This window comes from Pseudoxanthomonas sp. z9 (assembly GCF_006542425.1).
GTDB lineage: Bacteria > Pseudomonadota > Gammaproteobacteria > Xanthomonadales > Xanthomonadaceae > Pseudoxanthomonas_A.
This window is the reverse complement of the sequence record NZ_VFID01000007.1, coordinates 171,813-228,580: the sequence shown is the minus strand read 5'-3', so window position 1 is coordinate 228,580 and position 56,768 is coordinate 171,813. Positions and strand designations below refer to the sequence as shown.

The window sequence follows — 56,768 nt, the reverse complement described above, 5'->3', positions numbered from 1 at the left end:
GGGCGGGGCCGGAGGCCGGTCAAGGGCGCCCGGCGGGCGCCCCCGTTCAGGAGACCGCGCGAATGCCCGAACCGGGGTAGTACTCCTGGATGAACTGCAGACACTGTTCCGGTTCCAGCGCCCGCGAGACCCAATGGCCCTGTACCTCGTCGCAGCCATGATCGCGCAGGAATTCGAACTGATCGTAGGTTTCCACGCCCTCGGCGATGACCTTCAGCGCCAGCGAGCGGCCCATGGTGATGATGGTGCTGGTGATGGCGGCGTCGTCGCCATCGTCGGGCAGGTCGCCGATGAATTCACGATCGATCTTCAGGGTGGTCAGCGGCAGCCGCTTCAGGTAGGCCAGCGAGGAATAGCCGGTGCCGAAGTCGTCGATGGCCAGGGAAATGCCGAGCCGCCGGCAGGCGCGCAGGGTGTCGGCATTCTGTTCCGGGTTGGCCATCACCACGCTCTCGGTGAGTTCCAGCTCCAGTCGATCGGCGGGAATGCCGGTTTCGGCCAGGATCCGCGCCAGCACCGCCGGCAGGTCGCCCCGCTGCAACTGCATCGCCGAGATGTTGACCGCCACGGTCAGTTCTTCCAGCCCGCGATCGTGCCAGCTGCGCATGATCCGGCAGGATTCGCGCAGCGCCCATGCGCCGATCTCCAGGATCAGGCCGGATTCCTCCGCCAGCGGGATGAACTGCGCCGGCGACACCATGCCGAACTCCGGGCTGTCCCAGCGCATCAGCGCTTCCACCGCTGTGATCCGCTGCGGGATGATCGCCAGCCGCGGCTGGAACACCAGCGACAGTTCGTTGCGCTCCAGCGCGCGCCGCAGCGCGCTGGCGAGGATGGCGCGATGGCGGGTCTTCTCGTCCATCGATTCCGAATACACCTGGTAGGTGTGCCGGCCCATGGCCTTGGCCTGGTACATCGCGGTGTCGGCGTGCTTGAGCAGTTCGGTCGGCACCTGCGCGTGCTGCGGGTACAGGCTGATGCCGATCGACGGCGACACCGACATCTCCAGGCGTTCGCCGAAGTTCAGCGGGGTGCGGAAGGCTTCGATGATCTGCTGTGCGATCCGCTCGGCGTCCTGCAGCGAGTCGATGTCCTCCAGCACCACGGTGAACTCGTCGCCGCTCAGGCGCGCGACCGTGTGCTGGGCGCCGACGGTCTGCTGCACCCGGGAGGCGGCCGCGCGCAGGATCCGATCGCCGGTGGCATGGCCGAGCGAGTCGTTGATGTCCTTGAACCGGTCCAGGTCGATGAACAGCACCGCCACGTGGCCCTGCTCCCGGCGCGCGCGGACGATCGCGCGCGACAGCCGCTCGGACAGCAGGGAGCGGTTCGGCAGGCTGGTCAGGGTGTCGTAATTGGCCAGGTAGCGCAGTTCCTGCTCGGCGCGCTTCTGTTCGGTGATGTCGGTCAGCACCTGCACGTACAACTGGCGTTCGCCGGACGCGTCGGGCACCACGTTGGTCTCGATCCGGCAGAGGATTTCCTCGCCGTCCTTGCGCACCTTCCACACTTCGCCCGACCAATGGCCGGTATGCAGCAACTCGGCGTTCATGCGCTCGAAGAACGCCTCGTCGTGCTGGTCGCTGTCGAGCATCCGCGCCGGCCGGTCGAGCACTTCGTCCTCGTTGTAGCCGGTGATGCGGGTGAAGGCGGGATTGATGGTGATGAAGTGGTGCGCCCAGTCCAGCACCGCCACCGCTTCGTTCATGCTGCGCATCACTTCGCCGGCGATGCGGTGTTCATACTCGGCATTGCGGCTGAGGGTGATGTCGCGGGCGGTGCCGGCGATGCGGATCGGGCGTCCTTCCGGATCACGCTCGACCACGCGTCCGCGCGCGCGTACCCAGATCCAGTTGCCGTTCTGGCCCATGTCCATGCGGTGTTCGGACATGAACAGCGGCGCCTTGCCCTGCAGGTGCAGGCGCAGCCGCTCCATCACCAGCGGCATGTCCTCGGGGTGGATCGGCGGCACCTCGCCGTGGCGGGTGAACACGGTGATGTCGGAGGAATGCAGGGCAGTCTCGTCCGCGCGCATCCGGTACAGCTTGCGCTGCACCAGGTCGTAGTCCCAGAAGTGCTCGCCCGAGGCCCATAGCGCCAGTTTCAGGCGTTCGTCGCGGGTGCGGGTGGACTCGGTGCGCAGGGGTTCCTGCGGCGCGCGCCGGGTATCCAGCCATGGTCGCCAGTAACGGCGGGTGGCGACCAGCGCGACCCCGGCCAGCACCAGCAGCGCCAGCGCCAGCAGCGGCAGGCGCGCCGACAGCGGCCAACTGGGATGCGTCACGGCGGCGAGTGCGCAGAGCATGAAGTCGCTGGGAGCCGTCCGGAGCCTGGAGATGGGCCAGTGTAGGGGCGGGTGAACAGGCACAACAAGCGGCCCGGGGCCAATTCATTGCTACACTTCGGGGTCTGTCCGACTCCGTTCGCGGATTGCGTTAGTCCATGTCCCACCAGCCGTCCGATCTCCCTTCCTACGCCGAAATCGGCGAAGCCTCGCGCCGGGAACACCTGGCCGCCGACCCCGCCGAACTCCACGGCGCGCTGTGTGGCTGGCTCGCCGGTGGCGGCGCGGACGTGGCCGACTGGCCGGCGCGTGCGCTGGCGGACCCGCAGTTGCCGACCCCGCAGCCGGAAAGCGCGCTGGATCGCCTGCGCACGGCCAGCGTGGCGCAACTGGAAGACCGCAGCTTTGCCTTCGAACTGCTGCTACCCGAGGGCGAGACCAGCACCGTGGATCGCGCCGACGCGCTGTTCGCGTGGTGCCGGGGCTTCCTGGGCAGTTTCGGCCTGGCCGCGGGTGCCCAGCCGCCGCTGTCGGAAGAGGGCGCCGAGGCGCTGCAGGACCTGGCGCGGCTGGCCCAGGCCAGCCCCGAGGGCGGCGACGATCAGGAAGACGAGGATGCGCTGTCCGAGATCGAGGAATACGTGCGCATCGCGGTGCTGCTGCTGCATGGCGATTGCGTGATGGGGCCGCGTCATCGCAAGCGGCTGAACTGATGAAGGCCGAGACCGGCCTGGCCGCCGCCGAGTTCGCCCGCCGCCGCAGGCAGCTGATGCGGATGGCCGGCAACGACGCCATCCTGGTGCTGCCGGCCGCGCCCGAGCGCGTGCGCAGCCACGACACCCATTACCCCTACCGGCAGGATTCGGATTTCTGGTACCTGTGCGGTTTTCCGGAACCGGAAGCGGTGCTGGTGCTGGTGCCCGGCCGCCGCCATGGCGAAACGCTGCTGTTCTGCCGCGAACGCGATCCCGAACGCGAGAGCTGGGACGGTCCGCGCGCGGGGCAGGAAGGCGCGGTCGACCATTACGGCATGGACGACGCCTATCCGATCGAGGATCTGGACGAAATCCTGCCCGGCCTGCTGGAAGGGCGCTCGCGGGTCTACTACCACTTCGGGCGCGACGCCGATTTCGATCTCAAGCTGATCGGCTGGGTCCGCCACGTGCGCGCGCAGGTGCGCCAGGGCGCGCAGCCGCCGCATGAATTCCTCGAACTCGGGCACCTGCTGCACGACCTGCGCCTGTTCAAGTCGAAGGAAGAGCTCAAGCTGATGCAGCGGGCCGCCGACATCAGCGTCGAGGCGCACCGCGCGGCGATGCGCGCGGTCCGACCCGGCATTCACGAGTACGAACTGCAGGCCGATGTGGAGCGGGTGTTCCGCGCCAATGACGCCTGGCCAGCCTACGGCAGCATCGTCGGTGCCGGTGCCAATGCCTGCGTGCTGCACTATCGCGCCAACAACGGCATCGCCCGGGACGGTGATCTGGTGCTGATCGATGCCGGCGCGGAATTCCGTGGTTATGCCAGTGACATCACCCGCACCTTCCCGGTCAACGGCCGCTTCAGCCCCGCGCAACGCGCGCTGCACGACCTGGTCGGGCAGGCCCAGCAGGCCGCACTGGCGCAGGCGCAGCCGGGATTGCCCTACGAAGCCGGCCACCTCGCCGCGGTCGAAATGCTGACCGAGGGCCTGTTGCGGCTGGGCCTGCTGAAGGGATCGCTGGAGCGCAACATCGCCGAAGGCCACTACCGCCGCTTCTACCGGCATAAAACCGGCCACTGGCTGGGTCTGGACGTGCACGATGTCGGCGACTACCGCATCGAAGGCGAATCGCGGCTGCTGGAACCGGGCATGGTCTTCACCATCGAGCCGGGTCTGTACGTATCGCCGGACGACACCAGCGTCGCCGAGAAATGGCGCGGCATCGGCATCCGCACGGAAGACGACGTGGTCATCACCGCCGATGGCCATCGCGTGCTGACCGATGGCCTGGCCCGCAGCGCCGGGGAAATCGAAGCGGCGATGGCCGGCTGAAACCCGTCCAGACCCCACCTGTGGCGTGGGAGCGACGTAAGTCGCGAATCCTTGCCCGGAGGCAGGAAAAGCACCGCGACTTACGTCGCTCCCACAGGGGGATAGGTCATCAATCCGCCGCGAAGGCGGGGCGGGTCAGGTTGAGCGGGTCGCCATCGGTGCAGAGGACTTCATCCTCGATGCGGATGCCGCCGTAGGGACGGGACGCATCCACCCGCGCCCAGTCGATGCTGTCGGCGTGATCGTTTTTCCTCACCTCGTCGAGCAGCATGTCGATGAAAGGGAAGACGACGTGGTCATCACCGCCGATGGCCATCGCGTGCTGACCGATGGCCTGGCCCGCAGCGCCGAGGAAATCGAAGCGGCGATGGCCGGCTGAAACCCGTCCAGACCCCGCCTGTGGCGTGGGAGCGGCGTAAGTCGCGAATCCTTACCCGGAGGCAGGAAAAGCACCGCGACTTACGTCGCTCCCACAGGGGGAGAGGTCATCAATCCACCGCGAAGGCGGGGCGGGTCAGGTTGAGCGGGTCGCCATCGGTGCACAGGACTTCATCCTCGATGCGGATGCCGCCGTAGGGACGGAACGCGTCCACCCGCGCCCAGTCGATGCTGTCGGCGTGGCCGTTCTTCTTCACTTCGTCCAGCAGCATGTCGATGAAGTAGATGCCCGGCTCGATGGTCACCACCATGCCCGGTTCCAGCGTCCGGGTCATGCGCAGGTAGGGATGGCCTTCCGGACGCGGGATGCGGCCGCCGCGATCGCTTTCGGCGAAACCGGCCACATCGTGTACCTGCAGGCCGATCGGATGGCCCAGGCCGTGCGGGAAGAACGCGAAGCTGACGCCGCTGGCCAGCGCTGCCTCCGGCGACACCTTCAACACGCCGAAATCCTTGAGGATGCCCATCAGGCGCAGGTGCGCGTCCAGGTGCAGCTGCTTGTAGTCCACGCCTGCGCGTACCGCCCTGCCCAGCGTGATCTGCGCCTGGTCGACCGCGTTGACCAGGGCCTGGAATTCGCCGGCCGGATCGGCCGCGTAGGTGCGGGTGATGTCGCTGGCGTAGCCGTGGAAGCTGGCGCCGGCGTCGATGAGGAAACTGCGCGGCGCGGCAGGCGCCTGGCGGTCCAGTTCCATGTAGTGCAGCACGGCGCCGTGTTCGTTGAGCGCCACGATGTTGCCGTAAGGCAGCTCGGCGGGATCCTGGCCGACCGCTGCGCAGTAGGCCATGTGGATGGCGAATTCGCTCCTGCCTTCGCGGAACGCCGCTTCCGCCGCGCGATGCCCGCGCACCGCCAGCCGCTGCGCCTCGCGCATCAGCGCGATTTCGTAAGCGGACTTGTACGAGCGTTGGTATTCCAGATAGTTGACCACCGCTTCCGGGTTGTTGGGCTGGTAATCGCCCAGCGCGCTCTGCGGTTCGCCGAGGATGGCGCAGCGCGCCGCTGGGCCGGGCAGCAGCGCCAGCGCGTCGGCGGGCTTGCGGATGACGTGGATGTCGAAATGATCCACCCACCAGCCGGTCGGCGCGGCCGGCACCACGTGCCAGTAGTCGAAGGGCTGGTGGTAGATCACCTTCGGGCGCTGGCCGGGCGTGTACACCAGCCAGCTGTCGGGCACCCGCGTCAGCGGCAGCCAGGCCTTGAACTGCGGATTGACCGCGTACGGATAGTCGCGGTCGTCGAATACCTGGTAGTGCAGGCCGCCACTGGGCACCACCAGGTGATCGAAACCGCCACGCGCCAGCGCTTCCTCGGCGCGCCGCTTCATCAACGCCAGGTGCTCGGCGTACAGCGGGACGAGTTCGGTGGCCTGGGGGGCGGAGGCGTTCATGAGGGCGACTCTTGCGGGCGAAACCCGCATTTTGCCGCATCCGCGCCCGCCTTTCCCGTGACCTTCGCTCAGCTCGCGCCGGGTGCGTTCACCCACGCGCGCAGGGTTTCCAGCGAAGCGGGTTCGATGGTCAGGAACCGCAGGCCGGCGAAACCCTGTCCGGGCGTGTTGGCCTCGGCCATCCAAAGCACGTGCGCGCCGACATCGATCGGCACTTCGCGGCCGCCGCCCGGGCGAAGGTGGAAACGCAACTGGTAGATCGCGTCCTCCACCACCGGCGCGCTGGCGAGCAGCAGCATGCCCGACTCGGAAACATTGCCCAGGCGGCCGATCAGCTGGTCGGCGAAGGTATCCATCACCGCGACCGGCTCGGGCACGTTGCGGCGGCGGGCACGGCGGAATTCCTGGATCATGCGCCGTTTCCTCCGATGTCCGCGGCCTTGCCCATTCCGGTGAGGCTGCGCAGCGCGCGCAGCGTGGCGTTCCAGGCGCGGTCGATCAACCGGCCCTTGTCTTCGGTCACGACCTGCGCCTGGCCCTGGGCCATCAGCCGGGCCAGGCTGTCCAGCGTGTGCTCGCCGGTGCGCTGGCCGCGCTGGTTGACGAACAGCGCGTGGCCAGTGACCGGGCTGAACCATGACAGCCGCTGGCGCTGCACGTCGCCCTGCTGGTTGAGGGTGAATTCGAACCAGGTGCCGTACGGCAGCGAGCGGAGCAGGTCGTAGCACTCCTGTTCCCGGGGCGAGCGTGGCTGGATCGGCTCGCGCCGGATCATGTTCTGCTCGCCCAGGCGCGCGCGCGCCTTCAGCTTGGCGGTCAGTTCGGTGCGCGAGGTCCCATCGTCCTCGCCGTCGGCGCTGGACAGGCGGCGGGCGATGGCCTGCGCCTCGTCCTCGTGGTAGCCCACCTGCAACAGCGCCTTCTCGATCCGCGCCGGCAACTGCGGATCCTTGGGCGCGTCCGCAGGCGCGGTGGTGGCGGCGACGATCTGCAGGGTGGTCTGCAGTTGTTCGGTCCACTCGTCCGAATTCTCGCCCTGGCGCAACTGGGTCAGGGTCAGCACGTCGGCCCAGGCCTGGTTGACCAGCGCCTGCACGAAACGCGGCGGCTGCTGATCGTTGAAGGCGGTCTCGATGGTTTCGCTCGCGCGCTGCTTGGCGATTTCCAGCCGTTCCTTGCCGCGCGCGGCCTCGATGTGCCGGCGTTCGGCCAGTTCGGCCTTGCGCGCCGCGGCTTCCAGATGCCGCTGCACCTCGGTGTTGGCCTGGGCGAATACCGCTTCATCGCCCTGGTAGTGCTTGACCACGAAGTCCACCGACTGGTGCAACTGGTGCAGCAGGCGCGGATCCAGATCATCGTCGGTCTGCCAGGTGGCGCCGGATTCGGCCACCGCGTTGAGCAGTTCGCGGGCCGGATGTTCCGGACGCAGGAAGAATTCGCGATCGCGCAGGGCAACCTGCGCCAGCGGCACCTGCAGGCGGGTCAGCAGGTCGCTGGCCGGCGACTCCGGGCGCACCTCGCGCTCGACTTCGTTGTAAAGCAGGCCCAGCAGCTCGAAGGTGTCCGAGTCCGGCGCCGCCAGGGCGGCCTGGGCGCCATGTTGCTGGCGCATCCGCGCGACCAGCGCTTGCTGGATGTCCTTCAGGCTCCGCTTGGGTTGGCCCTCGATGCGCGGGGCGGCCGTGCCCTGCAGGGCCTGCAGCGCGGACAGCACTTCCGGGGTCGGCACCAGCTTGCGGATGCCGTCGGCGGCAGCGCCCGCCGGCATCGCCGGGCTGCCGGGGATGTTTCCCGCCGGCGCGCCGGCGGCGCCGGTCTCCGCTCCGGCGAAGCGGGCGGCGGCCGGCTCGCTGAAGCGCGCGGTCGCCTGGCGGCGGACCGCCAGCAATTGCTGCAGGAGCTCGAAACTGGGGCCGTCGCCAGCCGCTCCCCGGCCGCCCGGGGCATCCGGAAGCGGTGGCGGGGTGGCGCCGGGCACGGGCGTGGGGATGGTCCAGGCCGACGGCGTGGACGGGCCGTGCCAGCCGGTGAGCGGCTTGTTCGCGTCGGCGCGCCCGGCGGCGCGGGCCGCATCGGCGCCGGCGCGCGCGGGCGAGGCCGCATCCACCGCCCGGGTACGCCGGGGCAGGTAGACGAGGCCGGGCAGCACGCCTTCCTGCGACAGGTACTGGTTCAGCGTTTCCGCCCACTCCTGATAGTTGGCCATCACCTTGTGATCGAAGGTGCGGTAAAGGAGCAGGCGCTCCTCCAGATCCAGTTCCAGGGTGCGCGCGGCCAGCTTGAGCATCCGGCACAGGCCCTGCGGTCCGACCGGCAGGCGTTCGTTGTCGAAGGCGGGCGCGCCGCCGAGGGCGCCGAAACGCTGGCCCAGCAGCAGCAGCGACTGGGAGGCGCGGGCCTCGTGCCGGCGGGCGATGTCGCTGAGGACGATCTCCTCGTCCATCGCGGCGTCTTCCACAAGGGTCAGGGTGCGGAACTCGAGCCCGGTCGGTGCGGGCGCGCGGGCGCGCGACGGCGGCGTGCGGACGGCGGCCAGTTCCGCTTCCAGCGCGAACATGAAGTGCGGGACGAACTCGCCGCGATTGCGCTGGAACGCCCGCAGGTTGCTGAAGAATTCGGCCTGGCGGTTGTCGCTGCGGGCCTGTTCGGCCTGCTTGAACAGGGCCTGTTCGTACTCCGGCAGCATCGCGTTGAGCGACTGGATGACGTCGCTCGAGATGTGATCGAAGAAGCCGCGGAGAAGCTTGCGCACGCGCGGCGGCAGCGATGCGCCGGCGAGGCTGCCTGCGGCACTGGGCGGTGGTGGTGGTATCGCGGTCACGGCGTGGTGGATCTCCCCTGAGGCGACAATTATCACAACATTTTCGGAATCGTGGCCGCCCGGGCGTGGGGGAGGGGTGATGGCGGGCCGTCAATCGGCCAGGAAGGCCGATACGACGTCGTTGGTGAAGCGCCTGCCCAGTTCGGTCGGGATGAGCCGGTCCCCTTCGCGCCGCAGCCACCCGGCCGCCATGACCCGCGCCAGCGGCGCTTCCATGGCGGCCAGCGGAAGCCCGGTGCCGTGTTCGAAATCGGCCACGCGAAATCCCTCGTGCAGGCGCAGCAGGTTCAGCATGTACTCGAACGGACGCTGTTCCGGTGCGATGCGGTCGTCGCCGCCCAGCGCCTGCGCGGTCCCGGCCACCGCCAGGTAGGCGGTGGGATGCTTGACCTTCCAGCGGCGCAGGATTGCCTGCTCCGCGCCCAGGCTGATCTTGCCGTGCGCGCCGGCGCCGATGCCCAGGTAATCGCCGAAGCGCCAGTAGTTCAGGTTATGCGCGCATTGCCGGCCCGCCCGGGCATAGGCGCTGATCTCGTAGTGGCCGAACCCGGCCTCGGCCAGCAGCGCCTGGCAATGCGCCTGCATCTCCCAGGCGCCGTCGTCGTCGGGAATGCCCTGCGGCGGGCGGGCGAAGAAGATCGTGTTCGGTTCCAGGGTGAGCTGGTAATGGGAAATATGCGCCGGCTGCAGGGCGAAGGCGCGTTCCAGATCGCGCTCGGCCATCGCCAGGGTCTGGTCGGGCAGGGCGTACATCAGGTCCAGGTTGAAGTTGTCGAAACCCGCGTCCTGCGCCAGCTTCACCGCCGCCTCGGCCTCGCCGCTGTCGTGGATGCGGCCGAGCCGCTGCAGGCAACCATCGTCGAAGCTCTGGATGCCGAAGCTGATGCGGTTGACCCCGGCCGCCAGGTAGCGGTCGAAGCGGCCGTGCTCGGCGGTGCCCGGATTGGTTTCCAAGGTGACTTCCAGCCCCGGCGCGAACCGCAGCCGCGCCGCGGCGGCCTGCAGGAAGCGGTCGATGGCCTCCGGCGGGAACAGGCTCGGCGTGCCGCCGCCGAAGAACACCGAATGCACGGTGCGGCCCCAGACCAGCGGCAGGTCGAAATCCAGATCCCGGATCAGCGCGTCGACGTAATCGTCGAACGGCAGCGGCCCCTTGCCCTGGTGCGAGTTGAAGTCGCAATAAGGGCATTTGCGGACGCACCAGGGCAGGTGCACGTACAGCGACAGCGGCGGCGGAATCAGCATGGCCGGCACATTGTCGCATCCCGCCGCCGGCGGGATGCCGGTTTGCGGTCAGGCGCGCGCCAGGCGCTCGCGCAGCGCGGCCAGGGCGCGGCCGCGGTGGCTGATGCGGTTCTTCAGCGCCACTTCCAGTTCCGCCGCCGAGCGGCCCAGTTGCGGATCCAGGAACACCGGGTCATAGCCGTGGCCGCCGGTGCCGCGGCGCTCGCGCAGGATGCGCCCGCGCCATTCGCCTTCCACGATCAGCGGCTGCGGGTCGTCGGCGTGGTGCAGCAGCACCAGCACGCAGTAGAAATGCGCGGTCCGCTGCGCGTCGGGAACGTCCCTGAGCGCGTCCAACAGCTTGTCGATGTTGCGGCTGGCATTGCCGTGCTCGCCGGCATAGCGGGCCGAATACAGGCCGGGCGCGCCGTTGAGGGCGTCCACGCAGATGCCGGAATCGTCGGCCAGCGCGGGCAGCCCGGTCAGGCGGGACGCGTGGCGTGCCTTGATCAGCGCGTTCTCGACGAAGGTAGTGGCGGTTTCGTCGGCGTCGGTGACGCCGAGATCGGATTGCGCGATCAGCTCGATGTCGGTATCGGCCAGCAGGTGGCGCAGTTCCTCGAGCTTGCCGGCGTTGGAGGAGGCGAGTACCAGTTTCACGGGTGGGGATCCGTCAGGGGGATTCGGAGGTATCAGGATTCGAGCTGCAGCAGGTCCCAGCGGTTGCCGTACAGATCGCGGAACACCGCGACCGTGCCGTAGCTTTCCTCGCGCGGGGCTTCCAGGAATTCCACGCCTTGCGCCAGCATCCGCGCGTGATCGCGATGGAAGTCGTCGGTCTGCAGGAAGAAGCCGACCCGCCCGCCGGTCTGGTCACCGATGCGCGCGCGCTGGGCGTCGTTGCCGGCCATGGCCAGCAGCAGGCAGGTTTCCCGCGAGCCGGGCGGTGCCACCCGTACCCAGCGCTTGCCGCCCCCCTGGTCGGTGTCCTCGCGCAACTCGAAGCCCAGTGCATTGGTGTAGTGGGCGATGGCCCGGTCATAGTCGTCGACCACGACGGTGATCAGGCTGAGCGTCTGGCGCATCGGACGGGATCCGGTTGGCGTGGGGAGGCTGTTCCGGCGGGATCAGCCGGCCAGAGCGGCCTGCTGGGCCGCGAACAGTTCGGCGGTGCCCTTCCCGCCCAGCGCGAGCAGCGCGTCGAGTTCGTCGCGGCGGAACGCATGCCCTTCGGCGGTGCCCTGCAGCTCGATGAAGCCGCCGCCATCGTTCATGACGATGTTCATGTCGGTGTCGCAGTCGCTGTCCTCGGCGTAGTCCAGGTCCAGCACCGGCGCGCCGCGGTAGATGCCCACCGAGACCGCGGCGACCGCGCCGAGCAGCACGTCGCGCTTGATTTCATTGCGCTGGCGCAGCCAGCCGATCGCATCGGCCAGCGCCACGTAGGCGCCGGTGATGGCGGCGGTGCGGGTGCCGCCGTCGGCCTGGATCACGTCGCAGTCCAGGGTGATGGTACGTTCGCCCAGCGCGGCGCGATCCACGCAGGCGCGCAGGGCGCGGCCGATCAGGCGCTGGATTTCCAGCGTGCGTCCGCCCTGCTTGCCGCGCGAGGCTTCACGATCGCCACGGGTATGGGTGGCGCGCGGCAGCATGCCGTATTCGGCGGTGATCCAACCCTCGCCCTTGCCGCGCAGGAACGAGGGCACCTTGTTCTCGACGCTGGCGGTGCACAGCACCCGGGTCTCGCCGAAGCGAATCAGTACCGAGCCTTCGGCGTGGCGCGTGTAGCCACGCTCGATGCGGACCTCGCGCATCTGATCGGGAAGGCGGCCGCTGGGACGAAGGACGGACATGCAGGGAACTCGGCTGGAGGAAGGAACGGACGACCGCGTGGGCCGGATGGCCCGCCGATTCGGCCGACCGGGGCGCGCTAGGGTACCATTCGCGCTTTCGATCCGACCGGGTTCCCCATGATCCGCAGCATGACCGCCTTCGCCGCCGTCGAACGCGCCACTTCCGGTGGCACGCTGACCGGCGAACTGCGCGCGGTCAACCATCGTTTCCTTGAATTGGGCACGCGCCTGCCCGAGGAACTGCGCGCGCTGGAACCGGCGCTGCGCGAACGCGTGTCCACGCGGGTGTCGCGCGGCAAGCTGGATTTCGCCCTGCGCCTGCGCGCGCCGGAAGGCGAGGGCGCGCTGCAGGTCAATCCCGCGCTGGTCGCGCAGTTGTCCGAGCTGGCGCTGGACCTGCATGCGCGGTTCCCGGCCCTGCGCACGGAGTTCACCGATCTGCTGCAGTTCCCCGGCGTGGTGCAGAGCAAGGTGGTGGATCAGGCGGTCTTGCAAGCCGAAGCGCTGGCGCTGGTGGACGCGGTGGTCGAGCAGTTCGTCGCCGCCCGCGAGCGCGAGGGGCAGAAGCTGGTCGCCGCCATCCTGGAGCGCGTCGACGCGATCGCCGCCCGTGCCGCAGAAGTGCGCGAACTGCTGCCGATCATCCGCGCCGGCCAGCGACAGAAGCTGGAGGCGCGGCTGGCCGAGCTGTCCCAGCCCGCCGATCCCGGCCGGCTGGAGCAGGAACTGGTGTTGTGGTTGCAGAAGCTGGACGTGGACGAGGAACTGGACCGGCTGGACAGCCACGTCAAGGAGATCCGCCGCGTCCTCAAGCAGGCCGAGCCGGTCGGTCGCCGGCTGGACTTCCTGCTGCAGGAATTCAACCGCGAGGCCAACACCCTGGGTTCGAAGTCGGTGGACACGCGCACCACCAACCTGGCGGTGGAACTGAAGGTCCTGATCGACCAGATCCGCGAACAAGTGCAGAACATCGAATGAGCCGCCGCGGCACCCTCTACATCGTTGCCGCGCCCTCGGGCGCCGGCAAGAGCAGCATCGTCAACGCCGTGCTGGCGCGGGATCCGGAAATCGCCCTGTCGATTTCCTTCACCTCGCGCGCGCCGCGCCCGGGCGAGCGCCATGCCCAGCATTACCACTTCATCAGCGCCGACGAGTTCCAGTCGATGATCCGCGCCGGCGACTTCTTCGAGTACGCGCGGGTCCACGGCGACTGGAAGGGCACCGCCCGGCAGTCGGTGGAACCGCAGCTGTGCGCCGGCAAGGACGTGCTGCTGGAAATCGACTGGCAGGGCGCGCGCCAGGTGCGCGAAAAAGTGCCCGACGCGGTCAGCGTGTTCATCCTGCCGCCCTCGCGCGACGCGCTGGAGCAGCGCATGCATGCGCGCGGCCAGGACAGCGAGGAGGTGATCCAGCGCCGGCTGGCCGCCGCCCGCGAGGAGATGTCGCACTACGACGAGTTCGACTACGTGATCGTCAACGACGTGTTCGACACCGCCTGCGACCAGATGCATGCCATCTTCACCGCCAGCCGCCTTCGCCGTGAGGCCCAGCAGCAGCGGCATGAGGCGCTGATCGGGGCCCTGCTGGCCGAATAGGGCCCTGCGGGACGCTAACTGACTGATTTGTAAAGAAACGGTTGCCTCGGGCCGGCCGAGGCCGTACAATCGCCGCCCCTTTCCCTATTCATCGCGCGACCCCTGGGTCGCCGGGAGCCCGCATGGCCCGCATCACCGTCGAAGATTGCCTGGAAGTCGTCAACAACCGTTTCGAACTGGTCACGATGGCCGCCAAGCGCGCCCGCCAGCTCGCCAATGGCGTCGAGTCCACCATCGACAACAGCGAAACCGCCGACAAGCCCACCGTGCTGGCGCTGCGTGAAATCGCCGCCCGCAAGATCGACAACGATCTGATCGACCGCGTCGAGAAGGCCGAGCGCGAGCGCGCCGAGCGCGAGGCACTGGAATGGGCCGCCGCCGAAGTGGTCGCCGACGAGGACATGTCCAAGGGCGACGACTGACGCCGGGCGCCGCCCCGTCACCCGAGGTCGGCACCGCCAAGTCACACTCATCGGAAAGCCCGCGCGAGCGGGCTTTCCGCGTTTTCCGGGTTTGCCGTACCGCCACGTCTGCACTAGGCTGGCGGCATGAACCCAGGCCGTACCGCCAAGGCGCTCCGCACCCCCGCTTCATCGCGCAACGATGGCGTGCCGGACTATCTCGCCCAATTCGAAAAGACCGCCCGCTACCTGCCGAAGGAACAACTGCCGCTGCTGCGCCGCGCATGGGAAGTCGGCGCCGCCGCGCATGAAGGCCAGACCCGCAAGTCGGGCGAGCCCTACATCACCCATCCGGTCGCGGTGGCCGGCGTGCTGGCCGAACTGGGCATGGACGCGGAGACCCTGATCGCCGCGATCCTGCATGACACCATCGAGGACACCCCGCTCACCCGCGAGGCGATCGCCGGCGAGTTCGGCGAATCGGTGGCGGAACTGGTGGATGGCGTCACCAAGCTGGACAAACTGAAATTCCGCGACCGCCAGGAGGCCGCCGCCGAGAGTTTCCGCAAGATGCTGCTGGCGATGTCGCGCGATCTGCGCGTCATCATGATCAAGCTGGCCGATCGCCTGCACAACATGCGCACGCTGGGCGCGCAGAGCGCCGAGGCCCGCCAGCGCATCGCCCGCGAGACCCTGGAAATCTACGCGCCGATCGCCCAGCGGCTGGGCATGAACCTGGTCAAGTCGGAGCTGCAGGATCTCGGCTTCCGCGCGCTGCACCCGTGGCGGCACGCGGTGATCGAGAAGCACATCCGCAGCCAGCCGGTCATGCGCCGGGAATCGATGGCGCAGATCGAGGCGCACCTGTCCCAGCGACTTACCAAGGAGGGCATCGAGCATCGCCTGGTGAGCCGCATCAAGACGCCGTGGAGCATCTACAACAAGATGCGCGCGGAAGGCAAAAGCTTCGACCAGGTGATGGATGTGTTCGGCTTCCGCGTGGTGGTCGATTCGGTGCCCGCCTGCTACCACGCCCTTGGCGCGGTGCACGCCCAGTACAAGCCGCTGGACGGGCGCTTCCGCGATTTCATCGCCATTCCCAAGGCCAACGGCTACCAGTCGCTGCACACGGTGCTGTTCGGCCCCTACGGTTCGCCGATCGAGGTGCAGATCCGCACCCAGGAAATGGATCTCATCGCCGAACGCGGCATCGCCGCGCACTGGACCTACAAGTTCGGCACCGATTCGCCGAACAGCGCGCAGAACCGCGCGCATGCCTGGATCAGCGAACTGATCGACAACCAGCGCGCCGCCGGCTCGTCGCTGGAGTTCCTGGAGAACGTCAAGGTCGATCTGTTCCCGGACGAGGTCTACCTGTTCACGCCCAAGGGCAAGATCCTGTCCCTGCCGCGCAACTCCACCGCGCTGGACTTCGCCTATGCCGTGCATACGGATGTCGGCAACCAGGCGGTGGCTTCGCGCGTGGACAAGAAACTGGTGCCGTTGCGCACCAAGCTGGCCAGCGGCCAAAGCGTGGAGATCATCACCGCCAAGTCCGCCGCGCCCAAGCCGCAGTGGCTGGAGTTCGTGGTCACCAGCAAGGCCCGTACCGCGATCCGCCACCAGCTCAAGCAGTTGGAGCACGAGGATGCCGTGCAACTGGGGCATCGCATGCTGGATCGCGCGCTGGAGGAATTGGACAGTTCGCTGGAGCGGTTGCCGCAGCAGCGTCTGGACACCTTCCTGGCCGAGCACCGCTATCCGCGCCTGGAAGCGTTCCTGGCCGACATCGCGCTCGGCAACTGGATGCCGGGGCAGGCCGCGCAGGCCCTGACCGCGCACGCCGAACTGCGTGCCGGCGCGCATTCGCGCCACTCGCAGGAAAAGATCCTGATCAAGGGCACCGAGCGTGGCGTGGTCAGCTTCGCCAATTGCTGCCAGCCGATTCCCGGCGACGAGATCATGGGTTACCACACCGCCGGCAAGGGCATCGTGGTGCACCGGATGGACTGCCCCAATGTCGTCGAATTCCGCAAGTCGCCCGAGCGCTGGGTGCCGATCGCCTGGGACGCCAACGTCACCGGCGACTACGACGCCTCGCTGTTGATCGATGTGGAGAACCGCCCCGGCGTGTTGGCCCAGGTCGCCGCGGCGGTGGCCAAGAGCCAGTCCAACATCGAACGGGTCGAATACCTGGAGCGCGACATCAACGTGGCGGTGCTGCGTTTCTCCATCCAGGTCCGCGATCGCAACCACCTGGCCGAAGTCATGCGCCGCCTGCGCCGCCTCAACGTCGTCCACGGCGTCCGCCGGCAATAGCCCGGATTCCCTTCTGTGGGAGCGACGTGAGTCGCGATTGCGGTCGCCCGGAACCTCCTCGTCGCGACTCACGTCGCTCCCACAAGGGGATGGCGTGTACCGTGCCGGATTGCTGGCTCGGTTAAAATCCCCGCCTTTCCCGTCAGGAGCGCCCCATGAGCAAGCAGATCGTCCACACGGAACAGGCGCCCGCCGCCATCGGCCCGTACTCGCAGGCCGTGCGCGCCGGCAACACCGTGTATTTTTCCGGGCAGATTCCACTGGATCCGGCCACCGGCAACCTGGTCGAGGGCGACATCGAGGCGCAGGCGCGCCGTGCGTTCGACAATCTCAAGGCCGTGGCCGAGGCGGCCGGCGGCTCGCTGGGTGACGTCGTTCGCCTGGGCCTGTATCTGACCGACCTGGGCGAGTTCGCCAAGGTCAACGCGGTGATGCAGGACTACTTCCAGGCGCCGTTCCCCGCCCGTTCCACCATCGAAGTGGCCGGCCTGCCCAAGGGCGCGGCGTTCGAGGTCGATGCGGTGATGGTGCTGGGCTGATCGATCGCCGTTGATCCCCGGCGACCGGCGCGCGATCACACCATCCGATCGCGCGCCTCGCTGGGCGTGTGCCCGGTCCAGCGCTTGAACGCGCGACGGAACTCGCGCACGTCGTTGAAGCCCAACTGGGCGCCGATGTAGGCGATAGTCAGCTCGCGATCCTGCAGCAGTTCCAGCGCCCGGTCGGTGCGCACCCGATCGTGGATGTCGCTGAAGCGCTGGCCTTCGTCGGACAGCTGCCGGCGCAGGGTGCGCTCGCTGAGGTGCAGCGCGGTCGCGATCTCGGTCATCTGCGGATTCTCGCGCAGGCGCGGCCGCAGTTGCCGTTCCACCGCCGCGGTCGCCTCGCCCGAGGTCGCCACCGCCGCCAGTTGCGCGTGGCACAGCGCCAGCACCTGCTGCGAGCCGACCGGGTTGTAGCTGGTGAACGGCAGCGAGAACCAGCTGCGATCCACCAGCATCCGGTTCTGGTTCTGGCGGAACCGCACCTCGCATTCGAACATCCGGCTGTACTTGCTGGCGTAGGCCGGAGCGGGGTAGGTCAGGTCCAGCCGCACCGGATGGAATTCCGGGCCGGCCAGTTCCCGCGCCAGCATCAGCACGCTGGAAAACATCTCCTCGCACAGGAACGGCAGGATCTCCGGCAGATCCAGCGGAGTGGTCGCCACCACCGACACCACGTCGGGATCTTCCTGCAGCAACTGCAGGTCCATCAGCGGCCCCAGGTTGCGCTGGTAGGTCAGGCCGATGTTGACCGCCTCGCCGAAGTTGGGCGCCATCCGCATCGCCAGGCCCAACAGGCCGAAGTTGGCGCCGTTCTGGTTGCCGCCCAGGGTCAGGCCGACGTCCTCGATGGGCAGGGTCGGCAACGCGCGGCGGATGACCTCGGTCGCCTGCCGGTAGGAAACCCGTGCCAGTGGATCCTGGATCTCGCGCGGGGTCAGGCGGAGTCCGCTGAACCAGGACTCGCAGTTCACGCCCAACTCGCCCGCCAGCAGCACCAGGCTGCACAGCATGTTGGTCGGCAGATTGGCGATGGACAGGCGATTGCCCCCGTCCAGACCCAGTTTACGGCGCATCGAAGCCCCTCCAGCTTGTCCGCTTTGCCCCCCCAAGTATGCCGCTCCTGCCCTACTTCAGGGAAACCAGTGGGACAAGACTCTCAATTACTGAATTCGCACGCGTATGGTGGCCGCCGGCCGCCGCGCGAGGACCGGGGAGGGAACGCGATGCAGCGGACGATGTTGATGGCGGGTCTGGCACTGGCGCTGGTGGCCTGCCAACCGAAGGGCGACGAGCAGGCACCGAAGGCGGATGCGGCCAGCACTGAGTTCGCCCAGAAGCTCCACGAGCGGCTGCTCGACGCCAAGCGCGGCGACGTCATCGAGATTCCCGCCGGCACCTATCACTTCGATCGCAGCCTGACCCTGCGCGCGGACGGCGTGACCATCCGCGGCGCCGGCATGGACAAGACCGTGCTCAGTTTCAAGGGTCAGAAGGCCGGCGCCGAGGGCCTGCTGGTCAACGGTGACGATTTCGCCATCGAGAACCTGACCATCCAGGATTCCAAGGGCGACGGCCTGAAGATCAGCGAATCGGAAAACATCACCATCCGTGGTGTGAAGGTCGAATGGACCGGTGGTCCCAGCACCAAGAACGGCGCCTACGGCCTGTATCCGGTGCTGACGAAGAACGTGCTGATCGAGGATTCGGTGTCCATCGGCGCGTCCGACGCCGGCATCTATGTGGGCCAGTCCGACGGCGTCATCGTGCGCCGCAGCCGCGCCGAGAAGAACGTGGCCGGCATCGAGATCGAGAACACCATCAACGCCGACGTCCACGACAACGTCGCCACCGGCAACACCGGCGGCATCCTGGTGTTCAACATGCCCGGGCTGAAGCAGCAGGGTGGCAACATCCGCGTGTTCAACAACAAGGTCATCGCCAACAACCACGAGAATTTCGGCGCCAAGGGCACGCCGGTGGCCAGCGTGCCGGCCGGTTCCGGCATCGTGGTCAATTCCAACGACGACATCGAGATCTTCGGCAACGAGATTCGCGACAACGCGACCACCAACATCATCATTTCCAGCGTCTATTCCACCGGCTACAAGGATTCGAGCAAGTCGGAAACCTTCGACCCGTATCCGGAGCGTATTTACGTGCATGGCAACAACCTGTCCGGCGGCGGCGATTCGCCCGACGGTTTCGACCTGAAGGCGTTGAAGGTGGCGATGTACGGGTTGCGCGGCAACTTCCCGGACGTGCTGTGGGATGGCTACTTCAACAAGGATCGCAAGGTCGATGGCCAGGCGCGTGGACCGGAAATCTGCCTGCGCGACGTCAGCGGCGTGATCAACGCCGATGGTCCCGGTGGCTACAAGAGCCCGAGCAAGGACACCCGGTCCTATCAGTGCGAACTGCCGCGCCTGCCGGCGGTGGACCTGAAGCGGGGTTGATCACGATGCGGAAGTACCGGGCCGCGTGGATGGCCATCGGCGCGCTGTTGGCCGCCACGTTGATCACGAGCTGCAAACGTCCGCAGGAAGTGACTTTCTTCGCCGAGGGACAGCCGGCCAGTCTGGATGACTGGCACGTGCTGCGCATCGAGGACGGCCGGCTGCGCCTGAACGGCGGCGTCGTGCCCTACGATCTCAACACCCCGTTGTTCAGCGACTACGCGCACAAGCTGCGCACGATCTGGATGCCCAAGGGCAAGGCCGCGGCCTATCGAGCCGACGCCGCGTTCGACTTCCCGGTCGGCACCATCATCAGCAAGACCTTCTACTACCCGTTGCCGGAAGGACAGGCATGGGATGGCCGAACGGTGGCGCGCACGCCGCCGTCTGCCAGCGTGCTGAAGCAGGAATCGCTGGACTTGTCGAAGGTCCGCCTGATCGAAACCCGACTGCTGGTGCGGCGGGAGTCGGGCTGGGTGGCGATGCCATATGTCTGGAACGAGGCGCAGACCGAAGCCACGCTCAAGCGCACCGGCGATCTGATTTCACTGGAACTGGTCGACGCATCGGGCAAGCGCGAGGAAGCGTCCTACCAGGTGCCCGACCAGAACCAGTGCGGCGGTTGCCACATGACCGACAATCGGTCGCGGCAACTGTCGCCGATCGGGCCGAAGGCGCGTCATCTGAACCGGGATTTCGATTATGGCGATGGTCGCGAGAACCAGCTCGCGCACCTGGCGCGCGTCGGCTACCTGACCGGCGCACCCGCGCCCGCGCAGGCACCGCGCGATGCCGACTGGATGGACGCGAACGCCGGCCTCGACGCGCGCGCGCGCGCCTACCTGGACGTCAACTGCGGGCATTGCCACAGTCCGACCGGCCCGGCGATCACTTCCGGCCTATGGCTGGACGCAGGCACGCGGGAGCGCCTGAAGCTGGGCTTCTGCAAGCAGCCGATCGCCGCGGGCAAGGGCACCGGCGATCGGCGGCATGACATCGAGCCGGGCAGGCCGGACGAATCGATTCTCAGCTTCCGCATGGACAGCGCCGATCCGGCGGTGATGATGCCGGAACTGGGACGCTCGGTGGTGCATCGCGAGGGCGTCGAATTGATCGATGCCTGGATTCGCGCGCAACACGGCAGTTGCGATGGGGAGGCGCCGGGGGGAGAAGCGGTACCGGCGTCCATCTGAGGGAAACATCCGTAGGAACACAATGCTTCTGGGAGGGAGTGATGAAGTTGAATCAACGGTGTCTGGTGGTGGGGCTGCGGCGCGCCCTGTTCGGAAGCTGCGTGTTGCTGGGCGTGTCGGGTACCGCATGGGGGCAGGCCGCCACCGCGCCGGACGATGCGACCACGCTGGACACCATCAAGGTGACCGCGCAGAGCCGCGAGCAGGAACTGAAGGACGTGCCGATCGCGATCAACGTGCTCAATGGCGAGATGATCGACCAGGTCGCGGCCGCCGACATCGGCGACCTGGACATGTTCGTGCCCGGCCTGGAGGTCACCGACGGCAGTCCGACCCAGCCGCGCTACGCTATCCGCGGCATCTCCACGGGTGACTTCGGCATCGGCACGGATCCGGCGGTGGGCGTCTACATCGATGGCGTCTATTCGGCCCGTACCGGCGGTGCGATGCTGGCGTTCAATGACATCGAGCGCATCGAAGTGCTGAAGGGGCCGCAGGGCACCTTGTTCGGCCGCAACAGCGCCGCCGGCGCGGTGTCCATCATCACCAACAAGCCGAGCAATGTGGCGGAAGGCAATGCCCGCATCCGGGTGGGCGAGGACGGCCGCCGCTATCTGTCCGGGCTGTTCAACGTTCCCTTCGGCGAGCGCCACGCGCTGCGCTTCAGCGCGCTGTCCAACCACAGTGATGGCTGGATGACCGATGCCGCGACCGGCAACCGGCTCAATCCCGAGGACACGATGGCGCTGCGCGCGGCCTGGCGTTCGGACCTGGGCGAGTCGACCACCCTCAACCTGTCCTGGGATTACGAGAACATCGACCAGCTGGCGCGCCCGGCGGTCGGCCTGGTGGCACTGGACCCGTATCCGGCCCCGGCCCCGTATCCGGCCAATCCGCTGACCTATCGGAACCCGCTGAAGGCACCGGTCTTCAACGACGTGGTGCACAACGAGGAATCGCGCACCTTCAACGGCCTGACCCTGCAGATCGACCACGCTTTCCCGTGGGGCAGCCTGCAGTCGACCACCGCCATGCGCGATTTCGATACGGTCAACCGCGAGGACGAGGACGGCACCAACCGCATCAATCTCTATTTCGACACCGCCAACATCGAGAGCAACCGCAGCTACTACCAGGAGTTCAAGTTCTCCGGCGTATCGGGCAAGTTCGACTGGGTGGCCGGCGCCAGCTGGTTCAAGGAGGAGGCCGACCAGACCAGCGAGACCAACCTGTTCACCGACAGCGTGGGCACCGCGATGGGCAACCTGCCCAACTTCGGTGGCGTCAACATCATCGCTCTGCTGGACCAGGTGCTGGAAGGCGCGGGCCTGCCGCTGCGCCTGCAGGGCCATTCGTGGCGCGAGAGCATGGTCAACCATGGAAAGGCGGAAGCCTACGCGGCGTTCGGCGATGTGATCTGGCACGTCAATGATCGCTGGAACCTGACCTTCGGCCTGCGCCTGACCCACGACCGCAAGGATTTCAGCTGGTTCAACGGCGCGCGCGACGCGGCGACGCTGGACGCCACCGTGGCGATGCTGGATCAGCAGGGCTTCTTCGAGCTGCTGCAGCAGATGGGCTATCCGGTCAGCGCCGACATGTTCAACACGGACTTCGTGTTCGCCTTCGGCGAATTGGAAGGCGTGAAGAACAGCCGCAAGAAGTCGTGGACCGATCTCAGCCCGCGCTTTGTCGTCGACTACGCGCTCAACGACAACACCATGGTGTTCGGCTCGCTGGCCAAAGGCTACAAGGCCGGCGGCTTCAACAGCGTGCAGCCGCAGTCGCAGTTCGACAACGAGGATGTCTGGAACGCGGAGTTCGGCATCAAGACCGTGTTCCCGGAACAGAAGCTGTCGCTCAACGCGTCCGGCTATTACTACATCTACAAGGATCGCCAGGCCATCAGCCTGGACCTGAACACCGCCGGCTCCGGCGTGCCGCGCTATATCGTCGACACCAGCGACATGCAGGCCTGGGGCGTGGACGTGGATCTGCAATGGCGACCGGTCACCGGCCTGGACCTGACCTTCAACACCGCCTTCATCGACGCCACCTACAAGGATGGCCTGTCCACCAACGGCCGCGACATCTCCGGGGATCCGACCGGCGAGCCTTACCTGTCGGCTTCGCTCGGGGCGGGCTACACCTGGAACCTGGGCGACGCGGGCGACGTGCGTTTCTCGCTGCTGCACGCCTACCGCGGCAAGAGCCGCTGCAACGCCGAGTCCGAAACCCAGGGCACCTGCCAGGCCAGTCCGGCGTTCCGCACCGGCGAGGCGCAGAACCGCACCGACATGCGCGTGCAGTGGTCCTCAGCCGATGGCATGTGGGGCGTGGGCGTGTACGGCAACAACGTGTTCGACAAGCGCTACGTGACCGGGGTGAACAACATCTCCGCCTCGGTGCTGGGCACGCCGTTCGCCTCGATCTCGGCCCCGCGCCAGGTCGGCGTGGAGTTCAGCGCCCGGTTCTGATGCCGACGGGCGGTTCCGGCCGTGCGCCGGAACCGCCGCGGACTGGCAATCGCACCGCGATACCCGGCATGCTTGCACCATGCCGCATGCCATTCCCGGGGCCGACGAGGTGGCCCGTCTTCCGATCGCTTCGCTGAAAGGCGTGGGCGCGCGCATCGCCGAAAAACTGGCGGCGCGTGGTCTGCTGACCCTTCAGGATCTGTGGCTGCACCTGCCGTTGCGCTACGAGGACCGCACCGCGCTGACACCGATCCGTGCGTTGCGGCCGGGAGTGCCGGCGCAGTTGGAGGGAAGGGTGGAGGCGGTCGAGCGCGGTTTCCGCTACCGGCCGGTGCTGCGGGTGGCGATCGGCGACGATTCGCACGCCACGGTGGTGCTGCGGTTCTTCCATTTCCGCGCGGCGCAGGTGGCGCAGTTCGCGCCCGGCACCCGGGTGCGCTGCTACGGCACCCCAAAACCGGGCCAGCACGGCCTGGAAATCGTCCATCCCAGCTACCGCGTGCTCGATGCCGACGCCGAGGTCGCTTTGGGCGAGGCGCTGGATCCCATCTATCCGGCCGTGGAAGGGGTAGGGCCGGCCAGCCTGCGCAAACTGGTCGGCCAGGCGCTGGATCGCCTGCCCGACGAGGCGGCGCTGGAGTTGCTGCCGACCTCCGTGCTGCGCGAATCCGGACTGCCGTCGCTGCACGAGGCGCTGCTGGTCATGCACCGCCCGCCGCGCGACGCCGATCTGCAGGCCCTGTCGCTGGGGCGGCATCCGGCCCAGCGGCGACTGGCGCTGGAGGAACTGCTGGCCCATCACGTCAGCCTGCGCCGCCAGCGCATCGCCCTGCAGCGCCACCGCGCGCCGGCGCTGACCGGGCGCGGCACCCTGGCCGCGCAGCTGGCGAAGTCGCTGCCGTTCCGCCTGACCGGCGCGCAGCAACGGGTGTTCAAGCAGATCCGCGAGGATCTGAAGCTGCCCTCGCCGATGCTGCGGCTGGTGCAGGGCGACGTCGGCAGCGGCAAGACCGTGGTCGCCGCGATGGCGGCGATGCTGGCGGTGGAAGCCGGCCGCCAGGCGGCGCTGGCCGCCCCCACCGAACTGCTGGCCGAGCAGCATTTGGCCAACCTGCGGCAATGGCTGGAACCGTTGGGTATCCGGGTCGCCTGGCTGGCCGGCAAGGTCACCGGCAAGGCGCGCGCGCAGGTGCTGGACGAGGTCGCCACGGGCAAGGCGCAGATGGTGGTGGGAACGCATGCGCTGATGCAGGAAGCGGTGACCTTCAAGGACCTGGCCCTGGCCATCGTCGACGAGCAGCACCGCTTCGGCGTGCACCAGCGGCTGGCGCTGCGCGACAAGGGGGCCAGCGGGAAGTCGGTGCCGCATCAGCTGGTGATGACGGCGACGCCGATCCCGCGCACGCTGGCGATGGCCGCCTACGCCGATCTCGATGTTTCGGCGATCGACGAACTGCCCCCCGGCCGCACGCCCGTGCATACCGTCGCCTTCAGCGCCGAGCGCCGTCCCGAACTGGTCGAGCGCATCCGCGCCGCCTGCGCCGAGGGGCGCCAGGCGTACTGGGTGTGCACATTGATCGACGACAGCGACGAGGTGATCGCGCAGGCCGCACAGACCACCTATGAACAGCTCTCCGCCGCCCTGCCGGAACTGCGCATCGCGCTCGTCCACGGGCGCATGAAGGCGGCAGAGAAACAGGCGGCGATGCGTGCGTTCAAGCAGGGCGAGAGCGATCTGCTGGTCGCGACCACCGTGATTGAGGTCGGCGTGGACGTACCCAACGCCTCGCTGATGATCATCGAGAACGCCGAGCGCCTCGGCCTGGCGCAGCTGCACCAGCTGCGCGGGCGGGTCGGGCGCGGCGCGGCCGCCTCGACCTGCGTGCTGATGTACCAGGCGCCGCTCTCGCAGATGGCCAAGCAGCGCCTGGCCACCATGCGCGAGACCAACGACGGTTTCGTCATCGCCGAGAAGGATCTGGAACTGCGCGGCCCCGGCGAACTGCTGGGCACGCGGCAGACCGGCCTGGCGACATTCCGGGTCGCGGATCTGGCACGCGACGCGGCCCTGCTGCCGCAGGTGCGCGAGATGGCTGATCGCCTGCTGGGCGAATCGCCGGCGCTGGCCGATCGCATCGTCCAGCGCTGGGTGGGCGGGGCGGCCCGCTACGCGGGTGCCTGAGCACTCGACTTTCGTTCGTCATCCATCGGTGCCAGACTCGCAGGCCAACCGACATGAATGAAAAAAGATGAGCGACAGGATTCCCCTGCTGATTGATACCGATCCCGGCGTCGACGACGCGCTGGCGCTGTTGATGGCGTTCAACGACGATCGCCATGACGTGATCGGCCTGACCATCGCCGCCGGCAACGTCGGCCTGAAACACACTGTGCGCAATGCGTTGAAGCTGTGCGAGGTCAGTGGCCGCGCCGACATCCCGGTATTCGCGGGCGCACCCGAACCGCTGCTGCATCCGGCGCCGGACGCCGGCTACGTGCATGGCCAGGACGGTTTCGGCGACATCGGCTACGACGCACCGTCCAAGCAGGCCGAAGCCGAACATGCCGCGCTGGCCATCCTGCGCCTGTCGCACGAGCACGCCGGCAAGCTGCTGCTGGTCGCGTTGGGACCGCTGACCAACATCGCGCTGGCGCTGAAGCTGGATCCGACCCTGCCCCAGCGTGTCGCGCGCTTCGTGGTGATGGGTGGCGCGGTAACCTGCCACGGCAACATCACCCCGGCGGCGGAGTTCAATTTCTACTTCGATCCGGAAGCGGCCCATCTGGTGTTCGAGGCGTTCGATCGCATCGAGCTGGCCGACTGGGAGGCCACCATCGCCCATGGTCTCCACCACGACCGGGTCGTCGGCTGGCTGCGGGCCGATTCGGACCGGGCCCGGTTCTATGCCGGCATCTCGGAAAAGACCCGGCTGTGGTCGATCGACCGCCGGGGCGACTACTGGTACGCGGCTGACGCCCTGGCCATGGCCTTCGCGCTGACCCCGGAAGGGACGCTGGAACGGGCCGAACGGCCGCTGGCCATCGAGCTGCAGGGCGCCCACAGCCGGGGCGCCAGCGTGGTGGACTGGCGCCGTGAAGGTGGCAAGCCGGACAAGGCCGACATCCTGCTCAAATACGACCAGGAGCGCTTCGAGGCCCTGATTCAGGCCGCCCTGGCCGCCCGCTGAGGCCGGGCAAGGGGCCGGGTTGCACGGAGAGGGGCGGGCAGGCTACAATGCCGCTCTTCCCTATCCCGCAACACGGTGTGCCCGCCATGAAGGCCGACATCCATCCCGATTACCGCGAAGTCGTCTTCCACGACGTGACCTCCGATTTCAAGTTCCTGACCCGCTCGACCCTGGGCAGCAAGGAAACCACGAAGTGGGAAGACGGCAACGACTATCCGCTGATCAAGGTTGAAATTTCCTCCGCTTCGCATCCGTTCTACACGGGCAAGCACAAGGTCATCGACACCAGCGGCCGCATCGACAAGTTCCAGAAGCGCTACGCGCGCTGAGCGAACGGTCGGTTCGTCCTGCAACGGCCGCGCCAGGTGCGCGGCCGTTTGCATTTCCGTCTTTCGCGTAACGCGCGTTGCGCGGCGCCTTATGCTTTGGTCTGAGTTTGGTCTGGAACCGAGCGACGACTCCAAACCGCGTGTGCGATAATCGACGTTATCCGAGGAACCCCTCCGGACTCCCGTCACACACCGACCGTGCAAGCGGCCGGTGCTTCCCCACGAAGGAGCGCACACTGTGTCCGAACTCGACCAGGTCACGCTGACCGCCGGCGACAAATCCGTCAACCTGCCGGTCCTGAAACCCACGCTGGGCAACAACTGCGTGGACATCTCCAAGTTGACCAAGGAAACCGGTCTCTTCACTTACGACTCCGGTTTCACCGCCACCGCCAGCTGCAAGTCGGCCATCACCTACATCGATGGCGACAACGGCGTGCTGCTGTACCGCGGCTACCCTATCGAGCAACTGGCCAAGAATTCCAGCTTCCTGGAAGTGGCCTATCTGCTGATGAACGGCGAACTGCCGAGCAAGGCGGAGTTCGAGAAGTTCGATCACGAAGTCACGCATCACACGATGATGCACGAGTCGCTGAAGAACTTCCTGCACGGCTTCCATTACGACGCGCATCCGATGGCGATGCTGGCCGGTACCGTGGCCTCGCTGTCCGCGTTCTACCATGACACCCTGGACCTGGAAGATCCGGAACAGCGCCGCCTGGCCGCCATCCGCCTGATCGCCAAGGTGCCGACGATCGCCGCGGCCGCCTATCGCTACTCGATCGGCTGGCCGATCCGCTATCCGCGCAACAACCTGGACTACGTCAACCGCTTCCTGCACATGATGTTCGAAGTGCCGAGCGAGCCGCTGGAACTGAGCCCGGTGGTGGCCAAGGCGCTGGATCTGCTGTTCATCCTGCACGCCGATCATGAGCAGAACGCCTCGACCTCGACCGTCCGCCTGGTCGGCTCCACTGGCGCCAACCCGTACGCTTCGGTCGCCGCGGGCATCACCGCGCTGTGGGGCCCCGCGCACGGCGGCGCCAACGAGGCGGTGCTGAAGATGCTGGAAGAGATCGGCACGCCGGACAAGGTGGACAGCGCCGTCGCCAAGGCCAAGGACAAGGAATCCGGCTTCCGCCTGATGGGCTTCGGCCATCGCGTCTACAAGAACTTCGATCCGCGCGCCAAGATCATCCGCGAGATGACCCACAAGGTGCTGGGCGAACTCGGCGTCAACGATCCGCTGCTGGAAGTGGCGCTGAAGCTGGAAGAGGCCGCGCTGAAGGACGACTACTTCATCCAGCGCAAACTGTATCCGAACGTCGATTTCTACAGCGGCATCATCTACAAGGCGCTGAAGATCCCGACCGAGATGTTCACCGTCATGTTCGCCATCGGCCGCACCGCTGGCTGGGTCGCGCACTGGCTGGAACAGCAGGTCGACCCGGAAGCCAAGATCGGCCGTCCGCGCCAGATCTACACCGGCTACGACGTGCGCGACTACAAGGGCATCGACCAGCGCTGAGCAATCCGCCGCATCGATGACGCGCCGAAATGCTGCGCCCCGCTTTCGCGGGGCGTTTGCTTTTTCAGCAGGGTGAATCGATCGTGTCGTAGCGCCGCTGCATCTCCTCGGGGGTGACGTTCTCGATGCTGTGGCCGATGTTCCAGCGATGGCCGAAGGGGTCGCGTACCACGCCGGAGCGCTCGCCGTAGAACATATCGCGCGGCGCCATCACCAGCGTGGCGCCCAGCGCGACCGCGCGCGTGATGACGGCGTCGGCATCATCGACGTGAATGTGCAGCGTGTGCGAAGTGGCGGCGGCGGGATCCGGAGGGACGATGCCGAACTCGGGGTATTCTTCGCACAGCATCAGCGTGCTGCCCCCGAGTTCGAGTTCGACGTGGCCGATGCGGCCACCCGGTTCGACCAGGCGGAATTTCTCGGTGGCCGCGAAGGCGTCCCGATAAAAGGCGATGGCGCCTTCGGCATCGGCAACGCAGAGATAGGCAAACAATTCGTGCACGGCCATGGTCGGGTTCCGGTATCGAGGTGGGTGAAGCATCGCCACAGTTCCCGCGACGGTATTGAACGAATCCGAAATTGGCCGGCCACCCGTTAGGGCGCCGGTACGTGGCGGAGCGCGCGCGGCGCCGCGCGGCGGTACTCGCCCGGTGTCATGCCGGCATGGGCGCGGAACTCGCGGACAAGATGGGCCTGGTCGCTGTATCCGCCATCCAGGGCAACGTCGCTCCATGCGGTGGTGGCGGCCGCCGACGGCAATACCCGCGCGAAGCGGCGCAGGTTCGCGTAGCGCCTGGGCGTCATGCCCACGCCCTCGTGGAAAAGATCGGTGAAGCGTCGTGCGCTGTAGCCCGCCGCACGCGCGATTTCCGCGATCCGCGCACCGTCTTCCACCTGGCCCAGCCGCGCCGCGACCTGCGGGTGCAGGCCATGGCTGGGACGCAGGCGCGCCAGCAGCCCCGCCTCCAGCAGCGACAGCCGCAATGCGGGCGTGCCGGCCTGCAACCGTTCGCGCAACGCCGCGACCTCCTGTCCCCAGACGTCCTCCAGGGCGACGTGGCAATCCACGAGTTCGGCGGCGGCCATCCCGAACAGTGCACGCAACGCGCCCGGCCGGAAGACCACGCCGACGGATGCGGTGCCGGGCACGACTTCCTTGAGATAGGCCCGCGAGTGGGGGCCGGCGAGCACGGCGTCGCCGATGACGCGGGCGTCCACTTCTCCGCCGACCCACCTGCGCAGGGGCGTGCCGTCCAGGCGCAGCGCCAGATGCGCATGGCCATCCGGCAGCACCCATTCCCGGGTCGTCGCGCCGAGCGCCACCGCCGGTGAAGAGTGCCAGTAACCGGCGACCCAGGGACGCAGTGCGGGGGAGGCGGGAAGCAGGCGCACGATGCCGTCCCTGCCGCGGCTCAATCCTGCACGCCGGTCTCGTAACCGGCGATTTCCTCTTCGGCCAGCATCTGCCGCAACTGCGTCGCCGAAGCGCGGCGCATCGGCTTCTCGTCGATGCCCGACAGCGGCGCCTGGCGCAAAGCGTCCAGTGGCAGCACGGTCACGTCGAAGCTCAGCTCCTCTGCGCTGAACAGCCATACCGGCGCGTCGAGGCTGCGCTCGCGATCCAGGCGCAGCCGGCGCGTCCGGGATTCGGCGGGCATGCGGTTTTCTTCCAGGAAGCGGGCCACGGCTTCCGGATCGTCGCTGTGCACATGCAATTGCACGGGCGCGTTGTTGTCGGAGGTGCCCTCCAGGACCGGACCCACCAACCGTGGCGAGAAGTCGTTGAAGAACTCCAGCGCCCTCAGCGCGGCCTCGCGGCGGCGGCGCACGCCGAGCGTGTGCGCTTCGCCGACGAACAGGCGCTGGTATTCGCGCAGGGCGTCTTCGATCTCGCGATTGCGGGGCAGCGAGGCGTCATCGTGGATGCCGAGCCGGTTGGCGGCCTTGAGCTTGGCCTGGTGGAAGTCGCGGATACCGCCCTCGGCCATCAACCGGGCGGCTTCATGGGCGAGCCTGTGGCGGCGCTCGCGGGTGCGGGTTTCGGCGTGCTGACGAGCGTGGTGCATGGCGAGCCTCCGCGTCGAAACTAGCGGCGACTGTACACCAAGGATTGTGAATATAGATCGGTGGATCAACGGGTGATCCACCGATTCGGCCGCAAACGGCGTCAGAAGATGTCGAAGGCTTCCTCGTCCGGCACCGCGTCTTCCGGACCGAAGTCGTCGAACTGCTCGATGCGTTCCAGGTCCTCCGCCTTCACCCACTCAGTCGCGCCGTTGGTGGTGACCTGGACCATGCCCGCCGGCGGGTCGTTCGCGGCAATCGGCTTGTCCTTCAGCGCGACCCGCATGTAGTCGATCCAGATCGGCAGCGCGGCCTTGCCGCCATATTCGCGGTAACCCAGGGAGCGGAAGTCGTCGCGGCCCACCCAGACCGTGGTGACGTAGGTGCCGCCGAAGCCGGAGAACCAGGCGTCGCGGTGGTCGTTGGTGGAGCCGGTCTTGCCGCCGACATCTTCGCGCCCCAGGGTCTTGGCCGCGGTGCCGGTGCCGCGCTGGACCACGTCGCGCATCATCGAGACCAGCTGGTAGGCCGTGCGCTCGTCGATGGCGCGCGGCGCGGCCACCGTGTCGGCCGTCTGGATCGGCGGCTTGGCGGGTGCGGGCGCGGCCGGCTTGGCCGGCGCGGGCTTGGGTGCGGAGGCCTGCTGGGGACCGAAATTGAAACCGTCGACCACGTCGTTGGCGGGAACGGCCGCATTGCCCAGCGAGGTGCCGCCGCAGCCGCGGCAGGCGACCGCCGGCTTTTCCTTGAACAACACGTTGCCTTCGCGGTCCTTCACCTCGTCGATGAACCAGGGCGTGACCCGCGACCCTCCGTTGGCGAACACGGCGTAGCCGCGCGCCACCGACATCGGAGTCAGCGAGGCGGTACCCAGCGACATCGACAGGTTGGGCGGCAGCTCGGCTTCCTCGAAGCCGAACTGGCTGATGTACTTGCGCGCGAAGTCCACGCCGATGGCGTCGAGCAGGCGCACCGACACCAGGTTGCGCGATTGCACCAGCGCCTCGCGCAGGCGCATCGGTCCGCGGAACCCGCCGCCATCATTCTGCGGGCGCCACATGTGGCCACGGCGATCGCGGAACACCACCGGCGCATCGAGCACGATCGAGGCCGGATTGAAGCCCTTCTCGAAGGCCGCCGCGTACAGGAACGGCTTGAAGCTGGAACCGGGCTGGCGGCGCGCCTGGGTGGCGCGGTTGAACTTGTTGCCGGCGAAGCTGTAACCGCCGATCAGCGCGCGCAGCGCACCGGTGTCGGCGTCCAGTGATACCAGCGCGGCCTGCGCGCGGGGCACCTGGTCGACCACATAGCTGCCTTCTGTCTTGCCGGCCTTCAGCCGGACCAGGTCGCCGCGCTTGAACAGCTTGCCGGGCGCCTTGCCGGTCCACTGGCTGGCCGACGGCGGCAACACCAGTTCGCTGGCGTCGGACAGGACCACGGTGGCGCTGCCGTCGGCGGCGGTGGCGGCGACGATGGCCGGGCGCATGCCGCCCTGCGGCGGTATTCCGGACAGCTGCCCGGCCAGGGCCTTGGCATCGGCGTCGGCGGCGACATCGAAATGGCGCTCCACGCCGTTCCAGCCGTGGCGACGGTCGTACAACTGCAGGCCCTCGCGCACCGCCTGGTCGGCGGCGGCCTGAAGGGTCGCGTCGATGGTGGTGGTGACGTGATAGCCCTTGGTCAGGACGTCGCCGCCGAAGCGGGCGATCATTTCCTGGCGGACCATCTCGGCGACGTACGGCGCATAGACCTCCACCGGGCGTTCGTGCGGCGTCGCGTGCATCGGTTCGGCCTTGGCTTCCGCCGCCTGCGCCGGGGTGATGTAGCGGTCCTCGAGCATCCGGTTGATGACGTAAACACTGCGCTGGTGGTTGCGCACCGGGTTGCTGATCGGGTTGCCGCTGGAGGGAAACTTCAGCGCGCTGACCAGCGTCGCGGTCTCCGCCAGGGTCAGCTGGTCAAGCGATTTTCCGTAGTAGTACTCGGCGGCCGCGGCCACGCCGTAGGAGCGGTTTCCGAAGAAGCTCTTGTTGAGATAGAGCTCGAGGATCTCGTCCTTGCTCAGCATCTTCTCGATGCGCATTGCCAGCATCATCTCGACCAGCTTGCGCGTGTAGCTGTATTCGGAGCTGAGGAACCACTGCCGGGCGACCTGCTGGGTGATGGTGCTGCCGCCGGCGACACGCCCTTCCTTGCGACTGAGGATCTGCCAGACCGCGCGGCTGACGCCGGTCAGGTCCACGCCGTTGTGCTTGTAGAAATCCGAGTCCTCGGCCGCGATGAAGGCGCGCTTGACCGGTTCGGGGACATCCTTGATCGACACCGGATAGCGGCGGGTCTCGCCGAACAGGCCGATCAGCCGGCCATCGCTGGCGTAGACGTAGAGGGGTTCCTGCAGCTCGACGCTGCGGAGGGACTGGATGTCCGGAACCTTGGCCGAAACCACGTAATAGAGGATGCCGATGGCGGCCAGGCCGGCGAGGGTCAGGGCCAGGCCGGCGAACAGGGCCCAGCGGAGGAGGCGGCGGAAACGGGGCATCCAGAGGGATCCGATTGCAGAATTCTCAAGGGCAGAGTATAGATGACGGCTGGGGTTGCCACCGGCGATCCTAGGGGGAACAGTAACTTGGGTGACAACCTTCGTGAACCGTGACAAGCCGCACAGCCACGAAAACTCAGGTTGCCAAGCGTAAAGAGTTGGTTATTAATGTGGCCGGTAGAAGTACCGTCCAATGCCCGTCGGAAGGGGAAAGACCGTGGGGCTAATCCCAAGAAGCCAGGCGCCGCTGGTCGGCGTCGATATCAGTTCGACCGCGGTCAAGCTCCTGCAGCTTTCCCGCGTCGGTAACCGTTACCGCGTGGAACACTACGCGGTCGAACCGTTGCCGCCCAATGCCGTGGTGGAAAAGAACATCGTCGAGGTCGAGGCCGTCGGCGAGGCCATCCGGCGCGCGGTGACGCGGGCAGGAACCAAGGTCAAGCACGCCGCCGCCGCGGTGGCCGGCTCGGCCGTCATCACCAAGATCATCCCGATGCCCGCCGAACTGGACGAGAGTGATCTCGAGGCCCAGGTCGAGCTGGAGGCGGTCAACTACATCCCGTACCCGATCGAGGAAGTGAACCTCGATTTCGAGGTGCTCGGCCCGATGCCGAACAACCCCGAGATGGTGCAGGTGCTGTTGGCCGCCTCGCGTTCGGAGAACGTCGAGCTGCGCCAGTCGGCGCTGGAACTCGGCGGGCTGACCGCCAGGGTGATGGACGTGGAGGCCTTCGCGGTCGAGAACGCCTTCGCGCTGATCGCCGATGAACTGCCGATTCCGCAGGACGGCGTGGTGGCGCTGGTCGACATCGGCGCGACCATGACCACCCTGAACGTCCTGCGTCGTGGCCGCAGCCTGTACAGCCGCGAACAGGTGTTCGGCGGCAAGCAGCTGACCGACGAGGTGATGCGCCGCTACGGGCTCACCTACGAGGAAGCCGGCCTGGCCAAGCGCCAGGGCGGGCTCCCCGAGAGCTACGAGGTCGAAGTGCTGGAACCGTTCAAGGAAGCCACGGTGCAGCAGATCAGCCGCCTGTTGCAGTTCTTCTACGCCGGCAGTGAATTCAACCGGGTCGACCAGATCGTGCTGGCCGGCGGCTGCGCCGCGCTGTCCGGCCTGCCGGAAATGGTGGAAGAGCAACTCGGCGTGCCGACGGTGGTGGCCAATCCGCTCTCGCAGATGACCCTCGGGCCGCGCGTCCAGGCGCACGCGCTGGCCCAGGATGCGCCGGCGCTGATGATTGCCACCGGGCTGGCGCTGAGGAGCTTCGACTGATGGCAAGAATCAACCTACTCCCCTGGCGGGCCGAACGGCGCGCGCAGCGGCAGCGAGATTTCTACGCCATGCTGGGCCTCGCCGCACTGGGCGGCGTGCTGCTGTCGTTCCTGCTGTGGTTCCATTACGACCGCCAGATCAGCGGTCAGATGGTTCGCAATGATTTCCTGACCGGCGAAATCCAGAAGGTCGAATCCCAGATCAAGGAAATCGAGGCGCTGGACAAGCAGAAGGATCGCCTGCTGGCGCGCAAGAAGGTGATCGAGCAACTGCAGGCCAACCGGTCGCAGATGGTCCACCTGTTCGACTCGCTGGTGCGCACGATTCCCGATGGCGTGGCGTTGTCGAACATCAAGCAGGAAGGCGAGGTCCTGACCCTGGAAGGGCGCGCGCAGTCCAACGCCCGGGTCAGCGAATACATGCGCAATCTGGAAGGCTCCGGCTGGATGACCAAGCCCGACCTGGCGATCATCGAAGCCAAGGCGGAGGACGCCAAGGCATTGACCGGCGGGATCAGCAGCTCGCTGCCCTACGTATTCAACCTGCAGGTGCGGCTGGCCAACCCGAATGCCCCGGAAGGCAAGGACGGCCAGACTCCGGAAAGCGCCGCGCTGTCCGAAGCCAGTGCGGTCGAGGCACCCTCCGCCACCGCCGCGCCGGCCACCCCGGCGGCTCCCGACGGGCAGGCGCCGGCCACCGCTCCCGCGCCCGCCTCGCAACCGGCGGCGCCAGCCGCCACTCCGGCCGCTCCCTCGACTCCGGCCCAGACGCCCGCCAACAGCCCGGGGAATGCGTCATGAGCCAGAAAAAGACATCGCTCAAGAATCTCGACATCAACAACATCGGTGCCTGGCCGCAGAACGCCAAGATTGGTTTCTGCGTGATCGTCGGCCTGTTCATCGTGGTGATGGCCTATTTGCTGGTGATCAAGGGCAAGCGCCAGGATCTCGTGCAACTGGAACGCCAGGAGAGCACGCTGCGTAGCGACTTCGAGGACAAGCAGGGGCGTGCCGCCAACCTGGGCCCGCTGAAGCAGCAACTGGCGCAGATGGAGCAGGTGCTGCAGCAGATGCTGCGTCAACTGCCCAGCAAGACCGAGATGCCGGACCTGATCATCGACATCTCGCAGACGGCGCTGTCCAGCGGCCTGTCCAACGAGCTGTTCCAGCCTGGACCGGAGACGCCGAAGGAGTTCTACGCCGAGAAGCCGATCGCCCTGCGCATGGTCGGCAGCTACCACCAGTTCGGTGCCTTCGTCAGCGGCGTGGCTTCGCTGCCGCGCGTGGTCATCCTGACCATGCACGACATCTCGCTCAAGCCCAAGGAGGGCAAGGGCGCCATCACCAGCCGCGGCGCGCTTGAACTGTCGGGCACGGTGAAGACCTATCGTTACCTCGACGAGAAGGAAATCGAGGACCAGGAGAAGGCTGCCGCCGATGCGGCAAAGGCTGGGAAGAAGTGAAGAACATGCACTCCGCTCTCCGCCCCTTGTTCCTGGCTTGCCTGATGGTGTCGCTGGTGGGCTGCGCGCGTGGCGTCACCAGCACGCCGGGCGATGCGCCCAATCTGGAGAAGTGGGTGGCGGACGTACGCGCCCGTCCCGCGCCTCCGCTGGATCCATTGCCGGTCATGCAGCAGTTCGAAACCTTCGAATATGCCGCGCAGAGCCTGCGTGATCCGTTCAGCAATGCCTGGAGCAACGTGGACAACGGGGGCCTGCGGCCCGACCCGAATCGCCGCAAGGAAACCCTCGAGCAATATCCGCTGGACAGCCTGGACATGGTGGGGACCATCGGCAAAGGACCGGGCCTGATTGCCCTGGTGATGGCGCCGGACAAGGTGACCTACCGGATCCGGCCGGGCAATTACATGGGCCAGAGCGATGGTCGCGTCACCGCGGTACGCGAGGACGGCATCGAAATGGTCGAACTGGTGCCGGATGGCGCTGGCGGCTGGCTGGAACGGCCCGCTTCGGTCGCGCTTGAAGATCAATGATTGGGGGAAACACGATGACCGCTTCAAACGCTAATGGCCTGCGGCCGATCCGGCGCCTGGCTTCGCTCAGGATCCAGGGCCTGGGTTTCGCCATCGGCCTGCTGGTCGCCACGGGTGCGGCCGGCGCGGCCAATCCGGTACCCCAGGCGACCGCGCCAGCCGCGGCACCGGCCGCCACGCCGGCGGCCGGGCAGGTCGCCATCACCAATATCGACTTCCGCCGCGGCGACGACGGCGCGGGCAGGCTGGTGGTCAAGTTCGACCGGGCCGGCGCGGCGCCCGACCTGCGCAACCTGGGCTCCTCGGTGGTGGTGGATGTCGGCAATGCCGAGATTCCCGCCACCCTGCAGCGTGGCCTGAACGTGGTCGACTTCGCCACCCCGGTGCAGCGGGTTGACGCCCGTCCCAGTGGCAAGGGTACCCAGCTGGTGCTCAGCACCCAGGGCGCCTTCGAATCGCTGGCCTACCAGACCGGCAACGAGTACGTGGTGGAAATCGCCCCGCGGGCGGACAAGCCGGCAATGGGAGCGCCCGGCGGTACGGCCGCGGGTACGGTCGCCAGCGCGGCCGCCAAGGTGGCGGCCACGCAGAACGCCCGCGCCTACGGGGGACGTCCGGTGACGTTCAACTTCCAGGATGTGCCGGTCCGCACCGTCCTGCAGCTGATCGCCGAGGAATCCAACCTCAACATCGTCGCTTCCGACACCGTGCAGGGCAACGTGACCCTGCGACTGGTCAACGTGCCCTGGGATCAGGCGCTGGACATCGTCCTGCGCGCCAAGGGCCTGGACAAGCGGCGCGATGGCGGCGTGATGTGGGTGGCCCCGCAACAGGAACTGGCCAAGTTCGAGCAGGACAAGGAAGACGCGCGCATCGCGATCGAGAATCGCGAGGATCTGGTCACCGACTACATCCAGATCAACTACCACAACGCCGGCGCGATCTTCAAGGCCATCACCGAAGCCAAGGGCATCGGCAATTCGAATTCCGGCGGTGGCAGCGGCAACAACCAACAGGAAAACAGCTTCCTGTCGCCACGCGGGCGCATCGTTGCCGACGAACGTACCAACACGCTGATGATCAGCGACATCCCGAAGAAGATCGCGCAGATGCGCGAGCTCATCAGCGTGATCGATCGACCGGTGGATCAGGTCCTGATCGAGGGCCGCATCGTCATCGCCACGGATACCTTCGCACGCGACCTGGGCGCGAAGTTCGGCATCGGTGGCCGCCGAAGCTTCAACGGAGGCGACAACACCGGCACAGTGGGCAGCACCCTGCCAGCGACGACGGGTCCCACGACGCCGGCGACGCGGGGACTCAATGTCAATCTGCCCGCGAAGACCTACACGCTCGGGAATCCCGCATCCATCGCCTACACGCTGCTGGGACGCAACTTCAACCTGGATATCGAACTGCAGGCGTTGCAGGAAGAGGGGCGTGGCGAGGTCATCTCCAATCCTCGCCTGGTTACCACCAACCAGCGCGAAGCGGTCATCAAGCAGGGTCGTGAGGTCGGCTACCTGACGGTTACCGGCGGCGGTACTGGCGTGCTGACCCCCACGGTGCAGTTCAAGGAAGCCCTGCTGGAATTGAAGGTCGTGCCGACCATCACCAGCGACAACCGCGTGTTCCTGGCGCTGAACGTGAAGAAGGACGAGGTGCTGCGGTTCATTGATCTGGGTGATTTTGGTTCGGTGCCGGAAATCGCCAAGCGCGAGATCAATACCGCCGTGCTGGTCGATGACGGCCAGACCGTGGTCATCGGCGGTGTCTACGAGTTCACCGACCGCACCAGCATCGCCAAGGTGCCGTTCCTCGGCGACATCCCCTTCCTGGGCAATCTGTTCAAGAAGAAGGGCCGCAGCAAGGAGAAGGCGGAGTTGCTGATCTTCGTCACCCCGAAGGTCCTTCGGGTGGCACCGCAGCAGGCGCTGTCGCGCGCGGCCAACTGAAGCGCGCGCAGTCCGCAATCGGAATGGCGACGGGGGCTTCGGCCCCCGTCCGCGTTTCTGGCGTCACGAGGACCAGGTGCACGCGGGCTAAACCGGTGGATGGGGCTGGCTGAACCAATCCATCTTTCCTTGGGTCACAATGGCCCTCCGATTCCGCACAGCCGCTCCCGATGGAAAATTCCGCTTCCGCGCCGCTTCCGCTACCCGAGCAGGGGCGCCTGCACGCCGCGTTCACCGCGCTGAGGCAGGACCTGTCGGATACCATCGTCGGCCAGGCCGCACTCATCGAACGCCTGCTGATAGCGCTGCTCGCGGATGGTCACCTGCTGGTCGAGGGGGCGCCGGGCCTGGCCAAGACCACGGCGGTCCGGGCGCTGGCGGGCCGGCTGGAGGCGGACTTCGCCCGGGTCCAGTTCACCCCGGACCTCCTGCCCGCCGATCTGACCGGCACCGAGGTGTGGCGTCCCCAGGACGGCCGTTTCGAGTTCCAGCCGGGTCCCATCTTCCACCCGCTGTTGCTGGCCGACGAGATCAACCGCGCGCCGGCCAAGGTGCAGTCCGCGTTGCTGGAGGCCATGGGCGAACGACAGGTCACCGTCGGTCGGCACACCTATCCGCTGCCTGCGCTGTTCCTGGTGATGGCGACCCAGAATCCGATCGAGCAGGAAGGCACTTTCCCGCTGCCGGAGGCACAGCTCGATCGCTTCCTGATGCATGTGCGCATCGGCTATCCCGAGGCATCCGCGGAAGCGGAAATCCTGCGCCTGGCGCGCGAGCGCGCGCAGCAGACCCTGAAACCGGTGCCGGCCACGCTGACCCGGATGCCGCAGGAAGATGTGTTCGCCGCGCGCAAGGCGGTGCTGGATCTTCACGTGGCGCCCCAGCTCGAGCGCTACCTGATCGAACTGGTGCTCGCATCGCGCGATGCCACGCGTTACGACCCGAAACTGGCGCGGCGCATCGCATGGGGCGCGAGTCCGCGCGGCTCCATCGCGCTGGAACGCTGCGCGCGCGCGCGTGCCTGGTTGGCCGGACGCGACTACGTGACGCCCGAGGACGTGCGCGCGATCGCCCCGGACGTGCTGCGCCATCGCGTACTTCCCAGCTACGAAGCCACCGCCGAGGGCTGGGATGGTGATCGGCTGGTCGCGGCGCTGCTCGACGTCGTGCCGTTGCCCTGAGGGAACCGGCATGGCGATCAACGGCGACGGCATCGCCCCGACTCTGGCCGAACTGGTCGCGCTGCGCGCCACCGCGCAGCGACGCAAGCCGGCGCGCCACGGCCGGCATTCGATCACCGGACCGGCGGCCTCGACCCTGCGTGGAAGGGGTATGGAGTACGCCGAATCGCGTGAGTACGTACCCGGCGACGACGTGCGCCACATCGACTGGCGACTGACCGCGCGCAGCGGGCGCACCCATACCAAACTATTCCAGGCCGAACGCGAACGGCTGACGCTGATCGTGGCCGATACTTCGCCGCTGCTGTATTTCGGCACCCGGATTCGTTTCAAATCCACCCAGGCCGCGCGCGCTGGCGCGGTGGCGGCCTGGAGCGCGATACGCGACGGTGATCGCGTCGCGGCGCTGCGCGGTACCGCCGCCGAGCCGCCGGTGGCGCCAGCATCCGGGACGCGGGGAGCGCTGCGCGTGCTGGATGCACTGGTGCGCTGGTACGAGCGTCCTCCCGTGGACGACCAGGGACTGGCGGTGGCATTGGACCACGCCGCGCGCCTGCTGCGGCCTGGCTCGCGTCTGATCGTGCTGGCTGATCCGCACAGCGTCGCGGCCATTCCGCAGAGTGACTGGCCGCGTTGGGCCGCGCACCACGAAATCAGCGTGCTGATGCTGTTCGACGCGCTGGAAGCTTCGCCACCGGCGTCATCACTGCCGTTCCAGACCGGTGGACACCGGGTGGAACTCGACCTCGCCGACGCCACCCAGCGGCAGCGCTGGCAGCAGTTCTTCTCGGAGCCCATGCAGGCGGCGGTGCGCGGATTGCCATTGCGTGGCGTGCGCGCCTACGCCCTGCGTGGCGATGCACCGAGTGAATCCTGGTTGCCGGCGGGCGGATCGACGCCGCAGGTGGCCTGATGAAACCGGCCGATCTGGTCCTGCGCGATGTTCATTTGCCGCCCGCGCCGACCTGGTGGCCGCTGGCGCCCGGTTGGTGGTGGCTGGCGGGATTGCTGGCGATGGTCGTCCTGTTTTTCGTGGTGCGCCATTGGCGTCGGCGCCAGCGCCGGCGCCGGTGGCTACGGTGGTTCGACGAGAGCGGCCTGGGCCACGCACCGGCCGCGCAGGTGGCGGCGATGTCCGATCTGCTGCGGCGCGCGGCGCGCGAGGTCGATTCCAGCGCGGTCCGCCTGTCGGGTGAAGCGTGGCTGCGGTTTCTTGATGGCGACACCGCGGGAGCCTTCTCGCAGGGAGACGGCCGCCTGCTGCTGGATGGCGGCTACCGGCGGGAAGTGGACCTCGATGCGGTGGCGCGCCTGCGGGGGCTGGCGCGTGCGCGTTTCCTGCAATTGATGGCGGGCAAGCGATGATCGGCGACTGGCCGCTGCTGCAGACCTTGCGCGACGCGTACGCCGGATTCGCGTGGCCGTGGATGTGGCTGGCGTTTCCGCTTCCGTGGCTGGTGCGCTGGTTGTTGCCGCCGGTCCGGAGCACCTCGGCGGCGCTGCGTGTTCCCTATGGTGGAAACCTGCAGGCCATCGCGGCGACGCATGGATTCCTGGGCAAGCGCCGGGTGGCGGCGCTGGCCTGGCTGGCCTGGTTCCTGCTGTGCGCGGCGGCGGCCCGGCCGCAGACGTTCGGCGAGGCCGTCACGCCACCGCAAAGCGGACGTGACCTGATGCTGGCCGTGGACCTGTCCGGCAGCATGAGCGAGGCCGACATGGAACTCGGCGGCAGCGTGGTGGATCGGCTGACAGCCGCAAAAGCGGTACTCGCGGATTTCCTCGATCGCCGTGCCGGCGATCGGGTCGGCCTGCTCGTGTTCGGGCAGCGCGCCTATGCGCTCACTCCGCTGACGCTGGACCGACAGAGCGTGCGCGAGCAGTTGCGCGACAGCGTGGTGGGACTGGCCGGCAGGGAAACCGCGGTGGGCGATGCGATCGGCCTGGCGGTCAAGCGATTGGCGGCGCAGGAAAAAGGGCAGCGCGTATTGATCCTGCTGACCGACGGCGTGAACACCGCGGGCATGCTGGAGCCGCTGAAGGCGGCCGAACTCGCGGCACAGGCGCGCGTGCGCGTGCACACCATCGCCTTTGGCGGCAGCGGCATGACTTCGTTCTTCGGCATGGCGGTGCCATTGCCCGGCGCCGGCGGAGAGGAGATCGACGAGGACACCCTGCGCCGCATCGCCAGGCAGACCGGAGGGCGTTTCTTCCGCGCCCGCGACATCGAGCAACTGGCGAGCATCTATGCGGAGCTGGATCGCCTGGAGCCGGTGGAACTGCCCGGTGAACAGGTGCGTCCGCGCGTCGAACGCTATCCGCTGCCGCTGGCGGCGGCACTGTGCGTGGGACTGGTCGCGTTCGCATTGCCGCGGAGGCGCGCATGACGGGGTGGATGGAATCGCTGCACTTCCTGCGCCCGCAGTTGCTGTGGCTGTTGCTGCTGGCGCCGTTGATCGGCGCGGGCTGGCGGCTGCGCCAACGACGGGCGAATGTCTGGCGGCAGGCGGTGGATGCGCATCTGTTGCCGCACCTGCTTGCCGGTGCGGGACGCGCGGGCTGGATCGCGCCGATCCTGTTGGTGCTGGGCTTCGCGATGGCGATAGTGGCGTTGGCCGGACCGAGCTGGCGCCAGGGCGAGCAGCCGTTGTGGGAACAACGCGCCCCGCTGGTCATCGCCCTGGATCTGTCCAGCGCGGTTGAAGCCGCCGATCTGCCGCCGTCGCGCCTGTTGCAGGCGCGTGGCAAGCTGGCTGCGTTGCTGCGACAGCGCCAGGGCGGACAGGTCGCGCTGGTGGCATACGCGGGCGATGCGTTCACGGTGGCCCCGTTGACCGAAGACGCGGACAACATCGCGTTGTTCCTTGACGCGCTGTCTCCCGATGTCATGCCTGTCGATGGGCAGCGGACGGATCGTGCGATTGATTGGTCGGCGCGGTTGCTGAAGCAGGCGGGTTTCGACCGCGGCGAGATCCTGCTGATGGCGGATCATGCGGACGCGGCCGCGCTCGAAGCGGCGGCCCGGGCGTCCGGACAGGGCTATCGCGTTTCCGTGCTGGGCCTGGGCAGCGAAGCTGGAGCCGCCTACCGCGCACGCGATGGCGCGTTGGCCCGGACGCGGCTGGATGCGGCGTCGCTGCGCCAGTTGGCCCAGCGCGGTGGCGGGCGTTTCGAGATGCTGGCACGCGAGGGCACGGATCTGGAAGCACTGGGCGTGCTGGCACCGGACAGCATCGATGCCGCCAGCCCGTCGGGTGCGCGCGGCAAGGCGTGGCTGGACGAGGGCTACTGGTTGCTGCCTCCGTTGATGCTGCTGATGTTGCTGGCGTTCCGCCGCGGCGCCGCGTTGATGCTGCTGGCCGTTTGTTCATTGCTGTGGGCACTGCCTTCGCAGGCCGCCGACGGCAACTGGTGGCGCCGCGCGGATCAACTGCAGCACGCGCGGATCGAGCAGGGCGTACAGGCCTACCGCAAGGGCGACTTCACCGCGGCGGAACAGGCGTTCGCCGGCCAGGACAATGCCGAGGCGTACTACAACCTCGGCAACGCATTGGCCAAGCAGGGCCGTTACGACGAAGCCATCGGCGCCTATGACAGGGCGTTGCAGCGGCAGCCGGGCATGCAGGATGCGATCGCGAATCGCCGCGCGGTCGAACAGGCGCGCCAGCGCCAGCAGGGACAGGGACAGGGACAGCAGGGCAAGAATTCCCCTGATCGGGGTGCCGGCAACGCCGGCGCCTCGCCGAATGCCTCGCGTGCGGCGAGCAATGCCGCCGCCTCGCAACAGCAGGGACAGCAACCATCGGCGACACCCGAAAAACCGCCGTCGCGGCAACAGGCGGATTCGGCACAATCCCCGGCGCGGACGGCCTCGCAGTCGCCGGATTCACCCGCGGATCCGCAAGCCCAGCAGGCCGCCGACGCGGCGCAGCGCGAGCGCATGCGCCAGGCACTCGCACGGCAATCGGAGAAGCGCGACGGCAAGGCTTCGACGGGCCAGGCCGCCGCCGAGGAGACGCCCGCCGAACGCGAGCGCCGCCAGGCCCTGCAGGCCTGGTTGAAGCGGGTACCGGATGATCCGGGCGGATTGCTGAAGGCCAAATTCCAACTGGAACACGAACGTCGGACGAGGGAAGGGCAATGAACGCGTGGTGGCGACATCCGATGGGCGTGTTGATTTGGCTTGTGCTGGCACTGGCCGCATGGCCGGCACACGCGCAGGTCGAAGCGCGTCTGGATCGCAACCCGATCGATCTCGGCGACACGGTGGCGCTGACCATCCAGTCGACGGGAGCTGCATCGGCGCCGGATCTCACCCCGCTGATGCAGGACTTCGAACTGCTGGACCAGAGCAGCGGCCGTTCGTTCGAAATGATCAACGGCACCAGCGCTTCGCGGGTGACTTACCAGATCACGCTGCGGCCGCGTCGCGAAGGCAACCTGGTCATTCCCGCGCTGCAGGTCGGAAAACAGCGCACCGCACCCATCGCGTTGACGGTCCGGCCCGCGCCGCCGGTCGCCACGCGCGCGGGCAATGCGGATGTGTTCCTGGAAACCGAAGTGGACGATGCCACGCCTTATGTCCAGCAGAGCGTGGGGGTTGTGCTGCGCCTGTTCTATGGCGTGCCGCTGGTGTCCGGCGAACTGGATCTGGATGCGCCGGACGGTGCGGTGCTGCAGAAGGTCGGCGACGACGTGCAGGGCAGTCGGGAGATCAATGGCCGCCGCTACAACCTGATCGAACGGCGCTTCCTGCTGGTGCCCGAGCGCAGCGGCACGGTGACCCTGCCGGCGCCCCGGTTCAACGGGCGTGGCGCGGGCGGCTGGTTCGACGATCTGGTCGGCAACGGGCGGCGCGAGTTGCGGGTGGCTGGTGCGCCCCGCGCACTGACGGTGCGTGCGCAGCCGCCGGGTGCGCCGCAACCCTGGTTGCCGTTGCGGGATCTGCGCATGCGCTATGTCGGCGCGCCCACGGCGGCACGGGTGGGCGAGGCGGCGACGCTGGTTGTCGAAGGCATCGCCGAGGGCGCCACCCGGGCGCAACTTCCGGAGATGCCGGTGCCATCGGTACCGGGCGCGCAGGTGTTCGCCGAACCCATCCAGTATGACGAGACCTTCACTGGCGGCGCGCCGCAGGTGAAATGGACCCAGCGCTATGCGGTGGTGCCGGATCGCCCGGGACGGCTGACGGTGTCCGGGCTGGGGATTCCCTGGTGGGACGTGGCGGCCAGCGCGGCGAAAATGGCCCGGTTGCCGGATCTGCCGTTGCAGGTCGCCGCCGGGGCGGCCGCGCCGGCCAACGCCGTGCCGGGGGCAGCGCCCGCTACGCTCCTCGGCTCGGCGGAAAGCGGCAGCGCGCTCGCAGGCGATGGCATCTGGCCATGGCTGGCGGCCGCCTTTGCGGTGCTCTGGCTGATCACCCTGGTATGGGCGCTCCAGCGCAGGCGCGCTCCCGCGCCGGTGCCTGCGCACGGCGGTGCCGGCCATGCGGCGGTGGCGCCTCGTCATGCGTTGCCGGATCTCAAGCGCGCGCTGGACACCGGCAGTCTGGACGAGGTGGGCGAGGTGTTGTGCGGCATGGCCAGCCCGCCAGCGGCGGATCTGGATGAACTCGTGCGGCGCCTGCAGCCGCCTGCGCAACGCGATGCGGTGGAACAATTGCGGCGGGCCCGGTGGGCCGATGGCGACGGCAGCGCCGCCCGCGGCGCGCTGAGGGCGGCATTCGCCGATGGTCCCCGCTGGCGCGGGGAGACCATACCGCCGCGGGCGCCGTTGCCGCCGCTGTATCCGCCGGCCTGAGTGCGCTGACGCAGGCGCACAACGGCCGCCCCGGGGAGGTTTGCTAAGCTGGATGCTTCGTTCCGAAGGCATCCCTCATGACCGAAGCCCCGACCACCGGCAAGAACAAGCTACCGCTGCACTGGAAAATGGCGATCGGTTTCATCGCCGGCCTGGCAATGGGATTGCTGGTGTACATGACGGGAATCGGCCAGCTGACCGCCGCCGGCGCCGGCAATCCGGCCTGCGTCGCCGGGGCCGCCGATCTGCCTTGGCAGTGCACCCCATGGGTGCAGCTGATCACCAGCTACGTGACCGGGCCGATTGGCCAATTGTTCCTCAATCTCATCTTCATGCTGGTGGTGCCGCTGTTGTTCTCGGCGCTGGTGGTCGGCGTTTCCGAGATGGGCGATATCCGGGCATTCGGCCGGGTAGGCTGGCGCACCCTGGGCTATACCGTGCTGATGTCGTCCATCGCGGTGGTGCTGGGACTGCTGCTGGTCAACTGGCTGCAACCGGGTAGCGGCATCGACCGCGACACCGCCCAGCACCTGCTGGCCGAGGGGGCGCAACGCGCCAGTGCCATCGTCGCCAGCACGCACGAGCAGCCGCACGGGCTCGACATGCTGCTGTCGATCGTGCCGGACAACGTCATCAAGGCTGCCGCCGACAACACCATCCTGGCGGTGATGTTCTTCGCCCTGATGCTGGGCATCGGCATGGTGCTGACGCCCGGCAAGGCCACCGATACGCTGCGCGAGGGCATCCAGGGCCTGTTCGACGTGTCGATGACCCTGATCGGACTGGTCATCCGCCTGGCTCCGTACGCGGTGTTCTGCTTCATGTTCGACCTGGCCGCGAAGTTCGGCTGGGACCTGCTGTTCAAGCTCGCCAGTTACGTCGGCGTGGTCGTATTGGCGCTGGCCCTGCACCTGTTCGTGGTCTATTCGATCGCGTTGCGCGCGATCGGCGGCTATTCGCCGCGCGCGTTCTTCCGCGGTACCCAGGAAGCGATGGTGCTGGCGTTCTCCACCGCCTCCAGCAACGCCACCCTGCCGACCTCGCTGCGGGTGGCGGAAGAAAAGCTCGGCCTGCCGCCGCGGATTTCGCGCTTCGTGCTGACCGTGGGCGCCACCGCCAACCAGAACGGCACCGCGCTGTTCGAGGGCGTGACGGTGATCTTCCTGGCCCAGTTCTTCGGCGTTGATCTCACCCTGTTCCAGCAAGTGCTGGTGATGCTGGTGTGCATCCTCGGCGGCATCGGCACGGCCGGCGTGCCGTCGGGCTCGCTCCCGGTGGTGGCGATGATCTGCGGCATGGTGGGCGTGCCGCCGCAGGGCATCGGCCTGATCCTGGGCGTCAACCATTTTCTCGACATGTGCCGCACCACCCTCAACGTCACCGGCGACATCGCGATTGCGGCGATGGTGTCCAAGGGCGAAACCGATCGCGGGCACGCCTGAGCCCGCGACCTGCCGGATCCGCTTCCGACGCCCCGCTGATCGCGGGGCGTCGGCGTTTCGCGGCCGGGAACACTGAAGACAGGAAATTCAGGGTCTCCGCAAGTCACTGATTCAAGGGGGGATTCGATTCCCAGGGCGATTCCGCCGTTTCTGCCCGGCCGCCGGTCTATGGGACAATGGGCGGCCCGCATTCCGGCGCGCCACTCCAAAGCCCCGATCTCCCCATGACGACGCCCTCCCGCCGCCAGCTCGCCAACGCCATCCGTTTCCTCGCCGCCGACGCGGTGGAAACCGCCAAGTCCGGCCATCCCGGCATGCCCATGGGCATGGCCGACATCGCCGAAGTTCTGTGGAACGACTACCTGAGCCACAGCCCGAAGAACCCGCACTGGTTCAACCGCGATCGCTTCATCCTGTCCAACGGCCACGGTTCGATGCTGCAGTACGCGCTGCTGCACCTGAGCGGCTACGACCTGCCGCTGGAAGAGCTCAAGCATTTCCGCCAGCTGCACAGCAAGACCGCCGGCCATCCGGAGCGCCATGAAACCCCCGGCGTGGAGACGACCACCGGGCCGCTGGGACAGGGCTTCGCCAACGCGGTCGGTTTCGCCCTGGCCGAGAAGCTGCTCGCGCAGCGCTTCAATCGCCCCGAATTCGAAATCGTCGATCACCGCACCTGGGTGTTCATGGGCGACGGCTGCCTGATGGAAGGCGTGTCGCACGAAGCCGCCTCGCTGGCCGGTACCTGGGGCCTGAACAAGCTGGTCTGCTTCTGGGACGACAACCACATCTCGATCGACGGCAACACCGATGGCTGGTTCACCGACGACACCCCCGCGCGCTTCGAAGCCTATGGCTGGCAGGTGGTGCGCAATGTCAACGGCCATGATCCGGTCGAGATCAAGGCCGCCATCGACACCGCGCTGAAGTCGGAAGACAAGCCGGTGCTGATCTGCTGCCGCACCACGATTGGTTTCGGTTCGCCGAACAAGGCCGGCAAGGAATCCTCGCACGGCGCGCCGCTGGGCAAGGAAGAACTGGAAGCCACCCGCAAGGCGCTGGAATGGCCGTATGGTCCGTTCGAGATTCCGCAGGAAATCTACGACGGCTGGCGCGCCGGCAACACCGGCCTGGTGCGCGAGGAACAGTGGAACATGCTGTTCGACAAGTACGCCGCGCAGTATCCGGAACAGGCCGCCGAACTGAGCCGCCGCTCGCATGGCGACCTGCCGGAAGGCTTCCTGGCCGCCGCCGATGCCTTCATCGCCAAGACCCAGGCCGAAGGCCCGGTGATCGCCTCGCGCAAGGCTTCGCAGCTGGCGATCGAAGCGTTCGCCCCGCTGCTGCCGGAAATGATCGGCGGTTCGGCGGATCTGGCGCACTCCAACCTGACCCTGTGGAAGGCCAGCAAGTCGGTCGCCACCGATGATCCGAACGCCAACTACGTGTACTACGGCGTGCGCGAGTTCGGCATGACCGCGATCAGCAACGGCCTGGCGCTGCACGGCGGTTTCCTGCCGTTCGACGCGACCTTCCTGGTGTTCAGCGATTACGCGCGCAACGCGGTGCGCATGAGCGCGCTGATTCCGGCCCATGCCATCCACGTCTACACCCACGATTCCATCGGCCTGGGCGAGGACGGTCCGACCCACCAGCCGGTCGAGCATCTGGCGTCGCTGCGCTACATCCACAATAACGACGTGTGGCGCCCGTGCGACGCGGTCGAGTCGGCGGTGTCGTGGAAAGCGGCGATCGTCCGCCGCGACGGCCCGAGCTGCCTGATCTTCTCGCGCCAGAATCTGCCGCACCAGGCGCGCAGCGAAGCGCAGGTCGCAGACATCGCGCGTGGTGGCTACGTGCTGGCCGATGCCGCCGGCACCCCGGACGTGATCCTGATCGCCACCGGCTCGGAAGTGGGCCTGGCCATGCAGGCCAAGACCACGCTGGATGCCGAAGGCATGAAGACCCGCGTGGTGTCGATGCCGTCGACCGACGTGTTCGATCGCCAGCCGGCCGAGTACCGCGAAGCGGTGCTGCCGAAGGCGGTGCGCAAGCGCGTGGCAGTGGAAGCGGCGACCACCGATTTCTGGCGCAAGTATGTCGGCCTGGACGGCGCGGTCGTTGGCATGGAGAGCTTCGGTGCCTCCGCGCCGGCGGAAGCGCTTTACAAGCACTTCGGCATCACCGTGGAGAAGGTGGTCGAGGCGGTGAAGTCGCTGGATTGAGACGGACTTGCCGTCGTGAGTCACGAAAAAGGCCGGGCGTGAGCCCGGCCTTTTTTTTGTGGGTGCGTACCGTTGCCGCCGACACCCGTCGATTGCACCGTAGAGCGGAGCTTGCTCCGCTGCCGTGGTCGTTGCCGTTCGATTGGCGGCGGTTGCGGCAGACGGATGATCGGTCGGGCCTGGATTTCAGGGGTGAAGGTCCTGGTGGGAGAAACAGCAAAAAATCAACAACAAAAGCAAAGCAGCGGAGCGAGCTCCGCTCTACGTCGGTGGTGGCGATGCGGCCTGGGCTAACCCCGGGTTTCCCGCAATCCCAATGCCAGCAGCTTCGCCTCCACGCGCTCACCCCAACCGGCGGGATTCCTCAATCCCATCCGCTCCATCGCCTCGGCATCGGCGACACCCGCTGACATTGCCCGCAACACCGTGCCCACCTTGCCCAGTGGCGTGGTGGTGTGGCTCTTCAGCCAGGACAGGGCTTTCACCAGGCGCTGTTCCACTTCGGTGAAATCGCTGCCCAGTGGGTAGTCGGGCAGGGTGCCGTCGTGGCGGAAGCGGCGCAGGCGCGCGGTCAGATGCGCGGGCGTGTTCTCCGTCCAGGCCGCCGGCGGAACGAATTCGCGACGAAGCTTGCGGCTGCGCTGTGCTTCCTCCAGCAGGCCGGACTGGAAGCGCGCGTCGGTGATGCCGGCCATCGCGATCACGCAGTCCTCGTCGTTGCGGCCGCGCAGATCGGCGATGCCGTACTCGTTGATGCACAGATCGCGCAGATGGCGCGGGATGGTGGTGTGGCCGTAGTTCCAGCGCACGTTCGAATGGGTCTTGCCGCCGGCGTCGCGGATGGCGCGGAACATCAGCACCGAGCGTGCGTCTTCCAGCGCATGCGCCATCGCCACGAAGTTGTACTGCCCACCGACGCCGGACACGACCCGCCCATCTTCCAGCCCATCCGACACCGCCGCTCCGAGCGCGGTCATCATCATCGCCGAGTTGAAGAAGCGCGCCTCGCGGCGTTGCAGGCGTTCCAGCGACTCGTGGCCGCCATAGATCTGGTTGACGCTGCCGATGCGGCGCATGCCGATGGCGCGGCGCTCGTCATCGGGGAGCGTGCGCAGCCAGTCGTAGAAGGCTGGCGATCCCAGGTAGAACGCGCCGTGCAGGTACTCGCCGTCGCGCTGCAGCCGCGCCTGGTCGCCGAGGTTCGCGGTGCCGTCGGCGATGCGTTGCATCAGCAGTTCGTCGTCGACCACCTTGCGGCGGATCACGCCGGTTTCCACCAGCCGCTTGAATCCCTCGTTGATCATTTCGCTGCAGCCGTACAGGCCGGCTTCGAAAGGATCCAGGCCGCCACTCTCGATCACCGCGGGGTGCTGTTCGAGCCGGGGATCCAGTGCCGCCAGTACCTCTCGATACGCGGCGTTGTCGGTATGGCGCAGCACCAGCGCGTGGCAGAGCGCATCGGCCAGCGCACCGATGCCGATCTGCAGGGTGCCGCCGTCGCGCACCAGCGCGCTGGCGTACAGGCCGATCGCGTATTCTGCATCGGAGACCGGCTGGCGCGGCAGTCCGAACAGCATCGGATAGGGGCCGGGCGGGGTCACCACCGCGTCGAAGTAGTCCTCATCCACCGCCGCGGTGCCGCCCAGCCAGGGCAGTTGCGGATCCACTTCCGCCACCAGCAGTGGGCGGGGCAGGCCGCGTGCCAGCACCGCCTCCACCGCGTCCTGGGTGAGGTCGTTGTTGCACGAGAGCGACAGCCGGTTTCCGCCGGGCTCGCGCGCCACCTTCTGCACGATCACGTTGAGCGCGCGATCGCCCAGCGCCCGCGCCACGTGGGTGTAGTTGAGGCTCGCGTAGCGCCGCTGCGCCTGCGAGGAGGACAGCAGCGCACCGGACTGCATGTAGAACTCCTCGATTTCGATGTGCGCAGGCAATGCGTCGCGCTTCATCGCCTGCACGTAGTCCAGGCGCGGGAAATCGTCGCCGAAATGGCGCGAGGCGAAGGGCTGGAGAAAGCGCGCTTCCAGGCCCGCGTGCGCCTGCGGCGGATCCAGCGACAGCGCGGTGTAGAGGAACCACGGGCGGGAAGCGTCCTCCCGCAGTCGCGCGTATAGCGCATTGAGCAGGCGATGCGGTTTGCCGATGCCCAGCGGCGCGCCCATGCGCAGGGTCTGCGGGGTGTGCTGGAGGATGAATTCGACGGCGCCGTCGAGGGAGTCCAGGTGAACGGTCATGCGCGCAAGCTTAGGCGAAAGCCGGTGAGGGAGGCAGGAACGAGGCGTCTGCCGGGGGGCTTGACAGGCGAACTGTTTACGCGCGTAATCGATTAAAATTTACAGGTGTAAACGTCATGTCGATCAGCGATGCCGAGGCCCTGGTGATGGAGGTGCTCTGGCGTGACCACCCGCTCGGCGCCGACGAGGTGCTGGCGGCCCTGTCTGCGCAGACAGGCTGGGCCGAGCCGACGGTGAAGACCCTGCTCAACCGGCTGCTCAACAAGGGCGCCATCCAGGCCCGGAAGGAAGGCCGCCGTTACCTCTACACGCCCGTGCTGCCCCGCGAGGATTGGGTAGGGCAGCAGAGCGTGGGAATGCTCGAACGCCTGTTCGGCGGGCGGGTCGCGCCACTGGTGGCGCATTTCAGCGAACAGGGTCGGCTGTCGCCGGCGGACATCGCCGAACTGAAGAAGCTGATTGCGGAGCTCGACGATGAGCGGTGATCTCCTGCGCCTGCTGCTGGCGACCACGCTCGCTACGTCCCTGGTCATCCTGCTCCTGTATCTGCTGCGTGCGCCACTCCGGCGCTGGTTGGGAGCGGGCGCCGCCTACGCGTCCTGGCTGTGCGTACCGGTCGCCGCGCTCGCGGTGCTGCTGCCCGCGCGCGAAGTAGCGGAGGAATGGGACGCGGTGGGCACGGTGCTGATGCCGATGCGGGCGGCCACCGCGGCCGCGGCGCCCTCCCTGTCCTCGATGTGGGAAACATGCCTGCTGGTCGCCTGGCTGGGTGGCGTCGTCGCGATGGCGGGCGCGTTGTGGGTGCGACAGCACCGCTTCGTGCGCGGCCTGGGCGAGCTGCGCCGGTGCGGGGATGGGCTGTGGAGCGCGACGAGTACGCGCGGACTGCCGGCGGCCATCGGACTGTTCCGTCCCCGCATCGTGGTGCCGGCCGATTTCGAGTCCCGCTACCTGGAGCGGGAGCGGGTTCTCATCGCCTGCCACGAGCGCCTCCACATCAGCCGCGGTGATCTGGTGGCCAATGCGCTCGTGTCGGTGGTGCGTTGCGTCTACTGGTTCAACCCGCTGATCCATCTGGCCGCGCGCCGCTTCCGCATCGATCAGGAACTGGCCTGCGACGAGGACGTCATCCGACGGTATCCCGGCGCCCGGCGCAGTTACGGCGAGGCGATGCTGAAGGGGCAGCTGGATATCGGCCCGGTGCCGCTCGCCTGCCATTGGCCCGCACCGCATCCGCTCAGGGAGCGGATCGCTCAGCTCGGAAATCAGCTTCCCTCCCGCCGTCGTCGCGCGCTGGCCACGCTGCTGGTGGCCGCGATGGCGGTCGCGGTCGGCTACGGCGCCTGGGCTACGCAACCGGCGCCGCCGGCGGCGGCGACGCAGGAGGGTCTGTACCACATCGCCATGCAGGTGAGCCTGGGCGGTGCGACCCGTGCGTTCGAGATCCGCGAGAAGCCCGGAAAGGCATTCGCGGTGTCGGGCCAGACGGAGGCCGGAGAAACCTGGAAGGGCAGGTTCCGGATCGAAACGATGGCGGCCGGGCATGCCCGCGTGATCGCCGATATCGACGTCGCCGGCAAGTCGGCGGGAAACCCCGAGATGGTGATCGAACTCGGCAAGTCGGCGAGCCTTCGCCTCGCCGATGAGAACGGAAAGCCTTCCCTCTCGATCGAACTGGTGGTCACCCTCGAGCAGGGCGCCGCGTCGCCGCTGGTCACCGGCAGCGGTTCAATCAGCCGGACGAACCGCTCCGTTGATCATTCCACGCTGGCACCGCCGCGATATCCCGCCAGCAGGCATGAAGGTACGGTGGTGATGAAACTGGTCATCGGGACGGATGGACGGGTACGCCAGGTCGGCCTCGAGCGCAGCTCCGGTTTCGACGATCTGGATCAGGCCGCGATGGCCGCCGCGCGTGGATGGCGTTTCGAACCGGCCATCGAAGCGGGCCGCGCCGTGGTGTCCATGGTGCGGGTGCCGGTGGAGTTCTCGCTGGACGAACCGGCTGATCTAGCCCAACAGGCCATACGCGATCCGGTCGAACCCTCGCGGAATGGACCGTGGATGGTGCAGCGATGAGGCGTACCGTGCATGCACTCGCGCCATGCTGGATGGTGGTGGTGATCGCCGGCCTGGCCGGTTGCGCGAGTTCCTCCAGCACCCGCATCGACAGCGTCGAGCGCCGCCTGATCATGCTGGAAGGCAGCGCGCGCTATGAAATGGCGGCGCATCAGGCGTTCGCCTATCCGGTCCCGCAGGACAACGTCTCGCCGGTGTTTCCCGGCGACTATCCCGCGCGCGAACTGGCGCCCACCACTTTGTGCGTGTCGTTCGTCGTCGATGAACTTGGCAGGCCTGCCAAGGTTGCCGCATTGGACCAGGTGGGTTGCGCGCCCGCGGAACAGTTCGCGTCCCTGCGCGATGCCATGCTGGTCGCGGTGAACCAGTGGCGGTTCGAACCGGCGATGTTCTGTGACTATCCTGATGCCGCCACCCGCGATCGCGACTGGAATGGCGTCGGCTGCGCGGGTGCGACCGTGCAGAAGCGGATCGTGCCGGTATCGCTGGCCTATGCCTTCACCTTCAGTCTCCGCAACGGCAAGGGCGAGGTGGCGTCGGCCAAGCGCTAGTCGCTGCCCGGCGCCATCGCATGCACGGCATCGGCCAGGCGGCGCACTTCCTCGGCATGATGGCTGACGTAGACGATCGGCAGGCGGATTTCGTCGCGTACCCGCTGCAGGTAGGGGATCAACTCTTCGCGACGGGCCTGGTCCAGTGCGGACAACGGTTCGTCGAACAGCAGGATCGCCGGTTGCGAGAGCAGCGCGCGGCCGATCGCCACGCGCTGGGCCTCGCCACCGGAGAGGTTGCGCGTGCGCCGGCCCAGCAGCGCGCCGATGCCGAGCAGTTCGACCACCGCGTCGAAACCGAAGCGCACCGGTGTGTCGCGGCCATGGCGTCCGTAGCGCAGGTTGCCGCGCACGTCCAGGTGCGGAAACAGACGCGCGTCCTGGAACACGTAGCCGATGCGGCGCCGGTGGGTGGCGATGTCGACGCGGCGCGCGCTGTCGAACAGCACCCGGCCATCGACTTCGATGTGTCCGGCCACCGGCGAGATCAGTCCGGCGATGGCGTTGAGCACGGTGGTCTTGCCCACGCCGGATGGACCGGAGAGCGCGAGCACGCGCGCATCCGATTGGATGCGTACGCGCCGATGGAACGCACCGCGCCGGAGTTCCACGTCCAGCCGCAGCATCAGATTTCCTCCCGGCCGCGGTGGCGCCGCGTGAGCCATTCCGACAACAGCAGCGCGATCAGCGAGATCGCCACCGCGACCGCCGCCAGTCGCCAGATGCCGGCTTCGCCCCCGGGCACCTGCATCAGCCCGTAAATCGCCGACGACAGTGTCTGGGTCTCGCCGGGGATGTTGGACACGAAGGTGATGGTGGCGCCGAATTCGCCCAACGCCTTGGCGAACGCCAGCACGGTGCCGGCGACCAGGCCGGGCCAGGCCAACGGCAGGGTGACGGTGAAGAACACCCGCCAGGGACCGGCGCCGAGCGTGGCCGCGGCCTGTTCCAGCCTGCGGTCGGTGTTCTCCAGCGAGAGCCGGATGGCGCGCACCATCAGCGGAAATCCCATCACCGCGCAGGCCAGCGCCGCGCCGGTCCAGCGGAACGCGAACACGATACCGAAGTGCTGTTGCAGGAAGGCGCCCACCGTACCCTGCGTTCCCAGGGTCATCAGCAGGGCGTAACCCATCACCACCGGCGGCAGTACCAGCGGCAGGTGCACCACCGCGTCGAGCAGCGCCTTGCCGGGAAAACGGCGCCGTGCCAGCAGCCAGCCCACCAGTACGCCGAAAGGCAGGCTGGCCAGGGCGGCGGTGATCGCCACCTTCAGGCTCAGCCGGATGGCGGTGATTTCCTCGGGCGTGAACCAGTCCAACCGGCCGGCCTACTTCAGCACGATGAAACCGCGGCGCTGGAAAATCAGCGCGGCTTGCGGCGAGGCCAGCCAGGTCACCAGCGCCTGCGCCTGGGCGTTGCGTGTGCCACGCAGCGCCGCGACCGGGTAGACGATGGGCGGATGGCTGTTGTCCGGGAACGTGGCCGCGATGCGCACCGCCGGTTCGGCGCGCGCATCGGACAGGTAGACGATGCCCAACGGGGCCTCCCCGCGCGCCACCAGCATCAAGGCGGCGCGCACGCTTTCGGACTCCGCCAGCTTCGTCTGCACGCCGTTCCAGTGGCCGAGCTTTTCAAGCGACGCGCGGGCGTACTTGCCGGCGGGAACGCTGCTGGTCTGGCCGATCGCCAGCCGCCCTTGGCCGAGCGCGGCGGCGAGCGTGCCCGCCTTGCCCAGGTCCACCTGGAGCGTGCTCGCCTTCGGCGCGATCAGGACCAATTGATTGCCGAGCAGGTTGCGCCGCTGCGCGGCGTCGACCTTGCCCCGCTGCTGCAGGTAGTCCATCCATTCCAGATCGGCGGAGAAGAACAGGTCGGCGGGCGCGCCCTGTTCGATCTGGCGCGCCAGCGCGGAACTGGCCGCATACGACACGCGTACCGGAATGCCGGTGTGTCGCTGGTAGGCGGCGGCGGCCTCGTCCATGGATTCCTTCAGGCTGGCCGCGGCGAACACGGTCAACGGTGCCTGTTCCTGGGCGATGGCGGTGGCCGCGAACCACGGCAGCAACGCCAGCAGGCACAGACGCATCAGATTTCGGCGAACGGGAACGGGGAAGCGCATGGGATGGCTCCGGATGGATTCAGGGGGACAGGACGGTCAGGGTGTCCAACTGGCGAAGGCTGCGGGCCGGACGCGCATCCTCGGGGACGACCAGGCGCAGCGGCCCGTCCGTCGCCGACAGGGCCTGGCCGTCGCAACGATCGGCCAGCAGCACGCGGCGGTTGCCCAGACTGGGATCCAGCTCGGCCAGCGAGAAGGTCACCCGGTAGCCGTCGCGCGCCACCGCTTCCACCCGGCGCGCGAGGTCGATGCCTCGAAGGGGTTCGGTCGACATCGCGCCGGCCTGCCGCAGGATGGCGACCAGGGCGACGCCTTCGCACGCGTGACGCTGGCCGTGCGCGCTGAACTCCGCCGTCTCGCGCGGCAATCCGCTGCGTGCGGCCGCATCCAGCGGAATGGACTGGCTCGCCGCTGCGGGCGTGGCGGATGCGGAGGCATGCGGATGATCTTCCGCCCAGGCGGGGACGGTGGACGTGAACAGCAGGAGTGCCAGCGAAACAATGCGTCGGACATTCATCGGAATGCGTCCTGGCCGGGGAATCAGTGTGCCGCAAGCGTCGCGTTCAGCAGCGCCGCCAGCCGCGCGCCACCCAGGCGCAGTTGCCGTTCGGCGACCGGACGCTGTGCCTCGTAGTAGGCGGCGTCCAGGGTGGCGCGGGCGGGATAGAAACCGGGAGCGACCACGATCGCGCAGGATTGCCTGGCCCAGTCGGCCGAAGCGGGTGGCAGCGTGTCGGCGCGGTCCGGCGTCGGCGCCGGCAGGGCGCGCAGCACGCGCAGGTAGGCGTCCTCGTCGAGTCCGCGGCTGTTGAGCAGGCCGCTGTCCCACACCCGGTGCAGGTTGCTGCCCTTGCCCTGGTAGCTGGTCTGGAAATCGTTGCCGCCCTTGTCGCGCGCATAGCCGGCGTGCAGCGGCTGGTGGGCGTCGCCGACCAGATGGACGACGAACTTCAGCGCCTGCAGGCGCTCGGCATCGGATCGGGTCGCATCGGCGAGGATGGCGCTCTGCGCACGGATCGCCTCGATCACGCACTTGCCATCGGGGCAATCGCGCGCCGGCTGGTAGCTGCAATCATGTTCGCCGATGTTGACGTAGTGCCAACGCGCGCTGGTCCTGCCCAGGCCCGGATCGTTCTCGCGCAGGTTGTCGGCCCAGTTGGCGATGCCGGCGAGGGTGGGATCGGTTTCGCCCTGCAGCAGGCGGGTGATCTCGGCACGTGCCTGCGGATCCAGATCGG

The 56,768-nt window shown here is 67.7% G+C and carries 50 protein-coding genes and 1 pseudogene (1 of these 51 only partly in view); 31 read left to right on the top strand and 20 right to left on the bottom strand.

The window, feature by feature from the left end; genetic code table 11:
* Positions 1–46: 46 nt before the first annotated feature.
* The gene (locus FG323_RS08065) at positions 47–2,305 is read right to left on the bottom strand and encodes a GGDEF domain-containing phosphodiesterase (RefSeq protein ID WP_141454011.1); all 2,259 of its coding nucleotides are present in this window, start codon (positions 2,303–2,305) and stop codon (positions 47–49) included.
* A gap of 137 nt (positions 2,306–2,442) precedes the next feature.
* On the opposite strand from FG323_RS08065, the gene FG323_RS08060 reads away from it, so the two are divergent.
* Entirely contained in the window at positions 2,443–2,997 is a 555-nt protein-coding gene (locus FG323_RS08060) for a UPF0149 family protein (protein ID WP_141454010.1), read from the top strand.
* A complete protein-coding gene (locus FG323_RS08055) occupies positions 2,997–4,319 on the top strand; it encodes an aminopeptidase P N-terminal domain-containing protein (RefSeq protein ID WP_141454009.1) in 1,323 nt (440 codons plus the stop codon). The genes FG323_RS08060 and FG323_RS08055 overlap by 1 nt, the downstream gene beginning before the upstream one ends.
* A gap of 109 nt (positions 4,320–4,428) precedes the next feature.
* Here FG323_RS08055 and FG323_RS08050 read toward each other — a convergent pair.
* Positions 4,429–4,599: pseudogene (locus FG323_RS08050) on the bottom strand (Xaa-Pro dipeptidase); the annotation flags it as partial.
* On the opposite strand from FG323_RS08050, the gene FG323_RS19640 reads away from it, so the two are divergent.
* Positions 4,558–4,698 carry a hypothetical protein gene (locus FG323_RS19640; RefSeq protein ID WP_181444179.1) on the top strand — a complete coding sequence of 47 codons (141 nt, stop codon included), beginning with the start codon at positions 4,558–4,560 and terminating at the stop codon, positions 4,696–4,698. The pseudogene FG323_RS08050 and the gene FG323_RS19640 overlap by 42 nt on opposite strands.
* A gap of 109 nt (positions 4,699–4,807) precedes the next feature.
* Here the strand turns inward: FG323_RS19640 and pepQ are convergent, their stop codons facing one another.
* The 7 genes from pepQ to rph all read right to left on the bottom strand — a co-directional run bounded on the left by pepQ (position 4,808) and on the right by rph (position 12,046).
* Positions 4,808–6,148, bottom strand: coding sequence for a Xaa-Pro dipeptidase (gene pepQ, locus FG323_RS08045; protein WP_141454008.1), 1,341 nt, complete (start codon positions 6,146–6,148; stop codon positions 4,808–4,810).
* A gap of 68 nt (positions 6,149–6,216) precedes the next feature.
* On the bottom strand, positions 6,217–6,561 hold the full coding sequence (locus tag FG323_RS08040; RefSeq protein ID WP_141454007.1) for a PilZ domain-containing protein: 345 nt from the start codon (positions 6,559–6,561) through the stop codon (positions 6,217–6,219).
* Positions 6,558–8,900, bottom strand: coding sequence for a DUF1631 domain-containing protein (locus FG323_RS08035; protein ID WP_141454006.1), 2,343 nt, complete (start codon positions 8,898–8,900; stop codon positions 6,558–6,560). Before FG323_RS08035 ends, FG323_RS08040 begins: the two co-directional genes overlap by 4 nt.
* A 159-nt stretch (positions 8,901–9,059) precedes the next feature.
* Positions 9,060–10,214: a radical SAM family heme chaperone HemW gene (hemW, locus tag FG323_RS08030; protein WP_181444125.1), complete on the bottom strand. Its 1,155-nt coding sequence runs from the start codon at positions 10,212–10,214 to the stop codon at positions 9,060–9,062.
* Between the two features lie 48 nt (positions 10,215–10,262).
* The gene (gene rdgB / locus FG323_RS08025) at positions 10,263–10,853 is read right to left on the bottom strand and encodes an RdgB/HAM1 family non-canonical purine NTP pyrophosphatase (RefSeq protein ID WP_141454004.1); all 591 of its coding nucleotides are present in this window, start codon (positions 10,851–10,853) and stop codon (positions 10,263–10,265) included.
* A gap of 32 nt (positions 10,854–10,885) precedes the next feature.
* On the bottom strand, positions 10,886–11,278 hold the full coding sequence (locus FG323_RS08020; RefSeq protein WP_141454003.1) for a VOC family protein: 393 nt from the start codon (positions 11,276–11,278) through the stop codon (positions 10,886–10,888).
* Between the two features lie 42 nt (positions 11,279–11,320).
* A complete protein-coding gene (gene rph, locus FG323_RS08015) occupies positions 11,321–12,046 on the bottom strand; it encodes a ribonuclease PH (RefSeq protein ID WP_141454002.1) in 726 nt (241 codons plus the stop codon).
* Positions 12,047–12,163: 117 nt separating this feature from the next.
* Here rph and FG323_RS08010 point away from each other — a divergent pair, with 117 nt between their 5' ends.
* From FG323_RS08010 to FG323_RS07990, 5 genes are all read left to right on the top strand, one after another.
* Entirely contained in the window at positions 12,164–13,024 is an 861-nt protein-coding gene (locus FG323_RS08010; RefSeq protein WP_141454001.1) for a YicC/YloC family endoribonuclease, read from the top strand.
* Positions 13,021–13,641 (top strand): guanylate kinase, encoded by a 621-nt coding sequence (gmk, locus tag FG323_RS08005; protein WP_141454000.1) that lies wholly within the window; start codon positions 13,021–13,023, stop codon positions 13,639–13,641. Before FG323_RS08010 ends, gmk begins: the two co-directional genes overlap by 4 nt.
* A gap of 122 nt (positions 13,642–13,763) precedes the next feature.
* Positions 13,764–14,063, top strand: coding sequence for a DNA-directed RNA polymerase subunit omega (gene rpoZ, locus FG323_RS08000; RefSeq protein WP_141453999.1), 300 nt, complete (start codon positions 13,764–13,766; stop codon positions 14,061–14,063).
* 126 nt (positions 14,064–14,189) lie between these two features.
* The gene (locus tag FG323_RS07995) at positions 14,190–16,361 is read left to right on the top strand and encodes a bifunctional (p)ppGpp synthetase/guanosine-3',5'-bis(diphosphate) 3'-pyrophosphohydrolase (protein WP_141453998.1); all 2,172 of its coding nucleotides are present in this window, start codon (positions 14,190–14,192) and stop codon (positions 16,359–16,361) included.
* Positions 16,362–16,516: 155 nt separating this feature from the next.
* Positions 16,517–16,900, top strand: coding sequence for a RidA family protein (locus FG323_RS07990; RefSeq protein ID WP_141453997.1), 384 nt, complete (start codon positions 16,517–16,519; stop codon positions 16,898–16,900).
* Positions 16,901–16,935: 35 nt separating this feature from the next.
* Here the strand turns inward: FG323_RS07990 and FG323_RS07985 are convergent, their stop codons facing one another.
* Entirely contained in the window at positions 16,936–17,979 is a 1,044-nt protein-coding gene (locus FG323_RS07985) for an AraC family transcriptional regulator (protein ID WP_141453996.1), read from the bottom strand.
* A gap of 168 nt (positions 17,980–18,147) precedes the next feature.
* Here FG323_RS07985 and FG323_RS07980 point away from each other — a divergent pair, with 168 nt between their 5' ends.
* From FG323_RS07980 to FG323_RS07950, 7 genes are all read left to right on the top strand, one after another.
* Complete coding sequence (locus FG323_RS07980) at positions 18,148–19,359, top strand: parallel beta-helix domain-containing protein (protein WP_255470104.1); 1,212 nt, start codon at positions 18,148–18,150, stop codon at positions 19,357–19,359.
* A 5-nt stretch (positions 19,360–19,364) separates the two neighbouring features.
* Positions 19,365–20,552 carry an SO2930 family diheme c-type cytochrome gene (locus tag FG323_RS07975; RefSeq protein ID WP_255470103.1) on the top strand — a complete coding sequence of 396 codons (1,188 nt, stop codon included), beginning with the start codon at positions 19,365–19,367 and terminating at the stop codon, positions 20,550–20,552.
* A gap of 41 nt (positions 20,553–20,593) precedes the next feature.
* Positions 20,594–23,029 (top strand): TonB-dependent receptor, encoded by a 2,436-nt coding sequence (locus FG323_RS07970; RefSeq protein ID WP_141453994.1) that lies wholly within the window; start codon positions 20,594–20,596, stop codon positions 23,027–23,029.
* A 79-nt stretch (positions 23,030–23,108) separates the two neighbouring features.
* Positions 23,109–25,211: an ATP-dependent DNA helicase RecG gene (recG, locus tag FG323_RS07965; RefSeq protein WP_141453993.1), complete on the top strand. Its 2,103-nt coding sequence runs from the start codon at positions 23,109–23,111 to the stop codon at positions 25,209–25,211.
* A 67-nt stretch (positions 25,212–25,278) separates the two neighbouring features.
* On the top strand, positions 25,279–26,217 hold the full coding sequence (locus tag FG323_RS07960; RefSeq protein ID WP_141453992.1) for a nucleoside hydrolase: 939 nt from the start codon (positions 25,279–25,281) through the stop codon (positions 26,215–26,217).
* A gap of 86 nt (positions 26,218–26,303) precedes the next feature.
* Positions 26,304–26,546, top strand: a complete 243-nt coding sequence (locus FG323_RS07955) for a type B 50S ribosomal protein L31 (protein ID WP_141453991.1) — start codon at positions 26,304–26,306, stop codon at positions 26,544–26,546.
* Positions 26,547–26,784: 238 nt separating this feature from the next.
* A complete protein-coding gene (locus FG323_RS07950) occupies positions 26,785–28,074 on the top strand; it encodes a citrate synthase (protein WP_141453990.1) in 1,290 nt (429 codons plus the stop codon).
* Between the two features lie 64 nt (positions 28,075–28,138).
* Here FG323_RS07950 and FG323_RS07945 read toward each other — a convergent pair whose 3' ends face one another.
* The 4 genes from FG323_RS07945 to FG323_RS07930 form a co-directional block, all read right to left on the bottom strand.
* On the bottom strand, positions 28,139–28,582 hold the full coding sequence (locus FG323_RS07945) for a VOC family protein (RefSeq protein WP_141453989.1): 444 nt from the start codon (positions 28,580–28,582) through the stop codon (positions 28,139–28,141).
* An 86-nt stretch (positions 28,583–28,668) separates the two neighbouring features.
* Entirely contained in the window at positions 28,669–29,490 is an 822-nt protein-coding gene (locus tag FG323_RS07940; RefSeq protein ID WP_141453988.1) for a helix-turn-helix domain-containing protein, read from the bottom strand.
* On the bottom strand, positions 29,487–30,140 hold the full coding sequence (locus tag FG323_RS07935; RefSeq protein ID WP_141453987.1) for a hypothetical protein: 654 nt from the start codon (positions 30,138–30,140) through the stop codon (positions 29,487–29,489). Before FG323_RS07935 ends, FG323_RS07940 begins: the two co-directional genes overlap by 4 nt.
* A gap of 101 nt (positions 30,141–30,241) precedes the next feature.
* Positions 30,242–32,677: a penicillin-binding protein 1A gene (locus FG323_RS07930; RefSeq protein WP_141453986.1), complete on the bottom strand. Its 2,436-nt coding sequence runs from the start codon at positions 32,675–32,677 to the stop codon at positions 30,242–30,244.
* A 217-nt stretch (positions 32,678–32,894) separates the two neighbouring features.
* On the opposite strand from FG323_RS07930, the gene FG323_RS07925 reads away from it, so the two are divergent.
* The 13 genes from FG323_RS07925 (at position 32,895) to tkt (ending at position 48,547) form a co-directional block, all read left to right on the top strand.
* Positions 32,895–33,953: a pilus assembly protein PilM gene (locus FG323_RS07925; RefSeq protein ID WP_249889715.1), complete on the top strand. Its 1,059-nt coding sequence runs from the start codon at positions 32,895–32,897 to the stop codon at positions 33,951–33,953.
* Positions 33,953–34,753 carry a PilN domain-containing protein gene (locus tag FG323_RS07920; protein ID WP_141453984.1) on the top strand — a complete coding sequence of 267 codons (801 nt, stop codon included), beginning with the start codon at positions 33,953–33,955 and terminating at the stop codon, positions 34,751–34,753. The genes FG323_RS07925 and FG323_RS07920 overlap by 1 nt, the downstream gene beginning before the upstream one ends.
* Positions 34,750–35,415, top strand: coding sequence for a type 4a pilus biogenesis protein PilO (gene pilO, locus FG323_RS07915; protein WP_141453983.1), 666 nt, complete (start codon positions 34,750–34,752; stop codon positions 35,413–35,415). Before FG323_RS07920 ends, pilO begins: the two co-directional genes overlap by 4 nt.
* A gap of 44 nt (positions 35,416–35,459) precedes the next feature.
* A complete protein-coding gene (locus FG323_RS07910; RefSeq protein WP_255470143.1) occupies positions 35,460–35,948 on the top strand; it encodes a pilus assembly protein PilP in 489 nt (162 codons plus the stop codon).
* A 14-nt stretch (positions 35,949–35,962) separates the two neighbouring features.
* Positions 35,963–37,903, top strand: coding sequence for a type IV pilus secretin PilQ family protein (locus FG323_RS07905; RefSeq protein WP_141453981.1), 1,941 nt, complete (start codon positions 35,963–35,965; stop codon positions 37,901–37,903).
* A 170-nt stretch (positions 37,904–38,073) separates the two neighbouring features.
* Positions 38,074–39,084 carry a MoxR family ATPase gene (locus tag FG323_RS07900; protein ID WP_141453980.1) on the top strand — a complete coding sequence of 337 codons (1,011 nt, stop codon included), beginning with the start codon at positions 38,074–38,076 and terminating at the stop codon, positions 39,082–39,084.
* A 10-nt stretch (positions 39,085–39,094) separates the two neighbouring features.
* Complete coding sequence (locus FG323_RS07895) at positions 39,095–39,997, top strand: DUF58 domain-containing protein (RefSeq protein WP_141453979.1); 903 nt, start codon at positions 39,095–39,097, stop codon at positions 39,995–39,997.
* Positions 39,997–40,449 (top strand): DUF4381 domain-containing protein, encoded by a 453-nt coding sequence (locus FG323_RS07890; RefSeq protein ID WP_141453978.1) that lies wholly within the window; start codon positions 39,997–39,999, stop codon positions 40,447–40,449. Before FG323_RS07895 ends, FG323_RS07890 begins: the two co-directional genes overlap by 1 nt.
* Positions 40,446–41,468 (top strand): VWA domain-containing protein, encoded by a 1,023-nt coding sequence (locus tag FG323_RS07885; protein ID WP_141453977.1) that lies wholly within the window; start codon positions 40,446–40,448, stop codon positions 41,466–41,468. The genes FG323_RS07890 and FG323_RS07885 overlap by 4 nt, the downstream gene beginning before the upstream one ends.
* Complete coding sequence (locus FG323_RS07880) at positions 41,465–43,225, top strand: tetratricopeptide repeat protein (protein WP_141453976.1); 1,761 nt, start codon at positions 41,465–41,467, stop codon at positions 43,223–43,225. Before FG323_RS07885 ends, FG323_RS07880 begins: the two co-directional genes overlap by 4 nt.
* Positions 43,226–43,251: 26 nt before the next feature.
* Positions 43,252–44,880, top strand: coding sequence for a BatD family protein (locus FG323_RS07875; RefSeq protein WP_255470102.1), 1,629 nt, complete (start codon positions 43,252–43,254; stop codon positions 44,878–44,880).
* Positions 44,881–44,957: 77 nt separating this feature from the next.
* Positions 44,958–46,322, top strand: coding sequence for a dicarboxylate/amino acid:cation symporter (locus FG323_RS07870; protein ID WP_141453974.1), 1,365 nt, complete (start codon positions 44,958–44,960; stop codon positions 46,320–46,322).
* A gap of 224 nt (positions 46,323–46,546) precedes the next feature.
* A complete protein-coding gene (gene tkt / locus FG323_RS07865) occupies positions 46,547–48,547 on the top strand; it encodes a transketolase (RefSeq protein WP_141453973.1) in 2,001 nt (666 codons plus the stop codon).
* A gap of 290 nt (positions 48,548–48,837) precedes the next feature.
* Here tkt and FG323_RS07860 read toward each other — a convergent pair whose 3' ends face one another.
* Positions 48,838–50,781, bottom strand: coding sequence for an acetyl-CoA hydrolase/transferase C-terminal domain-containing protein (locus tag FG323_RS07860; protein ID WP_141453972.1), 1,944 nt, complete (start codon positions 50,779–50,781; stop codon positions 48,838–48,840).
* A 116-nt stretch (positions 50,782–50,897) separates the two neighbouring features.
* On the opposite strand from FG323_RS07860, the gene FG323_RS07855 reads away from it, so the two are divergent.
* Genes FG323_RS07855 through FG323_RS07845 form a run of 3 tightly spaced genes read left to right on the top strand, consistent with a single transcriptional unit; the run spans position 50,898 to position 53,411 of the window.
* Entirely contained in the window at positions 50,898–51,266 is a 369-nt protein-coding gene (locus FG323_RS07855) for a BlaI/MecI/CopY family transcriptional regulator (RefSeq protein ID WP_141453971.1), read from the top strand.
* On the top strand, positions 51,256–52,860 hold the full coding sequence (locus tag FG323_RS19845) for a TonB family protein (protein ID WP_255470101.1): 1,605 nt from the start codon (positions 51,256–51,258) through the stop codon (positions 52,858–52,860). The genes FG323_RS07855 and FG323_RS19845 overlap by 11 nt, the downstream gene beginning before the upstream one ends.
* Positions 52,857–53,411, top strand: a complete 555-nt coding sequence (locus tag FG323_RS07845; protein WP_141453970.1) for a hypothetical protein — start codon at positions 52,857–52,859, stop codon at positions 53,409–53,411. The genes FG323_RS19845 and FG323_RS07845 overlap by 4 nt, the downstream gene beginning before the upstream one ends.
* On the opposite strand, the gene FG323_RS07840 is transcribed toward FG323_RS07845, so the two are convergent.
* The 5 genes in view from FG323_RS07840 to FG323_RS07820 are tightly spaced (at most 52 nt apart) and all read right to left on the bottom strand, a layout consistent with a single transcriptional unit that may run on beyond the window.
* Positions 53,408–54,037 (bottom strand): ATP-binding cassette domain-containing protein, encoded by a 630-nt coding sequence (locus FG323_RS07840; protein ID WP_141453969.1) that lies wholly within the window; start codon positions 54,035–54,037, stop codon positions 53,408–53,410. The genes FG323_RS07845 and FG323_RS07840 overlap by 4 nt on opposite strands.
* Positions 54,037–54,729, bottom strand: a complete 693-nt coding sequence (gene modB / locus FG323_RS07835) for a molybdate ABC transporter permease subunit (RefSeq protein ID WP_141453968.1) — start codon at positions 54,727–54,729, stop codon at positions 54,037–54,039. The genes FG323_RS07840 and modB overlap by 1 nt, the downstream gene beginning before the upstream one ends.
* A 9-nt stretch (positions 54,730–54,738) precedes the next feature.
* Complete coding sequence (modA, locus tag FG323_RS07830) at positions 54,739–55,497, bottom strand: molybdate ABC transporter substrate-binding protein (protein ID WP_141453967.1); 759 nt, start codon at positions 55,495–55,497, stop codon at positions 54,739–54,741.
* Positions 55,498–55,549: 52 nt separating this feature from the next.
* The gene (locus FG323_RS07825) at positions 55,550–56,047 is read right to left on the bottom strand and encodes a hypothetical protein (protein ID WP_141453966.1); all 498 of its coding nucleotides are present in this window, start codon (positions 56,045–56,047) and stop codon (positions 55,550–55,552) included.
* A 23-nt stretch (positions 56,048–56,070) separates the two neighbouring features.
* Positions 56,071–56,768, bottom strand: the 3' portion of a protein-coding gene (locus FG323_RS07820) for a S1/P1 nuclease (protein WP_141453965.1). 115 nt of this gene lie beyond the right edge of the window; 698 of the gene's 813 nt are visible here — the last part of the coding sequence; its start codon lies off the right edge, out of view; its stop codon occupies positions 56,071–56,073.

Excerpts from the sequence above, each read along its gene's own strand:
- FG323_RS08065 (WP_141454011.1), bottom strand. The coding sequence starts at position 2,305 with ATGCTCTGCGCACTCGCCGCCGTGACGCATCCCAGTTGGCCGCTGTCG.
- FG323_RS08060 (WP_141454010.1), top strand. The coding sequence starts at position 2,443 with ATGTCCCACCAGCCGTCCGATCTCCCTTCCTACGCCGAAATCGGCGAA.
- FG323_RS08055 (WP_141454009.1), top strand. The coding sequence starts at position 2,997 with ATGAAGGCCGAGACCGGCCTGGCCGCCGCCGAGTTCGCCCGCCGCCGC.
- pepQ (WP_141454008.1), bottom strand. The coding sequence starts at position 6,148 with ATGAACGCCTCCGCCCCCCAGGCCACCGAACTCGTCCCGCTGTACGCC.
- FG323_RS08040 (WP_141454007.1), bottom strand. The coding sequence starts at position 6,561 with ATGATCCAGGAATTCCGCCGTGCCCGCCGCCGCAACGTGCCCGAGCCG.
- hemW (WP_181444125.1), bottom strand. The coding sequence starts at position 10,214 with ATGCTGATTCCGCCGCCGCTGTCGCTGTACGTGCACCTGCCCTGGTGC.
- FG323_RS08020 (WP_141454003.1), bottom strand. The coding sequence starts at position 11,278 with ATGCGCCAGACGCTCAGCCTGATCACCGTCGTGGTCGACGACTATGAC.
- rph (WP_141454002.1), bottom strand. The coding sequence starts at position 12,046 with ATGTCCGTCCTTCGTCCCAGCGGCCGCCTTCCCGATCAGATGCGCGAG.
- FG323_RS08010 (WP_141454001.1), top strand. The coding sequence starts at position 12,164 with ATGATCCGCAGCATGACCGCCTTCGCCGCCGTCGAACGCGCCACTTCC.
- gmk (WP_141454000.1), top strand. The coding sequence starts at position 13,021 with ATGAGCCGCCGCGGCACCCTCTACATCGTTGCCGCGCCCTCGGGCGCC.
- rpoZ (WP_141453999.1), top strand. The coding sequence starts at position 13,764 with ATGGCCCGCATCACCGTCGAAGATTGCCTGGAAGTCGTCAACAACCGT.
- FG323_RS07995 (WP_141453998.1), top strand. The coding sequence starts at position 14,190 with ATGAACCCAGGCCGTACCGCCAAGGCGCTCCGCACCCCCGCTTCATCG.
- FG323_RS07990 (WP_141453997.1), top strand. The coding sequence starts at position 16,517 with ATGAGCAAGCAGATCGTCCACACGGAACAGGCGCCCGCCGCCATCGGC.
- FG323_RS07985 (WP_141453996.1), bottom strand. The coding sequence starts at position 17,979 with ATGCGCCGTAAACTGGGTCTGGACGGGGGCAATCGCCTGTCCATCGCC.
- FG323_RS07980 (WP_255470104.1), top strand. The coding sequence starts at position 18,148 with ATGGCGGGTCTGGCACTGGCGCTGGTGGCCTGCCAACCGAAGGGCGAC.
- FG323_RS07975 (WP_255470103.1), top strand. The coding sequence starts at position 19,365 with ATGCGGAAGTACCGGGCCGCGTGGATGGCCATCGGCGCGCTGTTGGCC.
- FG323_RS07970 (WP_141453994.1), top strand. The coding sequence starts at position 20,594 with ATGAAGTTGAATCAACGGTGTCTGGTGGTGGGGCTGCGGCGCGCCCTG.
- recG (WP_141453993.1), top strand. The coding sequence starts at position 23,109 with ATGCCGCATGCCATTCCCGGGGCCGACGAGGTGGCCCGTCTTCCGATC.
- FG323_RS07960 (WP_141453992.1), top strand. The coding sequence starts at position 25,279 with ATGAGCGACAGGATTCCCCTGCTGATTGATACCGATCCCGGCGTCGAC.
- FG323_RS07955 (WP_141453991.1), top strand. The coding sequence starts at position 26,304 with ATGAAGGCCGACATCCATCCCGATTACCGCGAAGTCGTCTTCCACGAC.
- FG323_RS07945 (WP_141453989.1), bottom strand. The coding sequence starts at position 28,582 with ATGGCCGTGCACGAATTGTTTGCCTATCTCTGCGTTGCCGATGCCGAA.
- FG323_RS07935 (WP_141453987.1), bottom strand. The coding sequence starts at position 30,140 with ATGCACCACGCTCGTCAGCACGCCGAAACCCGCACCCGCGAGCGCCGC.
- FG323_RS07930 (WP_141453986.1), bottom strand. The coding sequence starts at position 32,677 with ATGCCCCGTTTCCGCCGCCTCCTCCGCTGGGCCCTGTTCGCCGGCCTG.
- FG323_RS07920 (WP_141453984.1), top strand. The coding sequence starts at position 33,953 with ATGGCAAGAATCAACCTACTCCCCTGGCGGGCCGAACGGCGCGCGCAG.
- pilO (WP_141453983.1), top strand. The coding sequence starts at position 34,750 with ATGAGCCAGAAAAAGACATCGCTCAAGAATCTCGACATCAACAACATC.
- FG323_RS07910 (WP_255470143.1), top strand. The coding sequence starts at position 35,460 with ATGGTGTCGCTGGTGGGCTGCGCGCGTGGCGTCACCAGCACGCCGGGC.
- FG323_RS07905 (WP_141453981.1), top strand. The coding sequence starts at position 35,963 with ATGACCGCTTCAAACGCTAATGGCCTGCGGCCGATCCGGCGCCTGGCT.
- FG323_RS07900 (WP_141453980.1), top strand. The coding sequence starts at position 38,074 with ATGGAAAATTCCGCTTCCGCGCCGCTTCCGCTACCCGAGCAGGGGCGC.
- FG323_RS07895 (WP_141453979.1), top strand. The coding sequence starts at position 39,095 with ATGGCGATCAACGGCGACGGCATCGCCCCGACTCTGGCCGAACTGGTC.
- FG323_RS07890 (WP_141453978.1), top strand. The coding sequence starts at position 39,997 with ATGAAACCGGCCGATCTGGTCCTGCGCGATGTTCATTTGCCGCCCGCG.
- FG323_RS07885 (WP_141453977.1), top strand. The coding sequence starts at position 40,446 with ATGATCGGCGACTGGCCGCTGCTGCAGACCTTGCGCGACGCGTACGCC.
- FG323_RS07880 (WP_141453976.1), top strand. The coding sequence starts at position 41,465 with ATGACGGGGTGGATGGAATCGCTGCACTTCCTGCGCCCGCAGTTGCTG.
- FG323_RS07870 (WP_141453974.1), top strand. The coding sequence starts at position 44,958 with ATGACCGAAGCCCCGACCACCGGCAAGAACAAGCTACCGCTGCACTGG.
- tkt (WP_141453973.1), top strand. The coding sequence starts at position 46,547 with ATGACGACGCCCTCCCGCCGCCAGCTCGCCAACGCCATCCGTTTCCTC.
- FG323_RS07860 (WP_141453972.1), bottom strand. The coding sequence starts at position 50,781 with ATGACCGTTCACCTGGACTCCCTCGACGGCGCCGTCGAATTCATCCTC.
- FG323_RS07855 (WP_141453971.1), top strand. The coding sequence starts at position 50,898 with ATGTCGATCAGCGATGCCGAGGCCCTGGTGATGGAGGTGCTCTGGCGT.
- FG323_RS19845 (WP_255470101.1), top strand. The coding sequence starts at position 51,256 with ATGAGCGGTGATCTCCTGCGCCTGCTGCTGGCGACCACGCTCGCTACG.
- FG323_RS07845 (WP_141453970.1), top strand. The coding sequence starts at position 52,857 with ATGAGGCGTACCGTGCATGCACTCGCGCCATGCTGGATGGTGGTGGTG.
- FG323_RS07840 (WP_141453969.1), bottom strand. The coding sequence starts at position 54,037 with ATGCTGCGGCTGGACGTGGAACTCCGGCGCGGTGCGTTCCATCGGCGC.
- modA (WP_141453967.1), bottom strand. The coding sequence starts at position 55,497 with ATGCGTCTGTGCCTGCTGGCGTTGCTGCCGTGGTTCGCGGCCACCGCC.
- FG323_RS07825 (WP_141453966.1), bottom strand. The coding sequence starts at position 56,047 with ATGAATGTCCGACGCATTGTTTCGCTGGCACTCCTGCTGTTCACGTCC.